Source organism: Nocardia higoensis NBRC 100133, from assembly GCF_000308595.1.
Taxonomy (GTDB): domain Bacteria; phylum Actinomycetota; class Actinomycetes; order Mycobacteriales; family Mycobacteriaceae; genus Nocardia; species Nocardia higoensis.
Genome location: NZ_BAGA01000112.1, coordinates 1 through 57671 on the forward strand (window position 1 = coordinate 1; position 57671 = coordinate 57671).

Annotated in this window: 50 protein-coding genes, 1 tRNA gene and 1 other RNA gene (1 of these 52 running past the window's edge); 29 read left to right on the plus strand and 23 right to left on the minus strand. The window is 69.3% G+C overall.

The window, feature by feature from the left end; all coding sequences use genetic code 11:
• The first annotated feature begins 713 nt into the window (after positions 1–713).
• On the plus strand, positions 714–1211 hold the full coding sequence (locus ON26_RS20440) for a MarR family winged helix-turn-helix transcriptional regulator (protein ID WP_040797830.1): 498 nt from the start codon (positions 714–716) through the stop codon (positions 1209–1211).
• 202 nt (positions 1212–1413) lie between these two features.
• On the opposite strand, the gene ssrA is transcribed toward ON26_RS20440, so the two are convergent.
• Positions 1414–1782: a transfer-messenger RNA gene (ssrA, locus tag ON26_RS32470) on the minus strand.
• A gap of 240 nt (positions 1783–2022) precedes the next feature.
• On the opposite strand from ssrA, the gene ON26_RS20445 reads away from it, so the two are divergent.
• The gene (locus ON26_RS20445) at positions 2023–3321 is read left to right on the plus strand and encodes an ABC transporter substrate-binding protein (RefSeq protein WP_040797831.1); all 1299 of its coding nucleotides are present in this window, start codon (positions 2023–2025) and stop codon (positions 3319–3321) included.
• Between the two features lie 27 nt (positions 3322–3348).
• On the opposite strand, the gene smpB is transcribed toward ON26_RS20445, so the two are convergent.
• From smpB to ON26_RS20490, 10 genes are all read right to left on the minus strand, one after another.
• Positions 3349–3825, minus strand: a complete 477-nt coding sequence (gene smpB, locus ON26_RS20450) for an SsrA-binding protein SmpB (protein ID WP_040797832.1) — start codon at positions 3823–3825, stop codon at positions 3349–3351.
• A 72-nt stretch (positions 3826–3897) separates the two neighbouring features.
• Complete coding sequence (locus ON26_RS20455) at positions 3898–4134, minus strand: WLR motif membrane protein (protein ID WP_040797833.1); 237 nt, start codon at positions 4132–4134, stop codon at positions 3898–3900.
• A 92-nt stretch (positions 4135–4226) separates the two neighbouring features.
• On the minus strand, positions 4227–5306 hold the full coding sequence (locus ON26_RS20460; protein WP_040797834.1) for a metallophosphoesterase: 1080 nt from the start codon (positions 5304–5306) through the stop codon (positions 4227–4229).
• Between the two features lie 94 nt (positions 5307–5400).
• Positions 5401–7260 (minus strand): DNA helicase RecQ, encoded by a 1860-nt coding sequence (gene recQ, locus ON26_RS20465; protein ID WP_040797869.1) that lies wholly within the window; start codon positions 7258–7260, stop codon positions 5401–5403.
• Positions 7261–7365: 105 nt separating this feature from the next.
• Positions 7366–8268, minus strand: coding sequence for a permease-like cell division protein FtsX (ftsX, locus tag ON26_RS20470; RefSeq protein ID WP_040797835.1), 903 nt, complete (start codon positions 8266–8268; stop codon positions 7366–7368).
• Positions 8268–8957, minus strand: a complete 690-nt coding sequence (gene ftsE / locus ON26_RS20475) for a cell division ATP-binding protein FtsE (protein ID WP_040797836.1) — start codon at positions 8955–8957, stop codon at positions 8268–8270. The genes ftsX and ftsE overlap by 1 nt, the downstream gene beginning before the upstream one ends.
• 49 nt (positions 8958–9006) lie before the next feature.
• The gene (locus ON26_RS33530) at positions 9007–9189 is read right to left on the minus strand and encodes an Rv3103c transmembrane domain-containing protein (RefSeq protein ID WP_157171963.1); all 183 of its coding nucleotides are present in this window, start codon (positions 9187–9189) and stop codon (positions 9007–9009) included.
• Positions 9190–9199: 10 nt separating this feature from the next.
• Positions 9200–10057, minus strand: a complete 858-nt coding sequence (locus ON26_RS20480) for a mechanosensitive ion channel family protein (protein ID WP_040797837.1) — start codon at positions 10055–10057, stop codon at positions 9200–9202.
• A gap of 121 nt (positions 10058–10178) precedes the next feature.
• On the minus strand, positions 10179–11297 hold the full coding sequence (gene prfB / locus ON26_RS20485) for a peptide chain release factor 2 (RefSeq protein ID WP_040797838.1): 1119 nt from the start codon (positions 11295–11297) through the stop codon (positions 10179–10181).
• A gap of 67 nt (positions 11298–11364) precedes the next feature.
• A complete protein-coding gene (locus ON26_RS20490) occupies positions 11365–12222 on the minus strand; it encodes a helix-turn-helix domain-containing protein (RefSeq protein ID WP_040797839.1) in 858 nt (285 codons plus the stop codon).
• Between the two features lie 156 nt (positions 12223–12378).
• Between ON26_RS20490 and ON26_RS20495 the strand changes: the two genes are divergently transcribed.
• Together ON26_RS20495 and hisN are read left to right on the plus strand one after the other, a co-directional pair.
• Entirely contained in the window at positions 12379–12972 is a 594-nt protein-coding gene (locus ON26_RS20495; protein ID WP_040797840.1) for an NADPH-dependent FMN reductase, read from the plus strand.
• Between the two features lie 78 nt (positions 12973–13050).
• Positions 13051–13839 (plus strand): histidinol-phosphatase, encoded by a 789-nt coding sequence (gene hisN / locus ON26_RS20500; protein ID WP_040797870.1) that lies wholly within the window; start codon positions 13051–13053, stop codon positions 13837–13839.
• 213 nt (positions 13840–14052) lie between these two features.
• Here hisN and ON26_RS31740 read toward each other — a convergent pair whose 3' ends face one another.
• Positions 14053–14400 carry a hypothetical protein gene (locus ON26_RS31740; RefSeq protein ID WP_157171964.1) on the minus strand — a complete coding sequence of 116 codons (348 nt, stop codon included), beginning with the start codon at positions 14398–14400 and terminating at the stop codon, positions 14053–14055.
• 209 nt (positions 14401–14609) lie between these two features.
• On the opposite strand from ON26_RS31740, the gene ON26_RS20510 reads away from it, so the two are divergent.
• The 8 genes from ON26_RS20510 to ON26_RS20545 all read left to right on the plus strand — a co-directional run bounded on the left by ON26_RS20510 (position 14610) and on the right by ON26_RS20545 (position 23776).
• Positions 14610–16019 carry an acyl-CoA dehydrogenase family protein gene (locus ON26_RS20510; protein WP_174375422.1) on the plus strand — a complete coding sequence of 470 codons (1410 nt, stop codon included), beginning with the start codon at positions 14610–14612 and terminating at the stop codon, positions 16017–16019.
• Between the two features lie 34 nt (positions 16020–16053).
• On the plus strand, positions 16054–17262 hold the full coding sequence (locus ON26_RS20515; RefSeq protein ID WP_040797843.1) for an acyl-CoA dehydrogenase family protein: 1209 nt from the start codon (positions 16054–16056) through the stop codon (positions 17260–17262).
• A gap of 291 nt (positions 17263–17553) precedes the next feature.
• Positions 17554–18225: a hypothetical protein gene (locus ON26_RS20520; RefSeq protein ID WP_040797844.1), complete on the plus strand. Its 672-nt coding sequence runs from the start codon at positions 17554–17556 to the stop codon at positions 18223–18225.
• 245 nt (positions 18226–18470) lie between these two features.
• Positions 18471–20099 carry an acyl-CoA synthetase gene (locus tag ON26_RS20525; RefSeq protein WP_040797845.1) on the plus strand — a complete coding sequence of 543 codons (1629 nt, stop codon included), beginning with the start codon at positions 18471–18473 and terminating at the stop codon, positions 20097–20099.
• 155 nt (positions 20100–20254) lie between these two features.
• Positions 20255–20815 carry a hypothetical protein gene (locus tag ON26_RS20530; protein ID WP_040797846.1) on the plus strand — a complete coding sequence of 187 codons (561 nt, stop codon included), beginning with the start codon at positions 20255–20257 and terminating at the stop codon, positions 20813–20815.
• Between the two features lie 467 nt (positions 20816–21282).
• Positions 21283–22653, plus strand: a complete 1371-nt coding sequence (locus ON26_RS20535) for a PepSY-associated TM helix domain-containing protein (RefSeq protein WP_083884245.1) — start codon at positions 21283–21285, stop codon at positions 22651–22653.
• 111 nt (positions 22654–22764) lie between these two features.
• On the plus strand, positions 22765–23235 hold the full coding sequence (locus tag ON26_RS20540; protein ID WP_040797848.1) for a DUF4383 domain-containing protein: 471 nt from the start codon (positions 22765–22767) through the stop codon (positions 23233–23235).
• A 79-nt stretch (positions 23236–23314) separates the two neighbouring features.
• On the plus strand, positions 23315–23776 hold the full coding sequence (locus ON26_RS20545; RefSeq protein WP_040797849.1) for an SRPBCC family protein: 462 nt from the start codon (positions 23315–23317) through the stop codon (positions 23774–23776).
• Between the two features lie 88 nt (positions 23777–23864).
• Here the strand turns inward: ON26_RS20545 and galK are convergent, their stop codons facing one another.
• Positions 23865–24989, minus strand: coding sequence for a galactokinase (galK, locus tag ON26_RS20550; RefSeq protein ID WP_040797871.1), 1125 nt, complete (start codon positions 24987–24989; stop codon positions 23865–23867).
• Positions 24990–25354: 365 nt separating this feature from the next.
• Here galK and ON26_RS20555 point away from each other — a divergent pair, with 365 nt between their 5' ends.
• Complete coding sequence (locus tag ON26_RS20555; protein WP_051027297.1) at positions 25355–27091, plus strand: GGDEF domain-containing protein; 1737 nt, start codon at positions 25355–25357, stop codon at positions 27089–27091.
• 19 nt (positions 27092–27110) lie between these two features.
• Here ON26_RS20555 and ON26_RS20560 read toward each other — a convergent pair whose 3' ends face one another.
• Complete coding sequence (locus ON26_RS20560) at positions 27111–27863, minus strand: DUF6319 family protein (protein ID WP_040797850.1); 753 nt, start codon at positions 27861–27863, stop codon at positions 27111–27113.
• Positions 27864–28032: 169 nt separating this feature from the next.
• On the opposite strand from ON26_RS20560, the gene ON26_RS20565 reads away from it, so the two are divergent.
• From ON26_RS20565 to ON26_RS20580, 4 genes are all read left to right on the plus strand, one after another.
• Positions 28033–29073, plus strand: a complete 1041-nt coding sequence (locus ON26_RS20565) for an NAD(P)-dependent alcohol dehydrogenase (protein ID WP_040797851.1) — start codon at positions 28033–28035, stop codon at positions 29071–29073.
• Positions 29070–30728, plus strand: coding sequence for a steroid-24-oyl-CoA synthetase (casG, locus tag ON26_RS20570; RefSeq protein ID WP_040797852.1), 1659 nt, complete (start codon positions 29070–29072; stop codon positions 30726–30728). The genes ON26_RS20565 and casG overlap by 4 nt, the downstream gene beginning before the upstream one ends.
• A gap of 13 nt (positions 30729–30741) precedes the next feature.
• Entirely contained in the window at positions 30742–32478 is a 1737-nt protein-coding gene (locus ON26_RS20575) for an N-acyl-D-amino-acid deacylase family protein (RefSeq protein ID WP_245545926.1), read from the plus strand.
• Between the two features lie 84 nt (positions 32479–32562).
• Positions 32563–33705 carry a DoxX family protein gene (locus ON26_RS20580; protein ID WP_040797854.1) on the plus strand — a complete coding sequence of 381 codons (1143 nt, stop codon included), beginning with the start codon at positions 32563–32565 and terminating at the stop codon, positions 33703–33705.
• A gap of 201 nt (positions 33706–33906) precedes the next feature.
• Here ON26_RS20580 and ON26_RS20585 read toward each other — a convergent pair whose 3' ends face one another.
• Positions 33907–34494, minus strand: a complete 588-nt coding sequence (locus tag ON26_RS20585; protein ID WP_040797855.1) for a helix-turn-helix domain-containing protein — start codon at positions 34492–34494, stop codon at positions 33907–33909.
• Between the two features lie 84 nt (positions 34495–34578).
• Here ON26_RS20585 and ON26_RS20590 point away from each other — a divergent pair, with 84 nt between their 5' ends.
• Both ON26_RS20590 and ON26_RS20595 read left to right on the plus strand, forming a co-directional pair.
• Positions 34579–35616 (plus strand): NAD(P)/FAD-dependent oxidoreductase, encoded by a 1038-nt coding sequence (locus ON26_RS20590; protein ID WP_083884246.1) that lies wholly within the window; start codon positions 34579–34581, stop codon positions 35614–35616.
• 251 nt (positions 35617–35867) lie between these two features.
• Entirely contained in the window at positions 35868–36056 is a 189-nt protein-coding gene (locus tag ON26_RS20595) for a hypothetical protein (protein ID WP_040797856.1), read from the plus strand.
• Positions 36057–36059: 3 nt separating this feature from the next.
• On the opposite strand, the gene ON26_RS20600 is transcribed toward ON26_RS20595, so the two are convergent.
• Positions 36060–36875, minus strand: a complete 816-nt coding sequence (locus ON26_RS20600) for an amino acid-binding protein (protein ID WP_040797857.1) — start codon at positions 36873–36875, stop codon at positions 36060–36062.
• A gap of 260 nt (positions 36876–37135) precedes the next feature.
• Here ON26_RS20600 and ON26_RS20605 point away from each other — a divergent pair, with 260 nt between their 5' ends.
• The 4 genes from ON26_RS20605 (at position 37136) to ON26_RS20620 (ending at position 41979) form a co-directional block, all read left to right on the plus strand.
• Positions 37136–38416, plus strand: coding sequence for a cytochrome P450 family protein (locus tag ON26_RS20605; protein ID WP_051027299.1), 1281 nt, complete (start codon positions 37136–37138; stop codon positions 38414–38416).
• A gap of 81 nt (positions 38417–38497) precedes the next feature.
• A complete protein-coding gene (locus tag ON26_RS20610; protein ID WP_051027300.1) occupies positions 38498–39808 on the plus strand; it encodes a cytochrome P450 family protein in 1311 nt (436 codons plus the stop codon).
• Positions 39801–41042: a cytochrome P450 family protein gene (locus ON26_RS20615; protein WP_040797858.1), complete on the plus strand. Its 1242-nt coding sequence runs from the start codon at positions 39801–39803 to the stop codon at positions 41040–41042. Before ON26_RS20610 ends, ON26_RS20615 begins: the two co-directional genes overlap by 8 nt.
• A gap of 130 nt (positions 41043–41172) precedes the next feature.
• Positions 41173–41979: a nuclear transport factor 2 family protein gene (locus ON26_RS20620; protein ID WP_040797859.1), complete on the plus strand. Its 807-nt coding sequence runs from the start codon at positions 41173–41175 to the stop codon at positions 41977–41979.
• A gap of 292 nt (positions 41980–42271) precedes the next feature.
• Here the strand turns inward: ON26_RS20620 and ON26_RS20625 are convergent.
• Positions 42272–42345 (minus strand) — tRNA-Met (locus ON26_RS20625).
• Between the two features lie 513 nt (positions 42346–42858).
• Between ON26_RS20625 and ON26_RS20630 the strand changes: the two genes are divergently transcribed.
• Positions 42859–43401 (plus strand): transglycosylase family protein, encoded by a 543-nt coding sequence (locus ON26_RS20630; RefSeq protein ID WP_040797876.1) that lies wholly within the window; start codon positions 42859–42861, stop codon positions 43399–43401.
• A 79-nt stretch (positions 43402–43480) separates the two neighbouring features.
• Here ON26_RS20630 and ON26_RS20635 read toward each other — a convergent pair whose 3' ends face one another.
• Positions 43481–46468: a UPF0182 family protein gene (locus ON26_RS20635; protein ID WP_040797860.1), complete on the minus strand. Its 2988-nt coding sequence runs from the start codon at positions 46466–46468 to the stop codon at positions 43481–43483.
• Positions 46469–46678: 210 nt separating this feature from the next.
• On the opposite strand from ON26_RS20635, the gene ON26_RS20640 reads away from it, so the two are divergent.
• Positions 46679–47263, plus strand: a complete 585-nt coding sequence (locus ON26_RS20640) for a PPA1309 family protein (protein ID WP_040797861.1) — start codon at positions 46679–46681, stop codon at positions 47261–47263.
• 51 nt (positions 47264–47314) lie between these two features.
• On the opposite strand, the gene ON26_RS20645 is transcribed toward ON26_RS20640, so the two are convergent.
• A complete protein-coding gene (locus ON26_RS20645; protein ID WP_040797862.1) occupies positions 47315–48340 on the minus strand; it encodes a YlbL family protein in 1026 nt (341 codons plus the stop codon).
• Positions 48341–48447: 107 nt separating this feature from the next.
• Here ON26_RS20645 and ON26_RS20650 point away from each other — a divergent pair, with 107 nt between their 5' ends.
• The 3 genes from ON26_RS20650 to ON26_RS20660 all read left to right on the plus strand — a co-directional run bounded on the left by ON26_RS20650 (position 48448) and on the right by ON26_RS20660 (position 52374).
• Positions 48448–49875 carry a zinc-dependent metalloprotease gene (locus ON26_RS20650; protein ID WP_040797863.1) on the plus strand — a complete coding sequence of 476 codons (1428 nt, stop codon included), beginning with the start codon at positions 48448–48450 and terminating at the stop codon, positions 49873–49875.
• Between the two features lie 89 nt (positions 49876–49964).
• Positions 49965–50834, plus strand: coding sequence for a hypothetical protein (locus ON26_RS20655; protein WP_040797877.1), 870 nt, complete (start codon positions 49965–49967; stop codon positions 50832–50834).
• Between the two features lie 196 nt (positions 50835–51030).
• Entirely contained in the window at positions 51031–52374 is a 1344-nt protein-coding gene (locus ON26_RS20660; RefSeq protein ID WP_040797864.1) for an ABC1 kinase family protein, read from the plus strand.
• A gap of 140 nt (positions 52375–52514) precedes the next feature.
• Here ON26_RS20660 and ON26_RS20665 read toward each other — a convergent pair whose 3' ends face one another.
• Positions 52515–52799 carry a WhiB family transcriptional regulator gene (locus ON26_RS20665; RefSeq protein ID WP_051027301.1) on the minus strand — a complete coding sequence of 95 codons (285 nt, stop codon included), beginning with the start codon at positions 52797–52799 and terminating at the stop codon, positions 52515–52517.
• A 638-nt stretch (positions 52800–53437) separates the two neighbouring features.
• A complete protein-coding gene (locus tag ON26_RS20670) occupies positions 53438–55666 on the minus strand; it encodes an ATP-dependent DNA helicase UvrD2 (RefSeq protein WP_281032404.1) in 2229 nt (742 codons plus the stop codon).
• A gap of 61 nt (positions 55667–55727) precedes the next feature.
• Between ON26_RS20670 and ON26_RS20675 the strand changes: the two genes are divergently transcribed.
• Positions 55728–56024 carry a mycoredoxin gene (locus tag ON26_RS20675; RefSeq protein WP_051027302.1) on the plus strand — a complete coding sequence of 99 codons (297 nt, stop codon included), beginning with the start codon at positions 55728–55730 and terminating at the stop codon, positions 56022–56024.
• A 37-nt stretch (positions 56025–56061) separates the two neighbouring features.
• On the opposite strand, the gene nudC is transcribed toward ON26_RS20675, so the two are convergent.
• Both nudC and ON26_RS20685 read right to left on the minus strand, forming a co-directional pair.
• Positions 56062–56964: an NAD(+) diphosphatase gene (gene nudC, locus ON26_RS20680; protein WP_040797866.1), complete on the minus strand. Its 903-nt coding sequence runs from the start codon at positions 56962–56964 to the stop codon at positions 56062–56064.
• 58 nt (positions 56965–57022) lie between these two features.
• Positions 57023–57671, minus strand: partial view of a potassium channel family protein gene (locus ON26_RS20685; RefSeq protein WP_040797867.1) — the 3' portion only. 416 nt of this gene lie beyond the right edge of the window; 649 of the gene's 1065 nt are visible here — the last part of the coding sequence; the start codon falls outside the window, past its right edge; its stop codon occupies positions 57023–57025.

Here is a 57671-nt window from a genome sequence, read left to right on the forward strand (position 1 = left end):
CCGCCGGAACACCGATCACCAGCAAGTACGCGGGGACCAGCTACACCAATCCCGGCATGACCATGACGACCAACGTCTCCCTGGTCGGCAATGTCGCGACGTCGTGCTACCCGAACCCGTCCCCGACCCTCACCACCACAACTGTGAGCTGAGCCCGCGCACAGCCGCCACGACATCACGACCGGCATCCGCGCCGGCGGCGTGTGGTGAACATGCCTGGACCGGGTTGCGCCGGCAACCCGGTCCAGGCCCCGCCGCGGGGCCTGGCAACCTCTGATTCCGACAGTGGTTGCGCCGCTTCAGGTTTGGTGTATTTGCACGAATTCTACGATGCACAGTATCGCATCGGTCGCGGTGTCGTACAGTGCATGTCCGACACCGATCACGGTCGCTTCGACGGCCGGAACAGTGCCCGCTTTCGTGATGTTCGTCAGCCGCGGTACAGGCTGTCGGCCAATCGATTGAGAGGAGCCCACATGCCCGCTTCAATCGTCCGGCGGCGATGCCTTCCGCGCCCAGGAAAGACCATGGCACGCCCTCGCGATTCCCCCGTCGCCCTCGCACCGGGTGGCCCCACTGCGGACCGCGGCATTCGCCGAGGCCACCCAACTCCCTGACTCCCCGGACGGAATCGGGCGATCGTCAAGCGGGCACGACCTGATCGGTGACTGCTGCTGAGCGATTTCATCTTCACATGATCGAGGGGAAAGCCTGTGTGTTCGAGAACAAGCGAACCCGCCCGGATCTCGGTCGAGCTCAAAAGGGCCCTGGAGTTCTATCACGGCACCGTCGAGGATCTGATCCGCGAATTGATCAGAGTGCTGGGTGTGAACGAGACAGATCGACGTGCACTGGAGATCGTCCTGCTCGAGGACGAGAAGTCCACGACGCCGGGAATGCTGGCCGAACGCCTCGGTCTCACCGCCGCCGGCGTCACGATCATGCTCAACCGGCTGGAAAAGCAGGGCTACATCGCCCGCTCGCTGCACCCGACCGATCGTCGTCGCGTGATCGTGATGGCCACCGAGCTCGCGACCCATCGTGTACGGGAACTCGTCACCCCCATGATCGTCGAGCGCTACAAGATGTTGCTGAGCTGGTACGACTCCGCCGAACGCGACCTGATCGCGGACTTTCTCACCCGTGCCGGTGAGCTGCAACGAATCCACCGGCAACGGCTGCGCGACGTGGATCCGTACCCGAGGCCCTGAGAGAGACCCCCGACTGCGCGACATCTCGGACACCGACACGGCGTCGACCTCGATACTCATGGTGACCGTCGCCACGACTCCGACAGACGTCGACGGTCACGGCGACAGCCGATCGACGTGGCGCAAGCGCACCAGGCGGGCCGTCGACTCCGGGTCAGGGGTATGAAAAAGCCCCTCACCTGGGCAACAGGTGAGGGGCCTCGAGTGGAGCTGCCGGGAATCGAACCCGGGTCCTCCGCCGCGTCTTCAGGGCTTCTCCGTGTGCAGTTCGCTGTGTCTCTGCTCGGATCTCCCGGTCACGCGAACAAGCCGAGATGACGATCCCAGTCGCTGTTGGATGTCCCGCCCATCTCCGCGACCGAGGCGGACGGTGAGCCCTCTAGCTGATGCCGGCACCGGGACCGAGGGCTTATCCCGGGCCGACAGAGACGCTATCGCTTAGGCAGCGAGAGCGTACTCGCGCTGATGAGAATCGGCGCTTAATTGGTTGCAACGACGCTTACGGTGGTCTCTTGCCTGCACCGACACGCTTCCCCTGAATCAACGTACGCAGTCGAAACCGTTCAGCCCCGCACGTTCCGCACCTTGCGGACTGCCTACTTTAACACCGAGCTCGCGGCGAATCATCCCGATTTCCCGGCCACCGGGGCGGTGTCGAGCATCACACGATGCGGGACCGGCGAACAGGCGCATTCCCCTGCGAATCACAAACCTGTCACGCTGCTTTCCCGGTCCGGCAACCGTTGGGTATCTTCTCGATCGGCCCCGGGAGACAGCCGAGGACCCCGGTGGCAAGAGTAGGAAGTCATAGATGCGTATGTCCGGCGGTCGACGCCCTCTGCTCCGCACCGCCGTTGCCGGGATGATCATCGGGTCGCTGCTGGTCAGCGGGTGTTCCGAGGCCACCGGGCAGGCAGGTCCCGGCGTGACGGGCGAGCCGTGCCCGCAGGCGGTCGACGAGACCAAGGGATGCGTGTATCTGGGGGTGCTCTCGGACCTGGCCGACGGGCCGTTCAGCGCCCTCGGCAAATCCATCGACGACGGCCAGCGAGCGTTCTGGCGGGAGGTCAACGAGTCCGGCGGGATCGGCGGATACGAGATCGATATCACCACCTACGCCAAGAACACCGGTTATGACCCGCAGCGTCATCGCGCGGAGTACGAGCGGATCGAACCGCACGTGCTGGCGCTGGCGATGAGCCTGGGCACCTCGCACACGGTCTCGGTACTGCCGGACATGGAGGCCGACGGCGTGATCACCGGTGCGGGCACATTGTGGTCGGGCTGGCAGTACAGCGCCACCGACCGGAACCTGGTCCTGGACTACGGCTACTCCTACTGCGCGGAGGCGATACTCGGGCTGGACTGGTTCAGCGCCGCGCACTATCTGCCCAGCGGGATCGGCATCGTGGCCTTTCGGGGGCAGTACGGCGGCGACTACGCGGCGGGCGCGATGAAGTGGGCCGCCGCGAACGGCATACCGGTCGCCGCCCGCGTCGACACCGGGCCGAACACCGAGGTCGGCAACCAGGACGCGCCGGTCGCGGCGATCATGGCGGCGCAACCGGATGTGGTGGTGCTGGCCACCGGACCGAGCGAGACGGCGGAAATCGTCGGCAAGCTGGTCACGGCCGGCTATCGGGGCAGATTCCTCGGCTCCACGCCGACCTGGAACCGGGCGTTGCTGCAGTCGGCGGCCGCCGAGCCGATCACCGCGCTCTACAACTACACCTCGCCCTACGACGGCTGGGACGGGACCAGCCAGGGCGCGGCCAAGGCACGCGCCGCCTCACCACAGGAGCCGTCGAACTGGGGGTACAACCTCGGCTGGGCCAGCTCGTATCCGGTGAAGGCGCTGCTCACGCGGGCTTCGGAGGAGGGCACGCTCAACCGGGCGGCGCTGCGGCGGGCGATGATCGGCCTGGTCGCGAGCTCGGAAGGGATGGCGCCGGATCGGGAGTACGGGGTGGACCCGGATCCGAGGAACGAGCGCGCGGTGATCAGCATGCCCGACCCGGCCGCACCGCTGGGTTCGCGCACGGTCGCCGCCTGGTATCAGGGCGCGACGCTGGACCGGGTCACCTTCAACGGCCCGTGCGCGAGATTGTGACGAACCGACGCGTGGGCCGCGGCCCGGCTAGGATTTCATCCCCTTGATGCGGCGGCCGAGCTCGCGGGTGACCTCACGTTCGGCGGTCCGCCTGGCCAGATCCTGGCGCTTGTCGTAATCCTGCTTACCGCGGGCGAGCGCGAGTTCGACCTTCACCTTGCCGTCGGAGAAGTACATCGACAACGGCACCAGCGTCTGGTTGCCCTCCCTGGACTTGCCGACGAGGCGTTCGATCTCACGCTTGTGCAACAGCAGCTTCCGCACCCGGCGCGGTGAATGATTGGTCCAGGTGCCGTGACTGAATTCGGGGATGTGCAGGCCGCGCAGCCACACCTCGCCGTTGTCGACCGTCGCGAAGGCGTCGACCAACGAGGCTTTGCCCTCTCGCAGGCTCTTGACCTCGGTGCCGACCAGCGCGATCCCCGCCTCGTAGGTGTCGAGGATCGTGTAGTTGTGCCGCGCCCGGCGGTTGGTCGCGATGACCTTTCGCCCCTTCTCCTTCATAACGGTCAACTCTAAGTGACGCGGCAACCGGATTATTCCCGCCTCCTGCCCGAGGCGCGGCCGGCGGGCCGCTCAGCCGGGATGGACGATGAAGTAGAGCACGAGCAGACCGGTGAACGCGGTGACCATGAGCACCGTGGTCAGCCGGGGTCTGCCGAGCGGGCGCGCCGGGCGCCTGCGGCCGAGCCACACCGAATCCACGGCGGGATCCGCCGAGCGGGGTCGCGTCGGCTCCGGGGGATCCGCGGCGGGTTCCGGACCCGGCCGTTCGGACTCTTCTTCGCCGGAGGACTCGTCACCGGGAGGCATACCTGCACGGTAGTGCCGTGACCGGAGACACGCGCCCGCAGCGCACCGGGCGTTGTCATTCGGTGATGTCGCGAGGCCGCAAATCGACTCGCTCAGGCCAGTTTCCGGCGGAACTCCTCCGCGGCGGCGCCATTGCCGGGATCAACCGTCACCACGCGTAGTTCGACGCCTCCGGCGTCGAATTCCATGATCATGAAACCGAGTTGATGGAAGGTCTGGAACAACGCGGGGGTGTCGTCGCGCGCGTCGGGCGCCCACGACCCGCCCGTCTTGCTCCCCGCGCCGGACACGATCTGGCGGGTGCCCTTGGAGGCCGTGGTCGGTTCGAGCACCTGCAGGCAGTGATCATGGCCGGACAGGACGAACTGGCACAGGCCGAGTACGTGGTCCTCGAAGAAACGCCGCACGTGCACGCCGTTGAGCGGCTCGACGTCGATGCCCTCGTAGCGGCCGGCGTTGCCGTGCGAGCCGTTGCTCAGATACGGGTGATGGGTGCAGACGATCTTCCAGCGCGCGGGTGATTCGGCCAGCGCCCGGTCGAGCCAGGCGCGCTGCTCGTTCATGTATTCGCCGTCGACGGACCAGTACGGAGACAGGAGCGGCGGAATATAGGCGGCCAGCGGGTTGAGGTCGAGCACGAAGAATTCGACCAGCGGCTCGGGCTCGGGCACCCGCACCGAGTAGTAGCGGCTCGGCATCCACCAGCGCGGCGAGTGCGCGTGGTAGCCGACCTCGAGATCGCCGCGCAGCAGCCAGCCGCCATCGCCGGGGAAGATCGCGCTGTTGTCGTGGTTGCCCAAGGTCATCAGCCATGGGAAGTCCAGGCCGGAGTTGGGTTCCTCGAACTTGCTCTTGAACTGGATGTCGTTGTCGGTGGTCGGGCCTGTTTCGTAGATGTTGTCGCCGAGACCGAGGGCCAGGTCGAAGGGCTCGCGGGCGTGGAATGCCCTGGCCGCGTCGGCGACCGCCCACTGGGTGCGGGTTCCGGTGCCCGCGTCGCCGGTGACCAGCACCCGGAGCGAACCACCGCCGGTGGGCAGGGGGAACTTGGTGACGCCGTCGTCCACCGGCACCGCGTGGGCCGGAGTCAGCCCCAGCAGTCCCGCGCCCGCTGCCAGCGCGCCCGCGCCGGCCAGCAGTTGCCTGCGTCCGATGCCCGGTACGTCACTCATCCACCGACCTCCATCCGTGTGTCCCGGGGCAACCCCGCCACATCCTCGCTGATCTCCGCGCCCGGTGCAGGCCGAAGCCCGCATTCGGGCGGATTCACGCCGCGGCGAGCACCTCGAGCACCTGCTCGCCGTACTTGGCGAGCTTGTTCTCGCCGACGCCGCCGACGCCGCCCAGCTCGGCGAGGCTCGCCGGCTTGCGGGCGGCGATCTCGCGCAGCGTCGTGTCGTGGAAGACGACGTAGGCGGGCACGCCCTGCTCCTTCGCCGTGGCGGCGCGCCATTCGCGCAGCTTCTCGAAGACCGCGACATCGGCCGGCGGCAGGTCGGCGGCGACCGTGCGTCCCTTGGCACCGCGGGGTTGCCGCACCGGCCGCTCGGGTTCACGGCGCAGGCGCACCTGACGACCGCGGAACAGCACTTCCTCGCTGTCCGGCGTCAGGGTGAGCACGCCGTAGTCGCCGCTCACCGCGAGCAGTCCCTGGGCCAGCAGCTGGCGCACCACGCCACGCCACTCGGTGTCGCGCAGGTCCGCGCCGACGCCGAACACCTTCAGCGCGTTGTGCTCGTACTGCTGCACCTTCGGGCTCTGTTTGCCGAGCAGGATGTCGATGACGTGGCCCGCGCCGAAACTCTGCCCGCGTTCGCGCTCCAGGCGCAGTACCGCCGAGAGCAGCTTCTGGGCCGCGACCGTGCCGTCCCAGGACTCGGGCGGGTTCAGGCAGGTGTCGCAGTTGCCGCAGCCGGTGCCGGACTGGCCGAAGTAGGCCAGCAGCTGGGCGCGGCGGCAGTCGACGGTCTCGCACAGCGCGAGCATCGCGTCCAAGTGCAGTTGCAACTGCCTGCGATGGGCCGCGTCGCCCTCGGAGCCGTCGATGAGTTTGCGCTGCTGGACCACGTCGTTGAGGCCGTAGACCATCCAGGCCGTCGAGGGCAGACCGTCGCGGCCCGCGCGGCCGGTCTCCTGGTAGTAGCCCTCCACCGATTTCGGCAGGTCCAAGTGCGCGACGAAGCGCACGTCGGGCTTGTCGATGCCCATGCCGAAGGCGATGGTGGCGACCACGATCAGGCCGTCCTCGCGCAGGAACCGGGACTGGTTGTTCGCGCGGGTGCGGTTGTCCAGGCCCGCATGGTAGGGCACCGCGGCGATGCCGTTCTCGTTGAGGAAGGCCGCGGTCTTCTCCACCGAATTACGTGACAGGCAGTAGACGATGCCCGCGTCGCCGGAGTGCTCGGTGCGGATGAAGTCGAGCAGTTGCCGGTCGGCCCGGTTCTTCGGCTCGATGCGGTACTGGATGTTGGGCCGGTCGAAGCTGGCCACGAAGCGCCGGGCCGACCCGAGGTCGAGGCGGTGGATGATCTCGTCGCGGGTCTTCTCGGTGGCGGTCGCGGTGAGCGCGATGCGCGGCACGTCCGGCCAGCGCTCGTGCAGCACCGACAGCGCCAGGTAGTCGGGGCGGAAGTCGTGACCCCACTGGGCGACGCAGTGCGCCTCGTCGATGGCGAACAGCGCGATCTCGCCGCGCTCGAGCAGCCGGGCGGTGGACTCCAGACGCAGCCGTTCGGGCGCGAGATAGAGCAGGTCGAGTTCGCCGGCGAGGAACTGCGCCTCCACGGTCGCGCGTTCGTCGGGGAACTGGGTGGAATTGAGGAAGCCGGCCCGCACGCCGAGCGCGCTGAGCGCGTCGACCTGGTCCTGCATGAGCGCGATCAGCGGCGAGACGACCACTCCGACTCCGCGGCGGACCAGCGAAGGCACCTGGTAGCACAGCGATTTGCCGCCGCCGGTCGGCATCAGCACCAGGGCGTCGCCGCCGGAGATGACATGCTCGACGATGGCGGCCTGGTCGCCGCGGAAATCGTCGTAGCCGAACACGCGCCGCAGAACCTCTTGTGCCGCACCGATTCCGGGCTGCGACGCGCTCTCGCCGAGTGGCTGATCTTCGGGGTGATCCACGCGGCCCATCCTACGAGCGCCGCCCGACAGCCGCGGCCCGCGCGGGCCCGGATCGCGGCCGATGTGGCGCAGTTGCGCACATGTGGATGGACGGTCTCCTTTGCCTCATTCGCGCACGTAATAGCGCAGCGTCGCATAGGCGGCGATCCCGGCGGCCACCACGCCGATGGGCGCGATGGTCAGCGCGACCACCGCGATGTCGTCGCCGGTGATCCGCGGGAAGACATTGCTGTCGAACAGCGGGCCCAGCGCCCGGTCGATGACCAGCGGACGAGCGATCAGCAGCCCGCAGACGGCCAGCAACGAGCCGACCACAGCGGCCACCACCGCCTCGAGCAGGAACGGTAGCTGGGTATACCAGCGGGTGGCGCCGACGAGGCGCATGATGCCGACTTCCGTGCGCCGGGTGAACGCCGCGATCTGCATCATGTTGGCGATGAGCAGCAGCGCGGCCAGCGCCATCACCACCGCCAAGCCGAACGCCGCGTTGCGCAATCCGTCGAACAGGCGCAGCAGCCGGTCGACGAACTCGCTGTCGTTGGCGACGGTGCGCACGCCCTCGCGGTCGGCGAAGGTCTGGTAGATGTGCTCGTACTGGCCGCCGTCGGTCATCTTCACCCGCATCGAGGCGGGCAGCGGCGTCTCGGAGATGTACTGCACCATCTCCGGCTGGTCCTCGAAGAGCTTCTTGGCCTCCTCCAGGGCGGCGGCGCGGTTGAGGAACTGCACGCTCTCCACGCCGGAGGTGGCCTTCATATCGGCCAGCAGTGAGCTGCACGGCTCGGCCGCGCAGTCCGGGTCGTTGTTCGAGATGTTCTCGTCGAGATAGAAGCGCACCTCGAGGCGGCCGGTGAAGTACGCCTCGGTCTTGTCGGCCATCCGCACCGAGAGCAGGCCGCCGCCGAGCATGGCCAGCGAGACGGCGGTGGTCAGGATCATCGCGATGGTCATGGTCAGGTTGCGGCGCAGACCCGCGCCGACCTCGCCGAACAGGAAACTCGCGCGCATTATCGCCCCACCCCGTAGACGCCGGTCGCGTCGTCGCGCACCAGCCTGCCGTGATCGAGTTCGACCACTCTCTTGCGCATGGCGTCGACGATGTGGTTGTCGTGGGTCGCCATCAGCACCGTGGTGCCGGTGCGGTTGATCCGCTCGAGCAGCATCATGATGTCGCCGCTGGTGTCGGGATCGAGATTGCCGGTCGGCTCGTCGGCGAGCAGGACCAGCGGCCGGTTCACGAACGCGCGGGCGATCGCCACCCGCTGTTGCTCGCCGCCGGAGAGCTCGCCGGGCAGCCGGTCGGCCTTGCCGCCGAGATTGACCATGTCGAGCACCTCGGGCACGGTGCGCTCGATGAACTGGCGGCGCTTGCCGATCACCTCGAGGGCGAAGGCCACGTTCTCCTGCACGGTCTTCTGCTGCAGCAGCCGGAAGTCCTGGAAGACGCAGCCGATGCGCTGACGCAGTTTGGGCACCTTGCGGCCGGGCAGCTTGTCGACCCGGAAGTCGGAGACCTGGATCTCGCCGGAGGTCGGCGCCTCCTCTTTGAGCAGCAGGCGCATGAACGTCGACTTCCCTGAACCGGACGGTCCGATGATGAAGACGAACTCGCCCTTGTCCACATCCACCGTGATGTTGTCCAGCGCGGGTCGCGTCGACGTCTTGTACGACTTGGTGACGTTCCGCATGGTGATCACGGGGAGCCAGTGTAGCCAGCGGGCCGGGTCCGGCCCCGGGCGGTGAGCGCTACTCTCCCGGCGTGGCCGGGGCGGGCTCACTCTGGGTGACGGCGGCGGGCAACAGGCCGCTCAGCGGCAGAACGGTGGTCCCGGCCTGATCCTCCGGCTTGACGAACAGATACAGCACGAAGACGCCGATCCAGGCCAGTGCCAGCATCGCCGTCGATTTGCGGGGCTTGCCCCCGGTCACGATCTCTCTCTTATGAAGCTTCACTCATACCCTCCCGGCGCAATGCCGAGGCCACCCGCACTCGCAGTTCCCGGCTGACCTCGAACTGTTTGCCGGGCAGCGTGCGCGCGACCATGCGAATGTTCATCTTGTCCATGGCAAGGTCTTCGACGCCCATCACGGTGGGCTGGTCGAGCAGCAGCGGTTCCAGTCGCGGATCGGCGTAGGCATCGGCGCCCACCTGGTGCAGGATCTCGTTCACCCGAGTGAGATCCGCACCCGCGGCGACCGGGACGTCGATCGCGGCGCGCGCCCAATCCTTGGACAGATTGGTCACTTTCACGATCTGGCCGTTCGGCACGATGATGACCTCGCCGTCGGGATTGCGCAATGTGGTGATGCGCAGTGTGACGTCTTCGACAGTGCCCTCGGCCATTTCCGACGAACCGGCCACCGAGATGCGGACGACATCCCCGAAGCCGTACTGGCGCTCGGTGATCAGGAAGAACCCGGCCAGAATGTCCTGCACCACGCGCTGGGCGCCGAAACCGAGCGCGGCGCCGAGCACCGCGGCGGGCGCGACCAGGCCGGTCACCTGAAAGCCGAGGCGCTGGAGCACTTCCACCCCGACGAGCACGTAGGCGATGGTGAGGATCAGCCAGGTGAGTACCTGGGCGAGCGCGTGCCGATGCTTGGCGGCCTCGGTGCGCACCAGCGCGTCGCCGCCACGGAATCCGGCGTCGATCTGACTGGTGATCCGGTCGCGCACATAGCTGACGAACCGGCTGAACAACATCGCGCCGAGGATCAGCAGCACGATCTCGAGACCGCTGGAACGCAACCACGCCGTGGTGCTCTCGCCCAGCGCGAGCGACGTCACAGAACCCATCGCCGAGCCGCTTCACCCTCCGTTACCAACACGCCAGACAGGCTACCCTCGCGCGCACCCCACCGGTACGCGCGACGACATCCCGAACTCGTCCCGGGGCCGAAACCCCGGGTGGCGCAGATCAATTCGGCTGCGCCTCGCGCATGCGCCAGCGGATTCCCGACTCGATGAAGCCGTCGATGTCGCCGTCGAGAACGGCACTGGGATTGTTGACCTCGTAGTTGGTGCGCAGGTCCTTGACCATCTGGTACGGATGCAGCACGTAGGAGCGCATCTGGTTGCCCCAGGACGCGCCCTCGTTGGTCTTGAGCGCGTCCATCTGGGCGCGCTCCTCCTGGCGCTTGCGCTCGAGCAGCTTGGCCTGCAGGACGCGCATGGCCGAGATCTTGTTCTGCAGCTGCGACTTCTCGTTCTGACAGGTCACCACGATGCCGGTCGGGATATGGGTGAGGCGCACCGCGGAGTCGGTGGTGTTGACCGACTGACCACCGGGACCAGAGGACCGGTAGACGTCCACGCGGACCTCGGTGTCGGGGATCTCGATGTGGTCGGTGGTCTCGACCACCGGCAGCACCTCGACCTCGGCGAAGGAGGTCTGGCGGCGGCCCTGGTTGTCGAAGGGGCTGATGCGCACCAGCCGGTGCGTGCCCATCTCCACCGACAGGGTGCCGTACGCGTAGGGGGTCTTGACGGCGAAGGTGGCGCTCTTGATGCCCGCTTCCTCGGCGTAGGACGTGTCGTAGATCTCCACCGGGTAGCCGTGCCGGTCGGCCCAGCGCACGTACATGCGCATCAGCTTCTCCGCCCAGTCGGCGGCGTCGACGCCACCGGCGCCGGAGCGGATGTTGACCAGCGCCTCACGCTTGTCGTACTCGCCCGACAGCAGCGTGCGCACCTCCATCGCCTCCACGTCGGTGCGCAGGGCGGCGCGTTCGGCGTCGGCGTCGGCGAGCGCGGTGACCCTGGCCTCGCCCTCTTCCTCCTCGGCCAGCTCGTAGAGCACCGGCAGGTCTTCCAGGCGTGAGCGCAGCTCCTCGACGCGGCGCAGTTCGCCCTGGGCGTGGGAGAGCTCGCTGGTCACCTGCTGGGCATGGTCCTGGTCGTTCCACAGGTCCGGATCGGCGGCCTGGTGTTCGAGCTCGTCGATGCGGCGGCGCAGTTCCTCGATGTCGAGGACCGACTCGACCGTCTTGAGGGTGGCGTCGAGTTCGGCGATATCGGCGGAGACGTCAGGATGCACGATCTGTAAGGCTACCGGTCCCGCTCCGAGCAGCCTCAACCGCTCACAGCGGGGAGCCCGCGGGTGCTCACTCGGAGACCACGCGCAGGCCGCCGGGACGACGGCCCGCGAGTCTGTCCAGGGCGGTCGCGCTCGCCTCGTCGGCGGGCAGGTGCACGATCAGGCGCTGTGCGTCGTCGGCGGACAGGTCCAGCGTCTCGTAGGCCAATCGCACCGGGCCGATATCCGGGTGATCCATCCTGGTGATGCCGGAGGCGGCGGGCAGACTCGGCACGGTGTCCACCCGCCGGGTGAATTCCGCGCCCGCCACCACGGTCAGCTGCTCGGCCAGCCGGTCGACAGCCGGATCGGCACGGAACGGACCTTCCTTCAGGGTCGCCACCCAGTGGTCGGCGACCTCCGGCCAGTCGGGGTAGAGCGCACGCGCCCGCGCGTCGGCGAAGACGTACCAGGCGAGGTGACCGCCGTTGTCCTCGTCGAACAGCCCGCTCGGCGCCATCAGGCGCCGGTAGCCGTCGGTGCAGGCCAGTACCTCGCCGGTCCGGTCGAACAGGGCCGCCGGGGCCGGGTCGAGGTGATCGAGCACCGATCGCACGGCCGGCCGGACCGTTTTCGGCATGGGCGCCGAGCCCATACAGGCGAACCCCGGATCCGCGGCCTTCGTGAGGCGGTACAGGTGCACCCGTTCGCTCGGGGTGAGCAGCAACGCGTCGGCCAGCGCGGCCAGGATCTCGGGCGAGGGCCTGCGGTCGCGTCCCTGTTCGAGCCGGGTGAGGTACTCCACGCTGACCCCGGCCAGCAAGGCCAGCTCCGAACGCCGCAGTCCCGGAGCGCGCCTGCGCGGCCCCGCGGGCAGTCCGACGCAGGCGGGCGTGACCGTGTCCCGGCGGGAGCGCAGGAACAGACCCAACTCGTTGTCGCTCACCTGTCGAACCTACAAGCGCGCACAGCGCGAATGGTGGCCCTCTCGCTACCACCCTGACCGCGGTCTGCTCATCGGCCGCCGGTGACCGGCACGCTCGTTGTCGGCGGGCAGCCCTGGAGCACGAAGCCCGCCGGACCAACGAGAAGGAGATCCGACATGAGGCTCGCGGTGATCATCGGCAGTGTCCGGGAGGGACGTTTCGGCCCGACGGTGGCGGCCTGGTTCGCCGAGCGGGCGCGCGCCGACGGCCGCTTCGAGGTCGACGTCATCGACCTGGCCGAGATGGAGCTGCCGCACGCGCTACCCGCCGTATCGCCCGCGCTGGACCCGAACCCGCCGCGACCGGAGGGCATGCGCGCACTGACCGACCGGCTGACCGCCGCGGACGCGTTCGTCATCGTCACGCCGGACTACAACCGCAGCTACCCGGCCGCGCTCAAGTCCGCGATCGACTGGCACTTCACGCAGTGGGACGCCAAGGCGATCGGGTTCGTCGGCTACAGCGGCGCGACCGGCGGGCTGCCCGCCATCGAGCACCTGCGCGCGGTGTTCAGCGAGCTCAACGCCCATACGGTGCGCGACTACGTGACATTTCCGCGCTACTACCTGCTCTTCGACGACACAGGCGCGCTGCACGAACCCGAGGGGCCCGCGGCCGCGGCTTCGGGGATGCTCGACCAATTGCACTGGTGGGCGGGCGCATTGGTGGCCGCCAGGGCCGATTCGGTCGCGGGAGCGGTCGGTGCCTAGGTTCGGGCGCCCGAGTCGGCGGCCGCGGGGGCGAGTCGGAGACCGGCGTGGCCGGGGCGGCCGATAGGCTCAGTGACCGTGGCTACTCACTCCTCCGATCTCGCACTCGCGTTGCGGCTCGCCGACGAGGCCGACGCCATCACCACGGCGCGCTTCGGGGCGCTCGATCTGAAGGTGGACGCGAAGCCGGATCTGACACCGGTCTCGGACGCGGATCTGGCCGTCGAGGAGTCGATCCGGCGGTTGCTCTCGCATGCCCGGCCCGACGACGCGGTGCTCGGTGAGGAATTCGGCGGGGAGGCGGATTTCTCGGGCAGGCAGTGGGTGATCGACCCGATCGACGGCACCAAGAACTTCGTGCGCGGAGTGCCGGTGTGGGCCAGCCTGATCGCGCTGCTGTCCGACGGCGTTCCGGTGGTCGGCGTGGTGAGCGCACCCGCGCTGGCCCGGCGCTGGTGGGCGGCGAGCGGGTCGGGGGCGTGGACGAGTTTCCATCCGGGGGCGCCCAAGCCGATCACGGTGTCGCGGGTGGGCGAGCTGGCCTCGGCGAGCCTGGCGTTCTCCAGCCTGTCCGGCTGGCGCGATCGTGGCCTGCGCGAGAAGTTCGTCGACCTCACCGACGAGGTGTGGCGGGTGCGCGGCTACGGCGATTTCTTCAATTACTGCCTGCTGGCCGAGGGCGCGGTCGACATCGCGACCGAGCCGGAGGTCTCGCTGTGGGATCTGGCGGCGCTGGACATCCTGGTGCGCGAGGCGGGCGGGCGGTTCACCTCGCTGGCCGGAGTCGACGGCCCGCACGGTGGTGACGCGATCGCCACCAACGGGCTGCTGCACGACGAGACCCTGGCTCGCTTGCGGCAGGGCTGACCCGCCGCCCTACTGCTGGCGGGTTCGGTAGCTGCCATCGGCCACGAATTCGCGTCGCCGCCGACCCACGCGCCCGTGGATACCTATCGCCGGGCCCGAGGCGAGCTGCCCTCATCCGACAGCTCGCCCGGCACCCGGCACACCGGCCGCAATCCGCGACGGTGTTGGTACCCGAGGGTCGCTGCGCCGACCCGGGGCGGAAACGGCAGGAACTCAGCCCGCCGACCCGGTGGGCAGACCCGAGCCGGAGGCGGAGCCGGACCCACCGGAACCCGAGGACGAACCGGAGCCGCCGGAGCCCGAGGACGAACCGGACGGCGGGAACTGGACCTCGCCCGAACCGAAGTCGCCGCCGACACCGCCTTCGCCGGAACCCAGATCGAAGATCGGCCCACCCGAGCCGAAGTCGACCTGGGGCCCGCCGGGATCGAGATCCACCTCGATCGGCACCAGCGGCAGGCCGGGCGCCGCATGCGCGGGGGCGCACACGAGCCCGGCCGCGAGCGCCAGACCCGCCACCACCGCTATTCGTCTTCCTGCCGATACCACAACAGTTTTCATGGACAAGACCTCCGTTCCAGGGGGACGATTCGGCCACGGTAACGGAACCGGGAAGATTCTGAAGCGTCTTTGTTTCAGAAAGACCGCACGGGTTCCGCACCGAGGTGGCGGCAGGCGACTCGACGCGGTTCTTACTCTGGAGTAAGGTTGCTATTACTCAGGAGTAAGAACGACCGATCCTGACCTCACCCCACCCCAGCAGAAAACAGGTGATGATGAGCACCCGAGACAGCGCGACGAAGCGACGTCCCGCGAACGGACGCAGCGACGACTCCGCCGTCGGCCTGAACCAGCCCAAGCGGGACTGGATGGGCACGGCGATGCGGGTCATGACGACGATCACCGGCTCCGATCTCGTCGAGAAATACAACCTGCGCAAGCCGATCGAGCGCGTCACCTACGAGAGCACCAAGAGCGGCTTCCGCACCCTCGGCGCGGCCACCAGAGCGTTCAAGAAGGTCTCGGGCAACGGCGCGCCGAAGCGGCTGCCCGACAACGAGACCAAGAACAAGGACTTCTTCGACCTCACCCCGACCGAGGATCAGCAGATGATCGTCGAGACGGTGAAGGACTTCGCCGCCGAGATCATCCGCCCGGCCGCCGCCGAGGCCGACGCCGCGACCAAGGCGCCCGCGGATCTGGTGGCCCGCGCGGCCGAACTCGGCATCACGGTCATCAATGTGCCCGAGGAACTCGACGGCGTGGCCACCGAGCGCGGCGCGGTCACCAACGCGCTGGTCGCCGAGGCGCTCGCCCACGGCGACATGGGCCTGGCACTGCCGATCCTGGCGCCCAGCGGCGTCGCCGTCGCGCTCTCGCAATGGGGCACCGACGCCCAGCAGCGCACCTACCTGCCTGCCTTCGCCGGCGATAACGTGCCGCAGGCCTCGGTGGTCATCGCCGAGCCGCGCCCGCTGTTCGATCCGTTCGCGCTGCAGACCAAGGCCACCCGCTCCCCCAGCGGCTACCGCCTCAACGGCGTCAAGAGCCTGGTGCCCGCGGCCGCCGACGCCGAACTGTTCCTGATCGCCGCCGAACTCGACGGCCGTCCGGCGCTGTTCATCGTCGAGTCCGACGCCCAGGGCCTGGTGGTGGAGGCCGACCCGAGCATGGGCCTGCGCGCCGCCGGTCTCGGCAGGCTGATCCTGGAGGATGTCGCGGTGTCCGCCGAGGCCGTGCTGGGCGACGCCGATCCGATCGCGCGCGCCGAGGAGTACGCCGACGCGGTGCGGCTGGCCCGCCTCGGCTGGGCCTCGCTGGCGGTCGGCACGAGCCAGGCCGTGCTGGATTACGTGATCCCCTACGTCAACGAGCGCGAGGCGTTCGGCGAGCCGATCTCGCACCGGCAGGCCGTGGCCTTCATGGTCGCCGACATCGCCATCGAACTCGACGGCCTGCGCCTGGTCACGCTGCGCGGCGCCGCCCGCGCCGAGCAGGGCCGTTCCTTCGGCCGCGAGGCCGCCCTGGCGCGCAAGCTGGCCACCGACAAGGGCATGAAGATCGGCCTGGACGGCGTGCAGCTGCTGGGCGGGCACGGCTTCACCAAGGAGCACCCGGTCGAGCGCTGGTACCGCGATCTGCGGGCCATCGGCGTCGCCGAGGGCGTCGTTCTCATCTGACCGGCTCGATCAGTTCTTCCAGGAGACCCTCCCCATGATCAACCTCGAACTCCCCAAGAAGCTGCGGGCCAGCGCCAACCAGGCGCACCAGGTGGCCGCGCACATCTTCCGCCCCATCTCGCGCAAGTACGACCTGGCCGAGCACGAGTACCCCAAGGAACTCGACACCATGGCCGCCATGGTCGAGGGCCTGTCGGACTCCGGCACGCAGAAGATCAGCGGCGCCACCGGCGGCCGCGCCGACTCCTCGGGCAAGGGCGGAAACAACAACGGCGGCAATATGTCCGCGCTGCTCAACGCCCTGGAGACATCCTGGGGCGATGTCGGTCTGATGCTCTCGATCCCCTACCAGGGCCTGGGCAACGCGGCCATCGCGGCGGTGTCCACCGACGAGCAGCTGCAGCGCTTCGGCAAGGTGTGGGCCGCGATGGCGATCACCGAGCCGTCCTTCGGCTCGGACTCCGCGGCCGTGAGCACCACCGCCGTGCGCGACGGCGACGAATGGGTTCTCAACGGCGAGAAGATCTTCGTGACCGCCGGCCAGCGCGCCACCCACATCGTCGTCTGGGCCACCGTGGACAAGAGCAAGGGCCGCGCGGCGATCAAGTCCTTCGTCGTCCCCCGTGACGCGCCCGGCCTGTCGGTGGCCCGCCTCGAGCACAAGCTCGGCATCCGCGCCTCCGACACCGCGGTGCTGTTGCTGCAGGACTGCCGGATTCCGGCCGACAACATCCTCGGCAGCCCGGAAGTCAATGTGGAGAAGGGCTTCGCGGGGGTCATGCAGACCTTCGACAACACCCGTCCGCTGGTGGCCGCGATGGCCATCGGCGTGGCCCGTGCCGCGCTCGAGGAACTGCGTCGCCTGCTCGAGGGGGCGGGCGTCGAGGTCTCCTACGACACCCCGGCGATGAACCAGCACGCCGCTGCCGCCGAGTTCCTGCGGATGGAGGCCGATTACGAGGCCGCCTACCTGCTCGCGCTGCGCGCGGCGTGGATGGCCGACAACAAGAAGCCGAACTCGCTGGAAGCCTCCATGTCGAAGGCCAAGGCGGGCCGCACCGGCACCGATGTGACCCTCAAGGCCGTCGAACTGGCGGGCACGCTCGGCTACTCGGAGAACCTGTTGCTGGAGAAGTGGGGCCGCGACTCGAAGATTTTGGACATCTTCGAGGGCACCCAGCAGATCCAGCAGCTGATCGTCGCCCGCCGGGTGCTCGGCAAGACGAGCGCCGAGCTGAAGTAACCGGGAAAGCCTTACCGGAACCGGTGCGGGTCGCCTCCTCGACCCGCGCCGGTTTTCGCGTTTTCGGCGCGGTGGAACCGGACTCGCGCGCCGGGCGGGGGCGTGTTCGCCGGAAACGGGGAAGAGATCGGTTAATGTCGAAAAGGTCCGCATCACGGTTTCACACCGGCGCACAGCGCGGTTTACCGGCGTATCGGACGAGGTAATTCGGTTTCGTAAGTTGTCCTATGTAACGACTCGACCAGACAGACGACTCAGCTCGACCAACGATTCGCGCGAGGAGACCGGTTTATGCGTCGACCGAAGTTCACCCGAATTCTCACCGCCGCCGTCGCCACGACGGCGATGCTCGGAGCGGTTTTCGCCGGTCCTGTAGCCGCCGAAGAGAATCCGGTTCCCATGCCGGACAATTCGGCTGCTACATCCTTCGACATGAGCGACGCGCTGCGGCAACTGCGCTCGGCGGCCGCGGGCGACCCCGCCGCGGAGGCGGCGGTCGAGCGCCTGCTGGCCGCTCGGCCACAGGTGCCCGGCGCCGCCGAGGTCGCCCTGCCCGCTCAGGTCTTCCAGATCCCGGCGAACTCCGACATCGGGCGCAACGGCGCCGCTCCGGGCATGCACGGCTCGGGGATCGCCCTGGGTATCAACGGCTTCCAGTTCGGCTACTTCGGCGGCCCCGGAACGATCGCGCCCAACCAGGACGGAGCCAAGCTCGAGGTGGTCTGGCTGAATCTGTCGAACGGGCGCAGCGGCACCGAGGCGCTCGTCGAGCACCAGGACATCCCGGTCGACACCACCATCCGCACCCGGCCGATCGATCCCGGCCCCGGCCTGATCGTGGCCGCCGTCTACGGCACCCTCTGGCACCGCTGGTCCGTCCCGGTCGACGAGGCGCACCCCGACGGTTTCCACTACCAGCGGGCAACCATCGATTTCCCCTCACTGGGCGCAATCTACAACTGAGAGTCGATCGAATTCGGCCGTCTGCCGCTGGCAGGCGGCCGGATTCGGTTCGATACGCCGGCCGGATGCGCGATGAACCATTTGGTCCATTCGACTTACCGAAAGGTAACTTACGGAGAGACTGCGCCCGCTTTGTCGGCTTTGTGTGTGACCGACCACACCATCTACTGCTACGGTAGCCGCACATGCCGTTCGAAATCGCTAGGCAACGTGGCCGACGCGACGGTTCAGTGGAGGTATAAGTGGTGAACCTGGCGCATGCGCTGGAAACCATCAAGGCTGTGCGATTGCTGAGTTCGCGCGGAATCGCCGATCTCACCAATCCGAAGGAAACGGTGCAGAACCTCCGGGAAGTCCGTGAGATGGGCCCGCAGGCAGCCGCTGTCCGCCATTCCGCCCGCATCGCCCCGGATCGTCCGGCCCTGGTCGACGAGCGCGGCGAGCTGAGCTATCGCGAACTCGACGACCAGTCCACCGCCGTGGCGCGTGGCCTGCAGGCGGCGGGCATCACCGAGGGCACGGTCCTGGCCGTGCTCGCCCGCGACCACCGCGGCCTGCTCATCTCGAAGATCGCCGCGGGCAAGCTGGGCGCCCGCATCGCGCTCATGAACACCGGCTTCGCCAAGCCGCAGTTCGCCGAAGTCTGTGTGCGCGAGAAGGTTCAGGCGGTCTTACACGACAGCGAGTTCCTCGGTCTGCTCGACGCGCTGCCGCCGGAGCTGCCCCGCTACCTGACCTGGGTCGACGAGGGCACCGAGATTCCCGCGGGCACCAGGACATTCGACGAGCTGATCGCGGAGAACTCCACCGAGGAGCTGCCGCCGCCGAGCAAGCCCGGCGGCTTCATCATCCTCACCAGCGGCACCACCGGCCTGCCCAAAGGCGCGCCGCGCACCAAGGTCTCGCCGTTCGCCACGGCGCAGTTCCTCGACCGGATGCCGTTCCAGAAGTTCGACACGATGGTGATCGTCTCGCCGATCTTCCACAGCACCGGCCTGGGCACCTGGCTCATCGGCTCGATCCTGGCCAACAAGATCGTCGTGCGTCGCCGCTTCGACGCCGAGGCCACGCTGAAGATGGTCGCCGAGCACAAGGCCGACATCCTGGTGGCCGTGCCCACCATGCTGCATCGCATGGTGGAGCTGCCCAAGGAGGTGCACGACAAGTACGACACCTCCTCACTGAAGGCCATCATCCTCGCCGGCTCCGCGCTCTCGCCCGAGCTGTCGATCCGCGCGGCCGAGGTGTTCGGCCCCGTGGTCCACAACCTGTACGGCTCCACCGAGGTCGCCATCGCCACCGTCGCCAAGCCGGACGAGCTGGCCATCGCGCCCGGCACGGTCGGCCGCCCGCCGGTCACCTGCGATGTGCGGCTCTACGACGAGAACGATCAGCGGATCCACGGCAAGAACGTCACCGGCCGGATCTTCGTCCGCAGCGGCGCGCCGTTCGAGGGTTACACCGACGGCAGGCACAAGCAGATCATCGACGGCTACATGTCCACCGGCGACATGGGGCACTTCCAGGACCAGGGCCTGCTGATGGTCGACGGCCGCGACGACGACATGATCGTCTCCGGCGGCGAGAACGTCTACCCGCAGGAGGTCGAGAACCTGCTGCTCGAGCGCGACGACGTGTTCGACGCGGCGGTGGTCGGCGTCGACGATGTGGAGTTCGGCAAGCGCCTGCGCGCGTTCATCGTGCCGGAGCCCGACAAGCCGCAGCCCGATCCCGAAGAGATCAAGGCCTACATCAAGAGCAACCTCGCCCGCTACAAGGTGCCGCGCGACGTGGTCTTCCTCGACGATCTGCCGCGCAACACCACCGGCAAGCTGCTGCGCCGGGTGCTGGTCGAGTACGACATCAACGCCTGATCCCTGACCTCGGCTCGCCCGAGCAGGCAATTCCGAGACGAGCGGAGCGTGGAGAGCAGGGCGCTCCGCTCGTTCGTTCCCAGGGTACTTCGGAATAAGAATCCGGCTGGTCAGAGGGGTCGGGCACCGGCAGGCCGGTCGGCTATCATCAGCCGGTGCACAGGACCGTCCACCCGTCGGCCGCGGGGCGTCGTGACGCCCTCGCGCGGCTGCGCGGTGGATCGGCGGGCGCGGTCTCGGGCGCGATGTCCATCGCCGCGCACGGCTGGGCCGCGGGGACCGCCGCTCCCGGTGGTTCCACGCTGACCCTGCTCGCGGGCGCGTCGGCCGTCGTCGGCGCGTTGGTCGCCGGGATCGGACCGCTGCGCGACACCACCTCGGGACTGGTCGCCGCGCTGATCGCGGGCCAGCTGCTCGGCCATGTCACTCTCGGCTTCGGCTCGGAGCATCCGCAACACGGCGTCGCCATCCCGAGCCGGGAGATGCTGGCCGCTCACATCGTCGCGGCCGTGTTCGCCGCGGTGGTGATCCGCGGCGCGGAGGCGGCCTATCGCATCGCCACCGCGGTGCTGGCCAGGGCGCTGCCGCTGCGCCACCCCTCGTTCTTCTTCGAACCCGCGCCGCTGCGCACCCGGTATCGCGATCGCGTCGTGCTGCGCGTGTTCGCGGCGCGGTCACTGCGCACCCGAGCCCCGCCGCGCCCGGTCTTCGCCTGATTTCCCCCTCACCCGGTGCGCCCGTCTCGGCGCGCCCGTTCGTCGCACGCTGTCCTCGGTCGATCATTCGAGGCCGGCGGTTTGCGGATCGCCCACCGCGGCGTCGCTGTCACGCTCTCGATGTCCACGCTCGTGTTCTCGAATCGCGGGTTCGACCGTGATGTTCGCTGTCGGCGGGCCGGGCACCACCGCGCGCCGAGGGCTCGGCAGCGGCCCGAACGGCACCCGCCGTCCGCGCGCACCACAGCTGTATCGGTGCACCGGAGGTGTCCGCGCACCAGCGAGGCGATACCGGGTGACCCTCTCATCGGAACGAGAAGACTGTGAGCACAACAGAACCGCTGGCGTCGGCCGACGGCCTCACCTCCCCGGACACCACCTCTCCGGACCCGACATCGACAGGGCCGCGCGCCGCCGCGCCCGCGTCGACCACCACGGCGGCGCGCGGCGGGCTACAAGCGCTGGCCATGCGACTGCACTTCTACGCCGGCGTCTTCGTGGCGCCGTTCATCCTGATCGCGGCGGTCACCGGCGCGCTCTACGCGATCTCACCCACCCTCGAACAGTTCGTCTCCCGTGATCTGCTGACCGTCGAGGCGAGCGGCGCCGCGCGACCGCTCGCCGAGCAGGTCGACGCCGCCACCGCCGTGCGCCCCGATCTGACGCTGGTGGCGGTCTCCCCCGCCCCCGGCGCCACCGACACCACCCGGGTGCTCTTCGCCGACCCGACACTCGGCGAGTCCGAGCGACGGGCGGTGTTCGTCGACCCCTACACGGCCGCACCCGTCGGCGAGTCGGTCGTATACGGCAGTTCGGGCGCGCTGCCCCTGCGCACCTGGATCGACCGCTTGCACCGCGATCTGCACCTGGGCGAGCCCGGCAGGCTCTACAGCGAACTGGCCGCGTCCTGGCTGTGGATCGTGGCCCTGGCCGGTCTGGTGCTGTGGTGGCGGCGAGTCCGTTCCCGGCGGTCGAGGAACTCCGCGGCCTGGCTGCTGGCACCGGACCGCGGCAGGGCCGGGCGGTTGCGCGCCCTGAACTGGCACGGCGCCGTCGGCATGTGGATCCTGCCGCTCGTAGCGCTGCTGTCGGTGACCGGAATGACCTGGTCGGCCTATGCCGGAGCCAATATCGCCGACCTGCGCACCCAGCTCAGCTGGACCACGCCCGCGGTGAGCACCAGCCTGGACCAGGCGGCCGCGCCCGCGCCCGATCACGGCGGCGACCACCAGCATCACGGTGGCGGGCACACGGTCGCCGGTCCGGCTGAATCCGCCTCTCGCGCAACGGAAATCGAGCGCGCCTACGCGGCCACCCGGGCAGCGGGCATCACGCAGGCGGTCGAGATCGCCGTGCCCGCCGAAGCCGGGAAGGCCTATGCCGTGAAGGAACGGCGGTTGCCGGGGATCTACACGGTGAACGCGGTCGCGGTGGACGGGCGCACGGGCGCGATCACCGATCGCCTGGACTACGCGGACTGGCCACTGATGGCCAAGCTGACCAACTGGGGCATCCAGTTCCACATGGGGCTGATGTTCGGCCTGGCCAATCAGTTGCTGCTGCTCGCCGCGATGATCGGCCTGATCGTGGTGATCGTGCTCGGCTACCGGATGTGGTGGCAGCGCAGGCCGACGCGGGGCGCGATCCGCCGCCCGGTGGGCCGGGCACCGCGCCGCGGCGTGCTGCGCGGCAGTTCCCCGTGGCTGGTGCTGCCGTTGCTCGGCGTGGCCGTCGTCGTCGGCTGGTTCGTGCCGCTGGTCGGGCTGAGCCTGCTCGGGTTCCTGCTGATCGACACCCTTGTCGGCCTGCGGAAACGCCTCGGCGCCGCGTCGTCCTGACGTATCCGCGCCCGTCACCCCGGTGCCCCAGGGCACCGGGGTTTGTCGTCTGCGGGTCCGGGTAAGTCGGGGCCACGCAGCTCAGCAGCGCTCCGCACGAAAGGCACCGTCATGGCAACGTTCGATTCCACCACCAGGACGAATCAGTGGTCGCCGGTCCGTATCGCCGCATTCGTCGTCGGCGCGGTGTTCCTGCTGGTCGGCATTCTCGGGTTCATCCCGGGTATCACGACGAACTACGACACCCTGGAATGGGCGGGACATCACTCCGAGGCGCAGTTGCTCGGCTTGTTCGATGTCTCGATCCTGCACAATCTGGTCCATCTCGCCTTCGGTGTCGCGGGCCTGCTGGCCGCACGCGCGGCGAGCACGGCTACGGGTTACCTGATCGTCGGCGGCATCATCTACCTGGCGTTGTGGCTCTACGGGCTGGTGATCGATCAGGACAGCTCGGCCAATTTCATCCCCGTCAACACCGCGGACAACTGGCTGCACTTCGTTCTCGGCGCGGGCATGGTCGCCCTGGGCGCCCTGCTGCCGAGGTGGGTCCGTGGTCGCAGCCACACGGGTTTGCTGGCCTGAACCGCTCCACCCGTCTCGTTTACCCGGTCGGACCTCGGGTAGCCGACCCGATGAACCGCAATCGAGGAAAGGGGTTCGCATGAGCACGATGGCCGCCACCGTGGACGTCGACGTTCCTGTCCGCACCGCTTACAACCAGTGGACGCAGTTCGAGTCCTTCCCACAGTTCATGGAGGGCGTGGAGAACGTTCGCCAACTCGACGACCGGCACACCCACTGGCGGATCCATGTCGGGCCGTCGGCACGCGAGTTCGATGCCACCATCACCGAACAGCATCCCGACGAGCGCGTGGCGTGGAAGTCCGACTCCGGGCCCAACCACGCGGGTGTCATCACCTTCCACCGACTCGACGACACCCACACCAGGGTGACCGCGCAGATGGATGTCGACCCGGAGGGCTTCGTGGAGAACGCCGCCGACAGGCTCGGCGTGCTGAAGCACCGGGTGAGCGCGGACATGAAGCGCTTCAAGGAGTTCATCGAGAGCCAGGGGTACGAGACCGGCGGCTGGCGCGGTGACATCCCGCGCCCGGACGCGTAGATCCGGCCCTGGACTCCGGCACGGGGTCGGGACCTGCCGAAGCCGCGGCCCGGGCGCCGCGGCTTCGGCATGTGACCACCCGGGCAGCTCACGAGGCCGATCGGGCGCCCGGCGCCGGAACCACCGTGAACGTCCGAGGTCTCGGCTGTCCAGCCGTCGCCAGGCGTTGTCCGACCGCGAGGGCGACGGCGGCCGAGCGCGCGCGATCCACGAGAGCGATTGCGCTGCCGCCGAATCCGCCGCCCACCATTCTGGCGCCGTGGGCGCCCGCCGCCAGCGCGGCGTCCACCGCCTCGTCCAGGGCCGGGGTGGATACCTCGAAATCGTCGCGTAGCGATCTGTGTCCCGCGGTGAGGACCGGCCCGATGACACGGGGATCGACTCCCGCGCGCAAGCTGTCGGCGACCGCGAGCACCCGCGCGTTCTCGGTGACCACATGCCGCGCGCGACGCCGCAGCACCGGGTCGTCGATCCGGTTCACATCGCCGGGATCGGCCACATCCCGCAGCGCGCGCACCCCCAATTCCCCCGCAGCGGCTTCGCATTCGGCCCGCCGCCGCGCGTAGCCGCCGCCCGCGTGCGTATGCGGCTCGCCGGTGTCCACCACCAGCAACTCCAGTCCCGCGGCCGCCAAGTCGAAAGGAATCTGCTGGTAACCGTCCCGGCCGTGCGCGCCCGCGGCGGTGAACCGGCGGACGTCCAGCAACAGCGCGTGCCCGGCCGTGCACAGCAGTGCCGCCGACTGGTCGAGCACCCCGGTAGGCGCCCCCGCGTAGTCGTTCTCGGCCGCCACCGCGATCCCGATCAACGCCCGCACGTCGAGCCCGGGGGCGCAGAGATCCCGTATCGCCTGTGCGACAGCGCAGGTCAGCGCCGCCGAACTCGACAGGCCCGCGCCGATCGGCACCGCACCGTCGATCTCGATCTCGATGCCGGGCACCGCATGCCCGCGGGCACGGAATTCGCCGATCACCCCGACGACGTAGCGCGCCCAGGCCGGAATCCGCGCCCGCGCCCCGGCGATCTCGTCGAGCGCGACGGTCACCGGCTCGCCCGGACGCTGCCGGGACGTGATCCGCGCTGTCCGGTCGCCGGTGATGCGGGCGGTGCAGCGCGTCACCAGCGGCAACGCCACGGGCAGGACGAATCCGTCGTTGTAGTCGGTGTGCTCGCCGATGACATTGACCCTGCCCGGAGCGACCCACGTGTTCACCCGGACCATTCTGCTCCGCGCAACCCCACGGCATCACCGGCGGCAATCGCGCCCGGTCATTCCCCGCAAACGATCCCGCCGCGACCGGGTCCGTGCGATTATCAGATCAGTTGTCCAGGTCGCTCGACCTGTCCGCAGCGCTGGGCCGGGACGGCTGTTCATAGCACCACTTCCAGCTCGACAGCGTCGTCGGGGTCGCGATATCGAACGAAGCCGGTATCGGGAGATCGACGTCGCCGCGGAGGAGTCATCTGTGCGGCCTGCCGCACAGATGACCGCGTCGTCAAGGCCGAGGGGGGTTGATGACAGTGATCGAGACAGCTCCGGAAAGTCGCCTGGGCAATTTCCGAACGCGTTGTTGCGTCATGCTTCTGGCCGTCTGGTCGGCCGTGGTCACGGTGCCGCTGCTGGTCGGCGGGCGCTCGCTGTCGCTGGTGACGATGCTGGTCGTCGTGACGGGCGCCATGGTCATGATCGGCTGCGGGTTGCGCACGCACCGGCCCGCGCGACCGCTGCCCTGGTATCTGTTGTCGGGTTCGGCGGGGCTGTTCGCGGCGGGTTCGGCCTTGCGCGATCTCGATGCCGCCGCGGATCAGAGCGCCGATATCTGCCTGCTCGCAGCATATTGCGTCATGGCCGCGGCGGTCGCCACCTGGCTGCGGCCGCGGCGGTTGCGTGGCGACTACGATCTCGCGCTTGACTCGACACTCATCGGACTGGCGGCGCTGCTCGCCTCCTGGACCTTCCTGATCTCACCCGCCGTGGGTTCCGCCACGCCGGTGACCGCCGGGCTGCTGATCGGTCATCCGCTGCTGGGCGCGGTGCTGCTCGCCCTTCTCGCGCATTCGGTCGCCACGGTCGGACGATCGGAAGTCTCGCTGCGCCTGTTGCATCTGGGGCTGGCCGCCGTGCTCGTCGGTGACCTGGTGCACAACCTCGACCACGCCGGGCTGGCGCCGGCCGCTCCGGTCGTCCAGCGCACACCGATGCTGTTGGCCTACGCCGCGATCGGGATCGCGGCACTGCACCCGACCATGGCGGCGCTGGGCGGGCCACACCGGATCCATCCACACCGGTCCAGGCAGCGCGCGAGTGTGATCGCGGGCGCGCTGATCGTGGCATCTCTGGTGCCGGTGCTCGGCTCCACCCTGAACAGCACCGACCGGGTCGTGGTGTCCTCGCTGTTCGCGCTCCTGCTGATCGGGGTGCTGCTGCGCAGCGAACGCGCCATCCAGCGCAGTCAGCGCAGTGAGCGCCGCGCCCAGTACCAGGCCGATCACGACATGCTGACCGGCCTGCTGAATCGTTCGGCGCTGCTGCGGGCGCTCTCCCGCGAGCACACGCCGTGGCGACCGGGCCCCCTCGGCCTGCTCTTCATCGACCTCGACGGCTTCAAGCGGGTGAACGACAATTACGGCCACGCGGTCGGCGACGAATTGATCGCCGACGCCGCGGCCCGCATCCGCCGGGTAGCGGGCCGCGATCCGATCGTGGCCCGCTACGGCGGTGACGAATTCGTGGTGCTCGCCCCGTGCCCCGCGCAGGATTCCGCTGCCCTCGCCGAACGCCTGCTCGCGGCGTTCACCACGCCCTTCGCGCTCAGTGCCGGAGAAGTGCGGGTGACCGCGAGCATCGGCATCGCGAGCACCCCGAGCGGCAGGCAGGGCGTGCTCGTCGACGACCTCATCCGGGACGCGGATGCGGCCATGTATCACGCCAAGGAACGCGCCCTCGGCTACGCGTTCCACCCGAACACCGTCGTCGAGGTCCCCGCCGCCGATCGCGATCCCGCCGAACGGGCCGATAGCGCGGCGGCCTACGCGGGCCTCGACGGCTTGCCCGTCATGGGTCGCGGTAACCGACCGGCGAGCGTCTCGTCTGCGCCGGCGGCGGACGAGACGATGCCGGAATCGACCACTACCGCAAGGGCTTCCACCGGATCCGCGACGCCCGGGTTCGCCGCGGCCGTCACCGCGGCGAGCAGGACGGCCCCCGGCGAGGCGACCGGAAGCACCGGCGCGCCCGCCCCCGGCGCAGCTGCCACCACGCTGACCACCTGGCTCCGGCGTACCGGAAGGCAGACCGCCGGGCGCATGGGTTGAGCCGCGCCGCCCCGTGCGGTCAGGCGTCGAGATCGTCCAACGCGCGCTTGGCCGCTTCCAACTCGGCCTGCAACTGCGCGACCTTCGCCAGCTGCGCTTCTCTGGCCGCGTCGAGCACGCCCGCGACAACCTCGGCGACTTCCGGATGGAGCAGCTTGGCGGCCTGGGCGACGGCGGCGCTGCTCACCGGCAGACCACGCACCGAGCGCTTCTTCCCGGTGACGACCTCCACCGTCCACTCACCGTCGGCGGTGCCCGCCAGGGTGACCGTCACCTCGGGCGTCTTCGCCTTGCGCGCGGGAGCCTTCGCGGCCTTGGCCGGCGCCGGCTTGCTCGACGCGGCCGGATCCGCCGCGGGCGCCGCGGTTTTCGCGGGCTGGGGCTTCGCGGCGTCCTGAGCGGGACGCGGCGCACTCTTCTCGGCCGCGGATGCGCTCGTCGGACTCGGCGACTGGGTCACAGGGGTTTCCTTTCTCGGGGCGGGTTCGGCCCGCCCTGGTGCGGTGGCCGCCTTCTCGCGAGGCGGCTTGGTCACGGTCACTTCGACCGGTGAGAACGACAGCACATCCTTCGAGCCGGTGGGACGCACCTGAAGGAAGTCGCCCTCGGCCGGATCACCCAGGGCGACAACCTTTCCCGACCGGCCTTCGGGTACTCCGACAGCGGCGGCGGTGAACCACACCATCGGTGGGCGGCCCGCCGCGATCTCCGCGGCGATGTGCTGTATCTCGCTGTCGGACAACGGCGTGGGCTTTGTTCGCGGTGAGGGCATGGCGGACTCCGGACGATCATGGGACGGCTGCGTGCCCCAGATGATGCCGCACGGCACCGACAGCGCGCACAGGCGGCGGGCACCTGCGCCCTTCCGGGTGCTGGCGCCGCTCCGACGAACACTGTTAACTTATTGCCCACGTCACAATCGGACGAGGACGATCATATTGATGCACGCACTCCAGGTGACCGGACCGGGCACCCTCGAGCTCAGGACGGTGCCGGTACCCGAGATCGGCCCCGCCGACGTGTTGTTGCGGGTGGGCGCGGCGGGCATCTGCCACTCCGACCTGAACATCGTCGCGTCGACCGACCGGCGGCGCACCGCGCCGCTCACGCTGGGGCACGAGATCGCGGGCACCGTCGAGGCGGTCGGCGCCGAGGTCGTCACTCCGGCGATCGGCGCCCGCGGCGTGGTGTATCCGTGCTGGTCGTGCGGGGTGTGCCGGGAGTGCCTGCGGGGCAACGAGAACGTCTGCCTCGCGGCAGGCCGAGCCGCCATGCCGCCCAGTCCCGGCCTCGACCGCGACGGCGGCATGGCCGAGTACGTGCGCATCCCGGCGCGCGCCTTCGTGCCGATCGGTGATCTCGATTTCCTGCAGGCCGCGCCGCTGGCCGACGCGGCGCTGACCAGCTATCACGCCGTCGCCGGGGCCAGGGAGCAGTTGCTGCCCGGCTCGACCGCCGTGGTCATCGGCGTCGGTGGCCTCGGCCACGTGGCGGTGCAGATCCTGGCCGCCACCACCGCCGCGAGGGTCCTCGCGGTGGATCTCAGCGAGGACAAACTCGCCCTCGCCACCGCCAACGGCGCCGACGAGGGGCTGGTGATCGGCGAGGACACCGCCGCGCTGATCCTCGACCGCACCGGCGGACGCGGCGCCGAGGCGGTCTTCGACTTCGTCGGCGCCGACCAGACGGCCCGGCTCGCGGTGGAGTCGGTGGCGCCCAACGGGGCCTACCGGATGATCGGGCTGAGCGGCGGGACCCCGGAGATCAGCGCGGGGCCCGCGAGCGGTGCGGGCTGGCCGTGGGGCGCGTCGATCCGCAAATCCTACGGCGGCACCCGGTCGGACCTGGTCGAATCCATCGCCCTGGCCCAGTCGGGCAAGCTGCGGGTCGAGGTCGAGCCCTACGAGCTCACCGACGGCCGCGAAGCCATCGACCGGCTCGATCGCGGGCTGGTGCGCGGACGGGCGGTGCTGGTCCCATGACCACTGATCGGCAAGCCGTTCGCCAAGAGCTGGTATCCCGGTTGACCGCGCGGGGCGAGCCGTTCGAGATCGGCCCCGAGGATGTCCTCGGCGTCACGATGCCGGTGTTCACGCATCGGCATCGCGCGCTGCGCGCGGTGCTGACCGAGTCGGCACGGCTGGGCGAGCGCGCATACCTGGTGGACGACAGCCGGCGCGTCTCCTACCGCGACCATCTCGCCGAGGTCGCGGCGCTGGCCGTCGCGCTGCGCGAACGCTACGGCGTCGGCAGGGGCGACCGGGTGGCGATCCTGGCCGCCAACTCCCCGGAGTGGGTCGAGGTGTTCTGGGCCTGCCAGTGCCTCGGCGCCGTCGCGGTCGGCTACAACGCCTGGTGGACGCCGCGGGAGATCGCCTACGCGCTCGGCCACACCCGCCCCGCCGTGCTGGTCGCCGACGCGAAACGCGCCGAACGCCTGGCGGAGGTGGAGCACACGGTGCCGGTACTGAGCATCGAGCACGACGTGCCGGCGTTCTCGGCGGACTTCGCCGGCGCGGAACTCCCCGAAACCGCGGTGGCCGAGGACGATCCGGCCGTCATCCTCTACACCAGCGGCACCAGCGGACGACCCAAGGGCGCTGTCCATTCGCATCGCAACCTGATCGCCGTCATCGACCACCACCGGTTCAACGACGCGCTGGCCGCGGCCTTCGCCGGTCGCGGCCACGACGACGCACCCCGGGGCCGCCGCTTCCTGCTCACCTCACCGCTGTTCCACATCGCCAGCCTGCACAATCTGGTGCTGCCCAGGATGGCCACCGGCGATACCGCCGTCTTCTACCGCGGCGCCTTCGACGGCGAGCGGGTGGCGAGCCTGATCGAGCGGGAACGCATCACCAACTGGGGCGCCATGCCGACGATGGTGCACCGGCTGCTCGCCGCCGAGATCGAACGCCACGACCTGTCCTCGCTGGCCTCGCTGTCGCTGAACTCCGCGCCCTCCCCCGCCGCGCTGCACCGGCAGTTGCGCGAGCGGATCCCGGTCGCGCGCACGGCGCTGTCGACCAGCTACGGCATGACCGAGTGCGCGACCGCGGCGACCCTGGCCACCCCGGCCGAGCTGGCCGAGTTCCCCGACACCGTGGGCAGGCCGATCATCGGCGTGGAACTGGACATCCGCGACGAGTCCGGCGAACCCGCGGGCGTGGGGAGCGAGGGCGAGGTCTGGGTCCGCAGTCCGTACGTCATGCTCGGCTACTGGGCGGACCCGGCCGCGACCGCCGCCGCGATCACCCCGGATCGCTGGTTGCGCACCGGCGACCTCGGCACCGTCGACAACGGCCTGCTGCGCTTGTCGGGCAGGCGTTCGGATCTCATCCTGCGCGGTGGGGAGAACGTCTACCCGACCGAGGTGGAGCAGTGCCTGGACGAGCATCCCGCCGTCGTGGAATGCGCGGTGCTCGGCCTGCCCGACGACGATCTCGGCCAGCAGGTCGCCGCTCTCGTCGTGGTCGGTCACGACATCGGAATCGAGGAATTGCGCGCCTTCGCCGCCGAGCGGCTGGCGTACTACAAAGTGCCCGCCCGCTGGCTGGTCACCACCGCCGCGCTGCCGCGCAATGCGACCGGAAAGGTCGTGCGGGCGGGCCTGACCGACATGTTCACCGCGCCCTGAGGATCGGATCATCATGTACGACACCATCATCGAGAACGCCCGCTGGTTCGACGGCACCGGTGCGCCCTCGGCGATCCGCCACCTCGGGTTGCGCGACGGCCGGGTCGCAGCGGTCTCGGCCGAGCCGCTGGACAAGACCCGCTGCCCGCGCATCATCGACGGCACCGGCAAGTGGGTGCTGCCCGGCATGCTCGACATCCACACCCACTACGACGTGGAGATCCTGGGCTCACCCGCGCTGCTCGAATCGCTGCGGCACGGGATCACGACCGTGCTGGTCGGGTCCTGTTCGATCTCGACGGTGCACGTCGGCGCGGAGACGGCGGGCGATCTGTTCGGCCGGGTGGAAGCGATCCCCCGCGGCCATGTGATCGGCGCGCTCGACCGGTTCAAATCCTGGACGAGCGCGGGCGAGTACGCGCAGGCGCTCGAGCAGTTGCCGCTCGGCCCGAATGTGGCGGCCTTCATCGGCCATTCCGACATGCGCGCGGCCGCCATGGGACTGGACCGCGCCACCCGTACCGACGTGCGCCCTCGAGCCGCCGAACTCGACACGATGGCGCGCTGGCTGGAAGAAGCGCTGGACGCGGGCTTCGTCGGCATGTCCTCGCAGCAACTGCGCTTCGACAAGCTCGACGGCGAGTTCTGCCGCTCACGCACGCTGCCCTCGACCTTCGCCACCACGAAGGAGAAGCGCAGGCTGAACTCGATCCTGCGCAAGCGCGGCCGGGTGCTACAGGGCGGCCCGGACGCCTCGCGCCCGCACACCATCGGTGTGATGGCGGCGAGCAGCCTGGGGTTGTGGCGCCGCTCGTTGAAGGTCAGCCTGCTCTCGGCCGCCGATCTCAAGGCGCTGCCGGTGATCCGGATCTTCGCGATGATGTCCAAGGTGCTCAACGGCCTCGGCGCGAACTTCCGCTGGCAGCATCTGCCGGTGCCGTTCGAGGTCTACGCCGACGGGATCGACCTGGTCATCTTCGAGGAGTTCGGTTCCGGCGCGGCCGCCATGCACCTGTCCAACCAGGTCGAGCGGCGCCGGGAGATGCTCGCCGACCCGGACTACCGTCGGCGCTTCCGCAAGGACTACGACAAGAAGTTCGGGCCGCGAGTGTGGCATCGCGACTTCTTCGACGCCGAGATCGTCGACTGCCCCGATCCGTCGGTGATCGGCAAGTCGTTCGGTCGGGTCGGGCTCGACCGTGGCGGCCTGCATCCGGTGGACGCCTTCCTCGACCTGGTCGTCGAGCACGGCGAGAAGCTGCGCTGGCGCACCACCATCTCCGGTCACCGGCCCGAGATGCTCGACCGCCTCGCCGCGGATCCCGGTGTGCAGATGGGCTTCTCCGACGCGGGCGCGCATCTGCGCAATATGGCCTTCTACAACTTCGGCCTGCGGTTCCTGCGACGCATGTACGACGCCGAGCGGGCGGGCAGGCCGGTGCTGTCGATGGAGCGGGCGGTGCACCGGCTGACCGGCGAACTCGGTGAGTGGTACGGCATCGACGCGGGCCGGTTGCGCGAAGGCGATCGGGCCGATCTGGTCCTGCTCGATCCGGCCCGTCTCGACGACGCGCTCGACGCCTATGCCGAGGCGCCGGTGGCGCAGTACGGCAATCTCGAGCGCATGGTGAACCGCAACGACGCCGCGGTCGAGGCCGTGTTCGTCGGCGGTGAGTACGTCTTCGGCAAGGGCGTCGCGACCGAGACGCTCGGCGTCCGGCGTACCGGAAGGTTTCTGCGCGCGAACTGAACACCGGGTGACCTCGCCGTGTTTGACGCGGCCGGACCAGGGAATCCGGCCCGGGATAAACCACCGAGGAAGGGGTGACGTTCCATGTTGCTGCGCCGACTTGCCCGACCGCTGCTGGCGAGCGCTTTCGTCTATGACGGGGTCGACACGCTGATGAACCCCGAGCCGCGCGCCAAAGCCGCGGCCGCGCTTCCGGAGAGCGTGGCGAGCCGGCTGCCCGCCGACCCGGACACCGTCATCAAGGTCAACGCCGTCGCGCAGGTCTCCGGCGGCGTACTGCTGGCGCTCGGCAAGGCTCCCCGGCTGGCCTCGATCGTGCTGGCCGCTTCCGTGCTGCCCTCCACGGTCACCCAGCAGAATTTCTGGGCCGAGCCGGACCCCGACAAGAAACAGGCAAAACGCACCGCGTTCATCAAGGATGTGAGCCTGCTCGGCGGTCTGCTCATCGCGGGCGCCGACACCGAGGGCAAGCCCTCACTGGGCTGGCGCGGCCGCCGGGCCGCCCGCACCGCCGCCGCGAGTGTCTCCGCCGCCCTGCCCTTCGGGGCGAGCGCGGGCGAGGGCAGCACCGGCGAGGCGCTGCAGCACTACGCCCACGACGCCGCCGAGCGCGCGAAGGAACTCGGCTCGGTGGCGGCGGCGAAGGGTTCCGAGCTGGCCGGGACGGTCCAGACACACGGCCCCGAATGGGCCGCGACCGCCAAGGAACGCGGGGCCGCCCTGGTCAGCGCGGCCAAGGAACGCGCCGTCCCACTGGCGGAAACCGCCAAGGAGCGCACCGCACCGCTGGCGCTCACCGCGAAGGAACGCGGCGCCGAACTGGCCGAGACCGCCAAAGAACGCGGGGCCGAACTCGCCGAAGTGGCCAGGGAACGGGGCGCCGAGTTGAGTGGTCGCGCCAAGTACCGCGGCGCGGAACTGAGCGACATCGCCAAGCACCGCAGCGCCGAACTGGCCGACATCGCCAAGGAACGCGGCGCCGAACTCGGCGACCGGACCAAGCATCGCGGCGCCGAATTCAGCAGCCTCGCCAAGCATCGCGGCGCAGGGCTCGCGGAGGTGGCCAAGGAGCGCGGCGCAGAACTCGGTGATCGGGCCAGGCATCGCGGCGCCGAACTGAGCGACATCGCCAGGCACCGCAGCGCCGAACTGGCCGACATCGCCAAGGAACGCGGCGCCGAGCTGGGCGAGCGCGCCGGGCGACGCGGCCTGTTCGGCCGCGGCTAGAACACCGGGGTACCGAACACAGACGTGCTCTCGGGCCTGTCCCGATCGTCGGGCGAACGCTCCGGACGATCGGATCGGGCGATCGCGCGGCCGAGCAGAGCCTCCTGCCGCGCACCGGGAGCAACTCGGGTGCCGTCGCCGATTCCTCCGGCCTCGCCCCGCGCTCATCAGGGAGGGCGCGGGTCGAGGTCCGGATCGGGGCTACTCCGAGGCCGCAGGGCGAGCGCGCAGGTGGGCGCGCTCGCCCTGTTTTCCGAACAGGCTCAGGAATTCCACCGGGTGCTCGTCGGCCGCGCCGAACCAGTGCGGCACCCTGGTGTCGAATTCGGCGGCTTCACCCGGCGCGAGAATCAGGTCGTGCTCGCCGAGGACCATTCGCAACCGTCCGTTCAGCACGTAGAGCCATTCGTAGCCTTCGTGGGTCTTCGGCTCGGGCACACGCCGATCGCTGCCCGCGGGGATGATCAGCTTGTAGGCCTGGATGCCGCCCGCGCGCCGGGTCAGCGGCAGCATCGTCATGCCGAAACGGGTCACCGGGCGCAGGTGGATGCGCGGGTCGCCGGTGGGTGGCGCGCCGACCAACTCGTCCAGGGTGACGCCGTGTGCCTTGGCCAGCGGGAGCAGCAACTCCAGGGTGGGCCTTCGGGTGCCCGATTCCAGCCGCGACAGGGTGCTCACCGAGATTCCGGTGGTAGCCGACAGGTCGTTCAACGTGGTCTCACGTTGCTTGCGCAGGGCACGCAGCCGCGGCCCCACCGCATCCAACGCTTGGTCCAGATCTTCATCCACGCCTACCAGTTTGCCACGTCGGCAAATTACATTGCCGATTCTGTAGCAGGTCCGGCACAGTCGGACGCCGAGGAGGTGGTCGAGATGACCGGAAATGGACAAGGATCGGCGCAGCGGGAAATGGCCGGATACGACGTGGTGGTGATCGGCGGCGCGGCCGCGGGACTGGGTGGCGCGCTGATGCTCGCCCGAGCACGCCGATCGGTGCTGGTGCTGGATGCGGGCGCGGCGCGCAACCGGTTCGCCGACGGTGTGCACGCCCTGTTCGGCCTCGATGGGATCGCGCCGGCGGATCTGTTCGAGCGCGGCCGCGCGGATGTGCTGCGCTACGGCGGGCGGATCGAGGCCGGCGAGGTGGTGCGAGCGCGCCGGACCGAGGCCGGTTTCGAGGTGACCACGGCCGACGGACGGACCGTGCGAGCCCGTCGGCTGCTGGTGACGACCGGACTGGTCGACGAACTGCCCGACATCCCCGGCGTGCGGGAACGCTGGGGGCGCGATGTCGTGCACTGCCCGTACTGCCACGGCTGGGAGGTGCGCGATCAGCCGATCGGCGTGCTGGCCACCGGCCCGCACGCGCTCCACCAGGCGCAACTGTTCCGGCAGTGGAGCGACGACATCGTGCTGTTCACCCACACCACCGCCCCGCCCGCCGCCGAGCAGGCCGAGGAACTGACCGCCCGCGGCATCCGCGTCGTGCCGGGCGAGGTCGCCGGCATCGACGTCGAGCACGACCGGATCACCGGCGTACGCCTGACGGACGGCGAAGTCGTCGCCCGGACGACGCTGGTGGTCGCGCCTCGCATGATCGCCCGCGCCGGATTCCTCGCCGACCTCGGCCTGCACCCGGTCGACCACCCGTCGGGCTCGGGAACGCACATCCCCGCCGACCCCGTGGGAGGCGCTACCGCGGTCGACGGCGTATGGGTCGCGGGCAATATCACCGATCCCTCGGCGCAGGTCGGCCCGTCGGCGGCAGCGGGCGCCAACGCGGCCGCCCGGATCAACGCCGATCTCGTCACCGAGGACATCGGGGCGGCGGTCACAGCGGCCCGTAGCGGCTCCGAGCAGCCCGTCCGACCAGCGGCCCGCGACCGGATCCGGCGCCCCGCGATCCGGTAGGCACCGATCCGAGCGGACGCCTGCGCCGAATCTCGGGTGGACGTTCGTCCTGAATCCAGCCACGGCGGGGCGGACGTCCGGTTGGGTGCGACAGCACCGCCGGAGCCGGGTTCCGCTCATGCCCGCCCGGCGGTGCTCCCACCGGACTATGCTGTCCGGTTGTGCGGTGCCAGCGGCGGCAGTCACGGTGGAGTAGAACCGGTCGTCGCAGGTCACACCGCCGATCCCAGCAGTCGGAAGGTGTTCATCGCGTGGATCTCCACCCCCAGGAATTGCCCGCCGATGATCTGCGCGCCGTGGACAGGCTCAGCTCTCCTGTACTCGCCCACCTCCTGCGTGCCGCCGCCGGCCTGTCCCGCGAGTCCGTCGATCTGCTCGCGTCCATGGCCGAACGCCTGCGCGCCGCCGAAGGCGCGCTCCCCGACCCGGCCGGCTACTGACCCTCAGATCCGCCGCACCGAACGCGCCAGATCGCACAGCCGATGCGCGCGTGCGGTTTCCGCCGGGGTGAACGGCTCGTCGGCACGGACGAACCGCAGCACCGCATCGGCGTGGGGCAGTTCCAGGGTGGTCTCCGGCAGTCCGGGCGGCCCGGGGTCCGCGCCGGGGGCGAGATAGCGGGCGCCGAGCAGTTCGGCTACCGCGAGCGGCAGTTCGTCCGGATCGGCGGCGACCCGCGCGGCGATACCCAAGGCTTTGGTCTGGCCGTCGATCAGCGTCAGCGCCGACGCCCGCCACACGCCCACCGCGCGGCCGCCGGCCTGGGTCAGCAGGGCCTCCAGCGCGGGCTTGCCGAGTTCCTCCGGCGCCGAGACCACCAGCTCGTCGAGCACATCGGATTCCAGCCGATGCACGTGCACCGCCAGGATGTTCACCCGCCGGTGCGCCAGCCGCGCGGTCAGCGCCTCCAATTGTCCCGGCCGATCGGCCAGGCGCACCCGGATCCGCCACAGCGCGGGCGCGGCATCGGCGGTCTCGCGCAGCCGCAGCTCGCTCTTGTGCAGCCACCGGCCGAGCAACCGCATGGCGGAGGGCTCGACCACCCAGATCACCAGGATGGTGGTGATGACGGTCAGCAGCAGCACGGTCACCAGATACGGCGGATGCCAGCGGATCACCGCCGCGTGCAGCAGCAGTTCCACCGGGAAGACCGCGGCCAGTTTGGCGATCGCGAGTCGTTTGCGCGGCGGATGCGGCAACCGCCCGCACACATCGCACGCGAGGGAATGAAGTCGCAGTCGGGCTGAAGTCGGCCTCATGACCCGAGACTCGCCACCGCTCGTTTCCTCGACCGTACTCTTCGGTAACAACGCGATGACGGAGTGGGCGCATTCTCCCGACCAGGGCATATCAATGCGTGAGTGCTACCACAACCGATGAGTCCCGGTCTGCCGCAGCACATTCCCGAATCCTGCGGCGAAAATGTGCTATCGGCGTGGCCCCGATCCACCGAAACAGCGCGTCACCGCTGTTACGGTGGATTCGCCGGCCGGGCACGGCGCGAGGCGAACCCTGGGAGATGCACTTGACCGACACGTCGTCTTTCTCCGCGATCGACACATCGTCACCGTCCGGAGGCTGCCCGGTCCGTGCAGCCTCCCCGGCCGAGATCGAGGGTCCTCGCGTGGCGCTGTTCACCCAGGAGTTCGCCGATGATCCGCATCATTTCTACCGCGAGATGCGCAGGGCGCACGGCTCTCTGGCACCGGTCGAGATAGCACCCGGCGTGCCCGCCACCCTGGTGGTGGATTACGCGACCGCGGTGCGCGTCCTCAACGATCCCGAGCACTTCCCCGCCGACCCCCGGGTGTGGCAGCGCGACATCCCCGAGGACTGCCCGGTCCGGCCGATGATGGCATGGCTGCCGAACGCCCTGCGCAGCAGCGGGACAGCACACGAACGCTACCGCGAGGCCTACACCGCCGCCGTCGACGGCATCGACCTGCACACCCTGCACCGCACCGTCGAACGCGTCGCGATCCCGCTCATCAACGACTTCTGCACCACCGGATCCGCCGATCTGGTGGCGCAGTACGCTTTCCCGCTCGCCTTCGAAGCGCTCAACCAGATCGTCGGCTGCCCGGCCGAGCTCGGCAGGCGCCTGCCCGCGGGCATGGCGGCGCTGTTCGACACGGTGAATGCCGCCTGGGGCATGCAGACTCTCACCGAGGCACTGCTGGAGCTGGTGCAGCTGCGTCGCGCCGAGCCCGGCGACGATGTGACCACCCGGCTGATCCAGCACCCGGCACAACTCACCGACGAGGAACTGATCGCCCAGATCATGGCCTTCTACGGCGCGGGCATCGAGCCGCAGCGGAATCTGATCACGAACACGCTGCTGCTCATGCTCAGCGACGAACGTTTCGGCGGCAACATGCTCGGCGGCGCGCTGTCCACCCGCGACGCCCTCGACGAGGTGCTCTTCAACGATCCGCCGATCTCCAACTTCTGCACCAGCTACCCCCGACAGCCCGTCCTGCTCGACGACGCCTGGCTGCCCGCGCACCAGCCGGTGCTGATCGGCCTGACCGCGGCCAACACCGATCCCGCCATCCGGGGCGGCGACCGCACGGGTAACCGCTCGCATCTGGCCTGGGGCGCGGGACCGCATGCCTGCCCGGCCCGTTCGGTCGCCTACCTGGTGTGTCAGGACGCCATCGATCAGCTCATGGACGCGCTGCCGGAAATTCGCCTGGCCGTTCCCGCCAGCCGATTGCACTGGCGAAGCGGACCTTTCCATCGCGCCCTGTCGGCTCTGCCGGTGGAGTTTCCGCCCTCGCCGCGCCTGCCGGTGGAGTAATCGGCAGCGAGTTCGCGTGAATGATTCACCGCTCGAGCGTTTCTCGCATGACTGCTACCGTGGGGTCTCCGCCGATCACCAATGGGAGACGTATTCTTGACCAACCCATCGTTGTTCACCACAGCCGCCACGTCCTCGCAGCCCACCGGCTGCCCTGTGCAGCACGGTTCTCCGATCGACACCGACGGCCCCCGCGTACCCCTGCACACCCCCGAGTTCGCCGCCGATCCACACCGGTTCTATCGCGAAATGCGCGAGCACTACGGTTCTCTCGCTCCCATCGAGATCTCTCCCGGTGTCCCCGCCACGCTCGTGGTCGGTTACGAGACCGCGGTGCGCGTCCTCAACGACCCCGAGCACTTCCCCGCCGATCCCCGGGTCTGGCAGCAGAGCATCCCCGAGGACAGCCCCATCCGGCCCATGATGGAGTGGTATCCGAACGCGTTGCGTAACACCGGATCCGCGCATCTGCGCTACCGGCACGCCTACACGGCGGCCATCGACGGCATCGATCTGCACTCGCTGCACAACACCGTCGAGCGGATCGCGGTCCCGCTGATCAACGAGTTCTGCACCACCGGATCGGCGGATCTGGTGACGCAGTATGCCTTCCCGCTGGCCTTCGAGGTCCTCAACAAGATGGTCGGGTGCTCGACCGAACTCGGCGCGCGGGTGGCCACCGGCATGGCCGCGCTTTTCGACACGGTGAACGCGGCCTGGGGCATGCAGACCCTCAGCGAGGCGCTGATGGAGCTGATCCACATGCGTCGCGCCGAGCCGGGCGACGACGTCACCTCGCGGATGGCTCACCATCCGTCCGCACTCACCGACGAGGAGCTGCTGGCGAACCTGATCAGCTTCTACGGCGCGGGCATCGAACCACAGCAGAACCTGATCGCCAACACGCTGCTGCTCATGCTCACCGACGAACGCTTCGGCGGCAACATGCTCGGCGGCGCGCTGTCCACCCGCGACGCCCTCGACGAGGTGCTCTTCAACGATCCGCCGATCTCCAACTTCTGCACCAGCTACCCCCGACAGCCCGTCCTGCTCGACGACGCCTGGCTGCCCGCGCACCAGCCGGTGCTCGTCGGCCTGACCGCGGCCAACACCGACCCGGCCATCCGGGGCGGCAACCGCACCGGCAATCGCTCGCATCTGGCCTGGGGCGCGGGACCGCATGCCTGCCCGGCTCGTTCGGTCGCCTACCTGGTCTGCCAGGACGCCATCGACCAGTTGCTCGACGCCATCCCCGAGATGGAACTGGCCGTGCCCACGAACGAATTGACTTGGCGCCCCGGACCTTTCCATCGCGCGATGACAGCTCTTCCGGTTGAATTCTCTGCGTCACCCAGATTGCTGATCAACGAAGGAGCCTCTCCCCGTGGCTGATACGACAAGCGAGCCGATTCCACTGGATGTGACCGGCGCGGACATCCAGGGTGAGCTGGCGCGCATCCGCGCCCGCGGTCCCGTCGCCCTGGTCGCCCTGCCCGGCGGCGTGCCCGCCTGGTCGGCGACCGATGCCGCCGCGCTCGAGAGCCTGCTCGCCGACCCGCGGGTTTCCAAGGATCCGCGTCAGCACTGGTCCGCCTTCATCAACGGCGAGATCACCCAGGACTGGCCGATGTTCTCGTGGGTGGCGGTGGACAATATGTTCACCGCCTACGGCGCCGATCACCGCAGGCTGCGCAAGCTCGTCGCGCCCGCGTTCACCCACCGGCGCACCACCGCGCTGCGTCCTCGCATCGAGGCGCTCACCGCCGAGTTGCTCGACGCGCTCGAGGCCACCCCGGCCGGCCGGATCGCCGATCTGCGGGAGAGCTATGCCTACCCGGTGCCGATCCAGGTCATCACCGAACTGCTCGGCGTGCCCGATCACCTCGGTCCCGGCCTGCGCAAGTGCGTGGACACCTACTTCGACACCTCGACCGGCCCCGAGGCCGCGATGGCCAACTACGTCGAGATGTACGGCCTGGTCAGCGAACTCGTCGCCTACCGCACCGAGAACCCGGGTGACGACATCACCAGCGTGCTCGTGACCACCCGCGACGAGGAGGGTTCGCAGCTCACCCAGAAGGAGCTCGTCGACACCCTGATGCTGACGATCAACGCCGGTCACGAGACCACCGTGAACCTGCTCGATCAGGCGATCGTCGCGCTGCTCACCCATCCCGAGCAGCTCGCCGACGCGATGGCGGGCCGGGTGAGCTGGTCGGAGGTGATCGAGGAGACACTGCGCTACCAGGCTCCGGTCGCCCATCTGCCGCTGCGCTACGCGGTGGAGGACATCCGGATCGGCGATCAGACCATCGGTAAGGGCGAGGCGATCCTGGCCTCCTACGCCGGCGCCGGTCGCGACCCGAAGGTACACGGCGAGACCGCCGACCGGTTCGATGTGCATCGCGAGAAGAAGGACCACCTCGCCTTCGGGCACGGCGCGCACCACTGCATCGGCGCTCCGCTGGCCCGGCTGGAGGCGTCCATCGCGCTGCCCGCACTCTTCGCGCGGTTCCCGAAGCTGGCCTTCGCCCAGGATCCGGCGACGCTGCCGACGATCGGCAGCTTCGTCTCCAACGGTCACCAGATCCTGCCCGTCCACCTGCACGGCACGCCGGAGAGCTGACGGCATCGACCGGGCTGCGGTGGCCCGAATCACCCGGGGCCACCGCACCCGATCGAAAAACTAGAACTCGTTCTACGATGTGAGCATCCCGGGCCGCACCCGGTTCGGATCGCGATCACGGAGGACTGTCATGCCGCCCGAGCCCACCGCCGCCGACCTGCCGGCAGCCGTGCAGGCCTCCCCCCGCGCCGTCGCGGCCCACGACAAGGACGCCTGGGTGGGCCTGTTCGCCCCGGACGCCGCCGTCAACGACCCGGTCGGCTCCACCCCGCACATCGGCCCGGCCGCCATAGGCCGCTTCTACGACACCTTCATCGCGCCCAACACCATCGCCTTCCACGTCGACCGCGACCTGATCGCCGGCCACACCGTGGTCCGGGATCTGTCCATCGAGACCACCATGTCCACCGGCGCGACCGTCCTGGTCCCGATGCACCTGCGCTATGACCTCGCCGACGCTCCCGGCGGCCTGCGGATCACCCGCCTGGCCGCCCACTGGGAGCTGGCCCCGATGGTGCTGCGCCTGCTGCGCACCGGCCTGCCCGGCCTCGGCGCCGCCGCCGTCCTCGGCCCCCGCCTGATCCGCAATCAGGGCATCGGCGGCGCGCTGGGCATGACCAAGGCCCTCACCGGCGTCGGGCGCGCGGGAAAATCCGTCGTGAGCCGGCTCTTCGCGGCCGCCGCCGACACCGACCTGCCCGCCGTGCGGGAACTGCTCAGCGACCGCGCAGAGATCGCCGTGCCCGCGGGCCGCCGCGTGTCGGTCGAGGAGTTCACCAACCGCGCGCGCAACCTCCGTTGGGAGAAGATGCTCGCCGCAGGGCGCTGGATCACCACCTCGATCGAGATCGGCGCCGCCCACGGTGTCGCCATGATCGAATTCGCCCCGAAATCACTGCACATCACCCGCCTCGAGATCTTCCTCGACCAGCCCTGAGCCTCGATCCGCTTCCCCACCCAGGTCCAGCGCGTACACGAAGAACTCGCCGGGCCTCGCCATCCGGTCCGGCTTCGATAGATGGAGCCCCTGCGGCGTGAGACCGGACCCGATGAGCAGCCGGCGGATTCCGCGGTCTACCGGGCTTCCCGTGCCCGAACGCCCGGGACGGGATCGGCGGGAGTGGCACGACTTCGGTCGGGGCGACGAGGCAGCCGATCGCCGCGAACAGGTCGGGACACAACAAAAAGGCTCGGGCCGGAGAGTGTGAACTCTCCGGCCCGAGCCGTCGTAGCGGGGACAGGATTTGAACCTGCGACCTCTGGGTTATGAGCCCAGCGAGCTACCGAGCTGCTCCACCCCGCGTCGGTAACCACAACATTACACACAGGTGCACACAGAAGGCAAATCGCCTTGTCGGCGGACATATTCCCAGGTCAGGGCGATGCCACCGAATCCTGCCGGCCGGGTGACGACGAGTCGATGACCTGTTCGCCGACGGTGGAATTTCGCGCCACACACGCCTTGCGACACATTGACGCTCCGTAAACGTGATCGGCACCACTATTTCGGGGTGATCTCACACACATAACGTTTGGATAACCTCTACGACACCGACTTCGATTTACAGCACATAACCAGCGAAGACGGCAGTATCCGAGCTGTTTGTTTCACGAATAACCCTGCGTTATCAAGACGTGATCCTCCGAGATTGTTTCGTTACCGTCGCAGTGCGGCCCGGCTCAACCGAGACGGGCCAAGCCTCGGATCGTCGAACACCGGCAACCCTGCCCCACGACCCGAGGAACCCCGATCTCCCGGGGGCAGGGACCCGGTGGCGACATGCCGGGCCGGCGGGCGCGGGGAGGGAAACTCACCATGACCAAGAACCGGAAGATCAGCACTCGCGCGCTCGGCTTCGTCGCCGCCACCGGCGCCTTTGCCGCCATCCCGTTCGGACTGTCCACCGCTTCCGCCTCCGCCGCGTCGCACAACTGGGACGGCGTCGCGCAGTGCGAGAGCGGCGGCAACTGGGGAATCAACACCGGTAACGGCTACTACGGTGGCCTGCAGTTCTCGCACGGCACGTGGGTCGCCAACGGCGGCACGGGCTACGCCCACAACGCCAGCAAGGAAGAGCAGATCCGGGTCGCCGAGAACGTCCTGAACACCCAGGGCGTCGGCGCCTGGCCGGTGTGCGGTCAGTACCTGACCACCGCACCGGAGCCCGCACCCGCACCGGCGCCGGAGATCGCGCCGCTGCCCGAGAACCTGCCCGCCGTCCCGGACCAGAGCCGCGCGGTCTTCGAGCAGGTGGAGCGCACCGCCGGCGATCTGGCCGCGCAGTACGGCGTGGAAGGCCAGTACCGGCAGCTGCTCGAACAGCACGGTGGGCTGATCGCCCACGCGCTGGGTCGCTGACACCCGCAGTCACACACCGGCACAACGCGAAGCGGCGCCGTCGTCACGAAGACGACGGCGCCGCTTGCCGTTTCGGACCCTACCGGCCGGCGTCCTGGTACGCCTTCACCGCGGCCTCGAGATCTTCCAGCGCCTTGCCGAAGTCCTCGAAGTTGCCGCTGCGCATGGCATTACGGACAGCCTCGATCTTGCGATCGAGCTCGGCGGCCGCCGCGTCCTTACCCGACGAACCGGCCGGCGGCGGGGTGCTCTGCGGTTGCTGATCCCCGCCGTTGGCGGGCGGTGCGACCTCGACGACCGGCGGGGCGGTGCCGGGGCGCGGCCTGGTCGCGGGATCACCGCCCGGCGGTGTCGCGAGCGCGCCCGCACCCGGCAGCACCTGGTTCAGCGCCTCGGCCAGGGTCGAGGCATAGCCCACCTTGACGCTGCCCGCTTGATCGCGGTAACTCACCAGCACCCGCAGCAACTGCGGGAAGGTGGCCGTGTTCGGGCCCGTATTGCGCTCGTTGTAGAACGGCTCGACGTAGAGGATGCCGCCATCGGCGATCGGCAGGGTCAGCAGATTGCCGTATCTGATCTTGTTCGAGTTCGACAGCAGGGTCTTCTCCTGGGAGACCTGTGGCGCTGTCGTCATGGTGTTCTGCGTCTGCTGCGGACCCTGGGTCTGGGTGTCGGTCGGCAATCGCAGGATCGTGAACTTGCCGTAGTTCTCGGGATCGGAGCGCACCGAGATGTAGGCCGACAGGAACTGGCGGTTGTAGCCGACCATCGCGCTGGTCAGGTTGAAGACCGGCTCCTTGCTGTCCTTGTCGCCCAGCAGGACGTAGTACGGCGGCTGGTTGAAGCTGCCGCCCTCGGTGGTGGGATCGGCGGGCACCGACCAGAACGCGTTGTTGGTGAAGAACTCACGCGGGTTGTCCACGTGGTACTTCGTCAGCATCTCGCGCTGGACCTTGAACAGATCCTCCGGGTACCGGAAGTGCGCGCGCAGTTCATCGCTGATCGCGCTCTCCGGCTGCACCGCATCCGGGAACACCCCGCGCCAGGCCTTCAGCACGGGATCGGTGGGGTCGACCTCGTAGAGGGTGACGGTGCCGTCGTAGGCATCCACGGTCGCCTTGACCGAGTTGCGGATGTAACTGACCTCCTTGCGGGGCAGCAGGCGGCCGGTCTTCTTGTCGATGCTGTCCTCGACCGCGCCGTCCAGCGAGGTCTTCTGCGCGTACGGGTAGTCGTCGAGGGTGGTGTAGGCGTCGACGATCCAGACGATCCGCCCGTCCACGACCGCCGGATAGGCATTGCCGTCGGCGGTCAGCCAGGGCGCCACCTTCTGCACCCGGTCCCGCGGGCTGCGGTTGTAGATGATCTTCGAGTCCTTGCCGATGGCCTCGGAGAAGAGGATGTTGCGCTCGGCGTACTTGGCGGCGAAGGCCAGCCGGTTGAACCAGTTGCCGATCGGCACGCCGCCCGCCCCGGTGTAGGTGTACTGAGCGGTGTCGGAGTCGTACTCGCGCGGAGCCTGGCTGTCGGTCGCGCCGACGATCGCATAGTCGGGGTCGGACTGCGAGATCAGCTCGCCGTAGTAGACGCGCGGCTGATCGACCTTGATGACCTGATTGTCCTTCGGGGTGAACAGGTCGCTCACCATGAAGATCGGATAACCGGAGTCCGACGAACCGCCGGTGACATTGGGATCCTCGGACTGCGGCTTGTTGACCCGGTTCGCCGGCGCGGCCACGAAACCGTTGCCGTGGGTGTAGACCGTGTGCTTGTTGATCCAGTCGGTCTGGTTGCCGGTCAGCGCCGCGGGCGAGAGCTCACGGGCGGCGACGATGTAGTCCTGGACGGCGCCGTCGATCTCGTAGCGATCGATGTCCAGCGACTCCGGGAAGCCGTAGAAGTTCTTCAGCTGGCGGAGCTGGGTGAAGGTGGGCGAGAGGATATTGGGATCGAGCAGGCGAGCGTTGCCGATGGTGGCGGCGTCGACCGGGACCTCGAGCGGGCTCTTGGAGCTTTCGCCCCGATAGTCCTGGTACTCGATCTTGTCGGAGGTGATGCCGAAGGCCTGCCTGGTCGCGGCGATATTGCGCTCGATGTACTCCGACTCCTTGTCCGCGGCGTTCGGGCGCACCGAGAACTGCTCGATGACCAGCGGGTAGACGGCGCCGACCAGGATCGAGGACAGCACGAGCAGGGCCGCCGCCATCGCGGGCACGCGCAGATCACGCAGCACCACGCCGGCGAAGAAGGCCAGCGCGCAGATCACCGCGATCGCCAGCAGGATCAGCTTGGCGGGCAGCACGGCGTTGATATCGGTGTACGAGCCGCCGTAGAAGGTCGGTTCCTTGCGGGAGCTGGACAGCAGGTCGTAACGGTCGAACCAGTAGGCGATCGCCTTGAGCAGGACGAACAGACCGGCGATGACGGCCAGTTGAATGCGCGCGGGCCGGGTGAGCAGGCCTTCGCGACCGGTCAGGCGCAGGCCGCCGAAGATGTAGTGGGTCACCAGGTTCGCGAAGAACGCGATCACCACGGCGACGAACATCCAGTTCAGCACCATCCGGAAGAACGGCAGATCGAAGGCGTAGAAGCCGACGTCCAGGCCGAACTGCGGATCCTTCTGGCCGAAATCGCCGCCGTGGAGGAACAGCTGAGTGGTCACCCAGTTGGACTGCGCGACCAGCCCGGACAGCACACCGAGCACCACCGGGATGCCGATGCCGAAGGTCTTGAGCCTGCCCGTCACGGTGGCGCGGTAGCGCGCGATCGGGTCGTTGGGCCCGCCCTGCGGCACGAACAGCAGCCGGGTGCGGTAGGCCAGCAGCAGCGCCAGCCACACCGACGCGCCGACGAAGAGCCCGACCACGAAGAACAGCGCGATACGAGTGAACAGCACCGTGACGAACACGTCGCGGAAGCCGACTTCGCCGAACCAGAGCCAGTTCGTATAGGTGTCGGTCAGCCGAGGGCCGAACAGCAACAGCGCGGCCACGACGACAGCCGCCACCAGCAGCACGCGGCTGCGTCGCGTCAGCGAAGGTAAGCCGGTTGGGGGCCGCATGCCCACGATGCCACACTCCAGGTGTCCGGCGGCTCCCCCGCACCTGTCCGGGGCGGGGCGCCGCAGTCCGACGTTGCGTCCGATCCACAGGGACCGTTCGCGCCCACTCTACGGAAACGGACATTACAGCGCCGTAGGGGTCGTGACCGGCGACTCGGGCAAGCCATTCCGACCGGCTCTGCTCCGCTCGCCGCTACCGGGTGGAAGGATGGCGGAGTGACCGCAGATCTGCACGCCGAACTCGTCCTGTCCCGCGCCGTCCGAGAGGTGGCGGAGTTCGCCGACGGCGAGGGCTGGGGAAGACCGCCGCAGATGTTCGCGCTGGTGCCGACCGCCGACCTGGTCGCCGCCGAGCCCAACCTGCTCGACGAGATCGACCAGGGCAACGAACTGACTCCCATCGCGCAGGAGCCGCTGCCCGAGGACATCACCGGCGGCTCGATCGCGTTGGACGAATTCCTGGCTACCACCACCTGGCCGCCCGCCGTGCGCGGCTGCATCCTGGTGCAGGAGATCGTGGTGCTGCCGCCGGACGCGGAGAGCACGCTCGACGACGCGCTCGGCCCGCTGCTCGCCGATCACGAGGCCGCCGATGCCGCCGGGCGGGCCGCCGCCCTGGAACACCCGGAGCGCCGCTCGGCCCGGCTGTTCGCCGCCGTGCTGCGCGAGGGCGTGTCGCTGGCGCTGCTGCAGTTGCGCCCCGACGACGACGCCGACGACTTCGGCGATCTGGACCTGCGGACCTACCCGAACCTGGCGTCCAATGTCATCGAGGCGCTGCACCACACACTGACCGACTGAACCCGCCCGGCCCCGCCCCTCGGCCGACCGATACGCCCGGTCGGGAAGCGCTCAGCCGCAGCTGGGCGCTTCCTGACCGGCGTTGATCGCCGCCAGCGACTGCACGGCGTTGTCGAGAGTTTCGACCTTCACCAGCCGCAGCCCGTCCGGGACACGCTGCTTCGCCTCGTTGCAGTTGGCGGCGGGCACCAGGAAGGTCTGCGCGCCCGCTTCCCTGGCCGCCATCATCTTGTACTGGATGCCGCCGATCGGCCCGACCTTCCCGTCGGTGTCGATCGTGCCGGTACCCGCTACGAAGTCGCCGCCGCCGAGTTCGCCCGGACTGAGCTTGTCGACCAGCGCGAGGCTGAACATCAGGCCCGCCGACGGGCCGCCGATATCGGCCAGATTGAAGCTCACCTCGATCGGCGGGCGCGCGCCGGTGCCGATGGTCACGCCGAGCGCGGCCTTGGTCGCATCATCGGGGTTGGTGCCGAGGACGAACTCCGAGCTGCGCTCGACGCCGTCGCGCCGGTACACCACGGTGAGCGTGCTGCCCGGCGCGCGGGAGCTCGTCTGGTGCACCACGTCACCCGGCGTGTTCGCGGGCACACCGCCCACGCTGACGATCTCGTCGCCGGGCTCGAGCACGCCCTTCGCCGGGCTGTCCTCGCCGATATCGCGCACCAGCACGGCGGTCGGCAGCTTCAGGTAGTTCATCGCGGCCACTTCGGCGGCGCTCTCGGAGTTGCGGAACTCCTGCTGGTTGGACCGCTCGACGACCTCGCGCGGCACGTCGGGCGGGTACACCTCGGCGCGCGGGACCAGGCCGTGCTTGCCGCTCGCCCAGAACCCGAAGGCCTCGTAGAGGTTCAGCCCGTCGCGAACCGAGACGGTGGTCATGTTCAGATGCCCGGTCGTCTTGTCGAGCTCGGCGCCTTCCACCTCGACCACCGGCACGCCGTCGTAGACGCCCAGGGTGTCGAAGGTGGGGCCGGGCCCGAGCGCGACGAACGGCACGGTGACCACGGTGCCGAGGACGCCGAGCACCAAGACCGGTACGAGGGCGGCCAGCAGGGTGAGGATCCGACGATTCACCCCGCCCACCCTAAAGGTTTCGCTGTGCGCGTAACGGCGCGGCACGTGCACCTATGCGGGCGGTGTCCCATGCCGTGGGACCGAGCCGTCCGCGTAACGTGGTGGGTATGAGTGACTCCCCGTTCGGATTCTCCGGCCGCGACGATGACGACGACGCGCGTAAGCGCGGCGAGGAGCCCTTCGGTCCCGGTGCGAACAATCCGTTCGGCTTCGCCGTCGGCGGACCGGGTGGCGCGGGCTTCGATCCCGCCCAGCTGGGCCAGATGCTCACCTCGCTCGGCCAGATGCTCAGCGGCATGGGCGCGCCCGGCGGCGCGCAGTCGGGCCCGGTGAACTACGACGTCGCCAAGCGCCTGGCCCGCCAGCAGCTGGGCAAGGACGTCGGCCCGGTCTCCCAGGGTGCGGTCAAGGCCGTGGCCGACGCCGCGCACCTGGCCGAGCTCTGGCTCGACGGCGCCACCACCCTGCCCGCGGGCGCGAACCGGACGGTGGCCTGGACGCCGGTCGACTGGATCGAGAAGACCCTGCCGACCTGGCAGCGGCTCTGTGATCCGGTGGCTCAGCAGGTCTCCGGCATGTGGACCTCGCAGCTGCCGCCCGAGGCGCGCGAACTCGCGGGTCCGATGGTGGGCATGCTGGGTCAGATGGGCGGATTGGCCTTCGGTTCACAACTCGGCCAGGCACTCGGCCAGCTCGGCAAGGAGGTACTGACTTCCACCGATATCGGCCTGCCGCTCGGCCCCGCGGGCACCGCCGCACTGCTGCCCGCGGCGATCTCGGAGTTCAGCGCCGGGCTCGAACAGTCCGAAAGCGAGATCCTGGTGTTCCTCGCCGCGCGCGAGGCCGCCCATCAGCGTTTGTTCGCGCACGTCCCGTGGCTGCGCCAGCAGGTTCTCGGCGCGGTCGAGGACTACGCGCGCGGCATCACCATGGACTTCTCCGCGCTGGAGGAGGCCGCGCAGAACATCGATCCGATGTCGCTGACCGACCCGTCCAAGCTCGAAGAACTGTTGTCGCAGGGCACATTCGAGCCGCAGACCACGCCCGAGCAGAAGGCCGCGCTGGAGCGCCTGGAAACCCTGCTCGCTCTCATCGAGGGCTGGGTGCAGATCGTGGTGGGCGAGGCGCTCGGCGACCGGCTGCCCGGGGCGGGCGCGCTGGCCGAGACGCTGCGCCGCCGTCGCGCCACCGGCGGTCCCGCCGAACAGACCTTCGCCACCCTGGTCGGTCTCGAACTGCGCCCGCGCAAATTGCGTGAAGCCGCCGAACTGTGGCGCAGGCTCACCGCGGACGCCGGCATGGAGAAGCGTGACGGCATCTGGGCGCATCCCGATCTGCTGCCCGATTCCGACGACCTCGACTCCCCTGCCGGCTTCATCGACTCGGTGATCGGCGGCGGCGCAGCCGCTTTCGACGACCCGATCGCGCAACTGGCCGAGACCGAGGCCCGCGAACGCGCCGAGCGCGAGGCCCGGGCCGGACAAGAGGGCAAGGGCGAGAGCACCGGCGAGGACGAGGACACCGGCAAGTCCTGATCGATTGTCCTGTGCACAACCCGAAAAGCTGTGGATAACTATGCTTTTCGGGTCACAGGCCACGGCCTGTCGTGCGCATACTGTCGGGCATGACGACATCGACCGCACGCCCGCTCGGCCCACTGCTGAATCCGCGGGTGACCGTGCTGGTGCGCCCTTCCGGGGTGGTCCAGCTGGGCTGGGATCCCGAGCGTGCCATGCTGCTCGATCCGCCCGGTCTCGACACCGCCGCCGTCCTCGGCTTCCTGCGCCTGCTCGACGGCCTGCACAGTCGCGCCGAGATCTGCGCCGAGGCCGACAGTCACGGGCTCACCGCCGGACGGGCCGGTGAACTGCTCGACGAGATCGAGGCCGCCGGGCTGCTGCAACCGCCGCGCGAGCCGCGCTACGAGATCACCGCCGTGCGGGTGCACGGGATCGGCCCGCTCTCCGACGCGATCACCACGGGCCTGCGCGGGCTCGGCGTCCGACCCACCCGATCCCGCTCCTACCGCCCCGACGCGCCGAAGCCTCGCGAGCGGGTCGACCTGGTGGTGCTCACCGACACCGTGGTGGTGGACCCGCGCCTGGTCGCCGACCTGGTCGTCAACCGCATCCCGCATCTGCAGGTACGGGTCCGCGACGGCAAGGGTGTGATCGGCCCCTTCGTGCTCCCCGGCGAGACGAGCTGCCTGCGCTGCGCCGACCTCATCAAAGCCGACTACGACGCCGACTGGCCGCACCTGGCCGCCCAACTGCTCGACCGCGTCGGCCACGCCTCCCCCGCGGCGATCGCCGCCACGGCCGCGCTGGCCCTCACCGAACTCGAGGCCATCATGGAGTGCTCCACCCACCGCTGCCCGGCCACGCTGAACACCACCCTCGAGCTCGACCTGGATTCACACCAGCTCCAGCATCGCTACTGGGAGCCCCATCCACGCTGCGGTTGCCGCCGCATCGGCGCCGCCTACGCGACCTGAACGGCTCCCGCGCGGACGGTCGGGTTGCCTCCGGATCCACCGGGTGAAGCTGTGATCGATGTCTCGACCGGGAGGGTGCCCCGGCGCAGAGGCGCAGCGCCGGGGCGGGCCACGTGACGCACCGGACAGGTCGCTCCACCGGGCAATAGTTCGATACTCGTGGCACGGTCGCGGGTCCGTCGTCCATGATGGGGGTGTGTCAGACATCGTGCGCCGTGGCTCGTCCCGCAACGCCAAGTTAGCCAAGATTCCGCTCGGCATCGCCGGGCGCGCCGCCGTCGGATTCGGCAGGAAGCTGGCCGGGGGCGACAAGTCCGAGATCAACGCCCAGCTCAACCAGAAGGCCGCCGAGCAGCTGTTCACCGTGCTCGGGGAGCTCAAGGGCGGCGCGATGAAGTTCGGGCAGGCGCTGAGCGTGCTGGAAGCGGCGGTGCCCGAGGAGTTCGGCGAGCACTACCGCGACGCACTCACCAAATTGCAGGCCGCTGCGCCGCCGATGCCCGCGGCCACGGTGCACCGGGTGCTGGACCAGCAGCTGGGCACCCAGTGGCGGCAGCGTTTCCAGTCCTTCGACGACACCCCGGCCGCCTCGGCCAGCATCGGGCAGGTGCACAAGGCGGTGTGGTCGGACGGCCGCACGGTGGCGGTCAAGGTGCAGTACCCCGGTGCGGACGAGGCGCTGCGGGCGGATCTGAAGACGCTGAACCGGATGTCGGGGCTGTTCGCCTCGGTGATCCCCGGGGCCGACGTCAAGCCGATGCTGGCCGAGATCACCGAGCGCACCGAGGAAGAGCTCGACTATCGCAACGAGGCCGCCAATCAGCGCGCCTTCGCCAAGGCCTATCAAGGACACCCCGAGATCGTGATCCCGAAGGTGGTGGCAGGCGCGCCGAAGGTGATCGTCAGCGAATGGCTCGACGGCACACCGGTTTCGGCGATCATCAAGGCCGGCGCGGAGGATCCGGCGGGCACCAAGGCGCTGCGCGATCGGGTGGCGCTGCTGATGGGCCGCTTCCACTTCTCCTCACCGGAAGCGGTGGGTCTGCTGCACGCCGACCCGCATCCGGGCAATTTCATGATGCTGCCCGACGACAAGCTCGCCGTCATCGACTTCGGCGCGTGCGCGCCGCTGCCCGGCGGCTTCCCCGAGGTGCTCGGGCGGATGCTGGCACTGGCGGTCGACGAGGAGTACGACGCGCTCACCGAGCTGATGTACGAGAACGGGTGGGTGCTGCCCGGTCGCAAGGTCACCCATCAGGAGATCGCCGACTACCTGCGGCCGTTCTCCGACCCGATCCGCACCGATTCCTTCCACTTCACCCGGCGCTGGATGCAACGGGTGGCGGGCAAGGCGACCGATTTCTCCAGCGCGGAGATGAAAACCGCTCGGGCGCTGCAGCTTCCGGCCGAGTACGTGATGATCTTCCGGGTGCTCGGCGGCTCGGTGGGCATCCTGGCCCAGCTCGACGCCGAGGTGCCGTTCATGGGACTGGCCTACACCTGGCTGCCCGGCCTGCGCGAGAACCGCTCCGCCAGCTGATCATCCTGCGAGACAACGCAAACCGGCCGCCCATCCGAAACTCGGATGGGCGGCTGGTCCGCTTTCGCGTAGCTGGACCCGGTGTCCCCGGCGCGGGACCGGGCCGCAGTGCACGGAGGGAGGGCGCCCACGGCCTCGGCTCACGCCGGGACCGCCACCTTGCGCGGACGGCCGCGTGGACGCTTGCGCGCGATCACGACTCCCTGGTCGAAGATCTCACCGCCCCACACACCCCACGGCTCACGCCGGTCGATGGCTGCGCTCAGGCAGCCCTTGCGGATCGGGCAGGCCGCGCACAGCGTCTTGGCCTGCTCCAACTGGGCGGGGTTCTCGGCGAACCAGAGGTCGGGGTCCTCGACCCGGCACGGCAGCACGGTCGCGACGTCGCGGGCGGGGACGAACCCCGTCTCGGTCCGGCATGTCACGTCAGCAGGGACGGAGGTCAGTCGCTCTGCGGTGAACACGTCGTTCTCCTTCAGCTTGTTTGCGGCAGTCGTATTCGTCGGTGCGAAACCGGAGGCCGCCGGCTGAAGGGCCGGAACAGAGAAATGGCCACGGTTTCGCGTCGTGCGATCCGTGGCCGGGAGGACGGGGCCGAGGGCCCCTACCTGGGTCGACTTCGGTGTCGACTCCTGATCACGGTCGCTGGGTGGGCATTGCGCGGGCGTGCCTGCGGCAGAATGTGCTGCGGCTCGGCTTCGGCGCCGTAGGCGACGATGTCGAAGGCAGCTGCGTCTGCTGCTGCGAAGGCGTCGGTTGCGGCGACGTCGGATGCGGAAACAACGACGGGCCGATGCCAGCCTGCGCCGGGCTTGTCCTGGCGGAGAGCGCCGACGATCGCGCTCTCAGGGGACATACCGGTCCCCAGCGGCGTGAGACGCGGGGAGGCCGACACGACGCCGAGGACAGCTGTGCCACCGGTGGTGAAAACGGAGCTGCCGTTCATTGGTCCTGCCTCCCTTCCGTGCGTGAGTCGGATTCCGGCTCGAATCGAAAACCGGCGCGCCGGGATACCCTCCCGGTGCGTAGAACAACCATAGGCAATGTCGTCGGAACCGACAACCTATTTTCTACCTGCGGTTTTGCGAGCCCGACCCGATTCGGTGGCCGATTTGTTCCGCGCGACAGGCTTTCCCGACGCCTGCGCGGCATGCACTCTCGAGGCCTTCACTCTCGAGGCGACGATTGCGAGGACCTCGGCCCCGTAGTCGACGATCTTCTTCGCGCCGATGCCCGCGATGGCGCCGAGCGCGCGATCGTCGGCGGGCAGTTGCTCGGCGATCGCGGTGAGCGTGGTGTCGGTGAACACGACGAACTCCCGCACCCCCAGCTCGGCGGCCTTCTCCGCACGCCACTGCTCGAGCGCGGCGAGCAGTTCGGCGTCGATCTCGGCCGGGCACCGGCGGCAGCGACCGAGCATGGTGGCGTAGGTGCCGATCAGCGGCTTGGCGCAGACCCGGCACCGCGGGCGGTTCGCCTCCCGTTCGCGGGCGGGCGGCGCGGCGATCCGCGAGGCGGGCGAATCGTCGGGCACGAGGCCGTTGAGGAAGCGCGAGCGCCTGCGCGTGCGCCTGCCGCCCGCGGCGCGGGACAGCGACCAGGACAGCCGCAGATGTTCGCGCGCGCGGGTCACGCCGACGTAGAGCAGCCGGCGCTCCTCCTCGAGGGCGGCCTGATCGGCGACCGAGCCGTCGTCGGCGAGCACATGCGCGATCGGCAGAGTGCCGTCGGTGAGGCCGACGAGGAACACCGCATCCCACTCCAGGCCCTTGGCGGCGTGCAGGGACGCCAGCGTCACCCCCTGGACGGTCGGTGGATGCCTGGCCTCGGCGCGGGCGGCCAGCTCGCGCAGCAGACCGAACAGATCGAGTTCTTCGTCGTGGGCGAGGAGTTCTTCGGTGAGGGTGACCAGGGCGACCAGCGAAGACCAGCGTTCGCGAGCCTGCGCGCCCGCCGGTTCGGTCGCGGTGAGCCCGACCGGAGCGAGCGCGGCGCGAACCAGGCGGACCAGCGCCGGACCGCGCCCGGCCTCCTCGGGCAGATCCTCGCGGCTCGCCGCCTGACGCAGGGCCGAGACGGCCTGCCTGACCTCGGCCCGCTGGAAGAAGCCTTCCCCGCCACGCACCTGGTAGGGGATGCCGCGCGCCGTCAGCGCCTGCTCATAGGCCTCGGACTGGGCGTTGATGCGGTACAGCACCGCGATCTCGGCGGCCGGTGTGCCCGCGGCGACGAGTCGTTCGATCGCCACCGCCACCGCTGCGGCTTCGGCCGGCGCGTCGTCGTATTCGGCGAAGACCGGTTCCGGGCCGTCCGCGCGTTGGCCGATCAGTTGCAGGCGGGTCCCGGCGATGCGCCCGCGTGCCGCGCCGATGACCCGGTTGGCCAGTGAGACGATCTGCGGCGTGGAGCGGTAGTCGCGTTCCAGTCGCACCACGGTCGCCTCGGGAAAGCGCCGGGAGAAGTCGAGCAGGTAGGCCGGGGTGGCGCCGGTGAAGGAATAGATGGTCTGGTTGGCGTCGCCGACGACGGTGAGATCGTCGCGATCGCCCAGCCAGGCGTCGAGCACTCGCTGCTGCAACGGGGTGACGTCCTGGTATTCGTCGACGACGAAGCTGCGATAGCGGCCGCGGAACTCGTCGGCCACGGCCGGGAAGTCCTCGAGCGCGGCGGCGGTGTGCAGCAGCAGGTCGTCGAAATCCAGCAGCAGGCCCTCGGCCGTGGTCTTGAGGGATTCGTAGGCGGTATAGACCTCGGCGATGCGCGCCGCGTCGTAGGGCAGGTCGCGTCCGCGGGAGGCCGCGGCCGTCGGATAGTCCTCGGGCGCGACGAGCTGGGATTTCGCCCATTCGATCTCGGTGAGCAGGTCGCGCACGCTCTCGGTGGCGGTGGACAGTCCGGACCGGTGCGCGGCCTGGGCCACCACCGGGAACTTGGCGTCGAGCAGCCGCCACGGCACCTCGCCGACCACCTGCGGCCAGAAGTACTTGAGCTGTCGCAGCGCGGCCGCGTGGAAGGTGCGCGCCTGCACCTGGTTCGCCTCGCCGCCCAGGCCGAGCGCGCGCAGCCTGCCGCGCAGCTCCCCGGCAGCGCGCGCGGTGAAGGTGACCGCGAGCACCTGATCGGCCTTGACGTGCCCGGCGGCCACCAGGTGCGCGATGCGATAGGTGATGGTCCTGGTCTTGCCGGTCCCCGCGCCCGCGAGCACACAGACCGGGCCGCGTGGCGCCCGGACGGCGGCGGCCTGCTCGGCGTCGAGGAGGTCCAGATCGAGTGCGGGCACGGGGTCCATCATGGCAGCTGCGCCCGACACCGCCGTCATGTCGTGACCTCCGCCTCGCTGTGATCGTGCCGCGATGTGGAACAGGACCGGACCGCGGCGCGTTGCATCACTCGTGACCGAAGTGAATCCCGCCGTGACGATGTACTCCACCACCTGGTGCGGCTACTGCCGCAGGCTGAAGAAGCAACTGGAGGAAAACGGCATCAGCTATGTGGAGATCGACATCGAGCAGGACGAGGCCTCGGCCGAGTTCGTCGGCAGCGTGAACAACGGCAACCATGTGGTGCCGACCGTGAAGTTCGCCGACGGCTCGACGGCAACCAATCCCACCCTCGTCGCTGTCAAGGAAAAGCTCGCCGCCTTGGCGTGATCGGCGCCGCGCGGCGGGACCGTTCCCACCGCGCGGCTCAGGAGCCCATCGCGGCCCAGGATTCGATGATGGTGCGGGCGATCGAGATGGATCCCGGCAGCAGCAACCGTGCGCCTTCCTGCCTGGCGCCCCACGAGCCGAGTGCGAGCGCCTCGCGCACCTCCGCGCGGGTGAACCAGTGCGCCTCGGCGATCTCGCCGTCGGAGAAGACCAGTTCCTGCTCGGGGTCGCCGACCGCGCTGAAGCCGAGCATCAGCGAGCGCGGGAACGGCCAGGGCTGACTGCCCAGATAGCTGATGTCGCGCACGTCGACGCCGACCTCTTCGCGGATCTCCCGTTCCACGCAGCGCTCCAGCGATTCGCCGACCTCGACGAACCCGGCGAGCAGCGAGAACATCGTCACCGGCCAGGTGTGCTGCCGGGCCAGCAGCACCCGGTCATCGCCGTCGTGGACCAGGCAGATCACGGCCGGATCGATGCGCGGGAACTCTTCGTGCCCGGCATCGGTGACCCGCGACCAGCCGCCCTTGGCGACCACCGTGCGCGAGCCGTCGTGCGCGCTGTAGTTGGCCTTGTCGTGCCAGTTCAGCAGGGCGAGCGAGGTCGCCAGGACACCGGCGGTGAAGTCGTCGAGTTCCATCGCGGCGACCCGCAGGTCGGTCAGCGGCCCTTCCAGCTCCTCGGAGCGCACCGCCCACAGATGCCTGCCCTCGGTGACGCCGAGGAACACCGCCGCCGGGCTCGGCTCCGGGGACAACTCGATCGCGGCGTCCAGCACCAGCGCACCGTCCAGGAAGCGGATCCGGCCGCGCTTGTCGACGCGCAACAGCAGCGCTTCGGCCCAGCCCTCTTTCAGCGCGAGCTCGTCGGCGCGCAACGTCTCGGCGCGATCTCCGGCGAAGCGGGACAGCAGCGGCACACCATGCAGTTGGAACGTCACGTGTAGAGACTACTTCCGGTCGGCACGAAGGCAGTGCCCCATTCGCCGCCGTTACGAATCATTTGCCCGCGCGACGGATGTAGAGCAGCTTGTCGCCCGATTCGATGGCGTCCACCTCGGGCTCCCCCACCCGGATCAGCTCGCCGGCGCGCACCACGCCGAGCACGATATCGCGCAGATGCCGCGGCGAGCCGCCGACCTCGCTCGGCTCCACCTCGCGTTCGGCGACCGCGAAACCGGCCTCCGGAGTCAGCAGATCCTCCATCATCTCCACGACGGTCGGCGTGGTGGTGGCGATGCCGAGCAACCGGCCCGCGGTCTCCGAGGACACCACCACCGAGTCCGCGCCGGACTGGCGCAGCAGGTGGATGTTCTCGGCCTCGCGGATCGCGACGACGATCTTGGCCGTCTTGTTCAGTTCACGGGCGGTCAGCGTCACCATGACCGCGGTGTCGTCGCGGTTGGCCGCCACGATCACCGCGGCGGCGTTCTGCACGCTGGCCAGCCGCAGCACATCGGACTGGGTGGCCGAGCCGTACACGGTGACCAGCCCCGCGTTGGCCGCGGCCTCCAGCGCTCCCTGATCGGTGTCGACGACCACGATGTCGGTCGGCGCCACGCCGTCGCCGAGCATCGCGTCGATCGCGGTTCTGCCCTTGGTGCCGTATCCGACGACCACCGTGTGATCACGCACGCCGCGCCTCCAA

What these genes read in the sequence shown, in the direction of transcription:
- ON26_RS20445 (WP_040797831.1), top strand. Translation starts at nt 2,023, where the DNA reads ATGCGTATGTCCGGCGGTCGACGCCCTCTGCTCCGCACCGCCGTTGCC.
- smpB (WP_040797832.1), bottom strand. Translation starts at nt 3,825, where the DNA reads ATGAAGGAGAAGGGGCGAAAGGTCATCGCGACCAACCGCCGGGCGCGG.
- ON26_RS20455 (WP_040797833.1), bottom strand. Translation starts at nt 4,134, where the DNA reads ATGCCTCCCGGTGACGAGTCCTCCGGCGAAGAAGAGTCCGAACGGCCG.
- ON26_RS20460 (WP_040797834.1), bottom strand. Translation starts at nt 5,306, where the DNA reads ATGAGTGACGTACCGGGCATCGGACGCAGGCAACTGCTGGCCGGCGCG.
- ftsX (WP_040797835.1), bottom strand. Translation starts at nt 8,268, where the DNA reads ATGCGCGCGAGTTTCCTGTTCGGCGAGGTCGGCGCGGGTCTGCGCCGC.
- ON26_RS20480 (WP_040797837.1), bottom strand. Translation starts at nt 10,057, where the DNA reads ATGGGTTCTGTGACGTCGCTCGCGCTGGGCGAGAGCACCACGGCGTGG.
- ON26_RS20495 (WP_040797840.1), top strand. Translation starts at nt 12,379, where the DNA reads ATGAGGCTCGCGGTGATCATCGGCAGTGTCCGGGAGGGACGTTTCGGC.
- ON26_RS31740 (WP_157171964.1), bottom strand. Translation starts at nt 14,400, where the DNA reads ATGAAAACTGTTGTGGTATCGGCAGGAAGACGAATAGCGGTGGTGGCG.
- ON26_RS20515 (WP_040797843.1), top strand. Translation starts at nt 16,054, where the DNA reads ATGATCAACCTCGAACTCCCCAAGAAGCTGCGGGCCAGCGCCAACCAG.
- ON26_RS20520 (WP_040797844.1), top strand. Translation starts at nt 17,554, where the DNA reads ATGCGTCGACCGAAGTTCACCCGAATTCTCACCGCCGCCGTCGCCACG.
- ON26_RS20535 (WP_083884245.1), top strand. Translation starts at nt 21,283, where the DNA reads ATGCGACTGCACTTCTACGCCGGCGTCTTCGTGGCGCCGTTCATCCTG.
- ON26_RS20540 (WP_040797848.1), top strand. Translation starts at nt 22,765, where the DNA reads ATGGCAACGTTCGATTCCACCACCAGGACGAATCAGTGGTCGCCGGTC.
- ON26_RS20545 (WP_040797849.1), top strand. Translation starts at nt 23,315, where the DNA reads ATGAGCACGATGGCCGCCACCGTGGACGTCGACGTTCCTGTCCGCACC.
- ON26_RS20555 (WP_051027297.1), top strand. Translation starts at nt 25,355, where the DNA reads ATGCTTCTGGCCGTCTGGTCGGCCGTGGTCACGGTGCCGCTGCTGGTC.
- ON26_RS20560 (WP_040797850.1), bottom strand. Translation starts at nt 27,863, where the DNA reads ATGCCCTCACCGCGAACAAAGCCCACGCCGTTGTCCGACAGCGAGATA.
- ON26_RS20565 (WP_040797851.1), top strand. Translation starts at nt 28,033, where the DNA reads ATGCACGCACTCCAGGTGACCGGACCGGGCACCCTCGAGCTCAGGACG.
- casG (WP_040797852.1), top strand. Translation starts at nt 29,070, where the DNA reads ATGACCACTGATCGGCAAGCCGTTCGCCAAGAGCTGGTATCCCGGTTG.
- ON26_RS20575 (WP_245545926.1), top strand. Translation starts at nt 30,742, where the DNA reads ATGTACGACACCATCATCGAGAACGCCCGCTGGTTCGACGGCACCGGT.
- ON26_RS20580 (WP_040797854.1), top strand. Translation starts at nt 32,563, where the DNA reads ATGTTGCTGCGCCGACTTGCCCGACCGCTGCTGGCGAGCGCTTTCGTC.
- ON26_RS20590 (WP_083884246.1), top strand. Translation starts at nt 34,579, where the DNA reads ATGACCGGAAATGGACAAGGATCGGCGCAGCGGGAAATGGCCGGATAC.
- ON26_RS20600 (WP_040797857.1), bottom strand. Translation starts at nt 36,875, where the DNA reads ATGAGGCCGACTTCAGCCCGACTGCGACTTCATTCCCTCGCGTGCGAT.
- ON26_RS20605 (WP_051027299.1), top strand. Translation starts at nt 37,136, where the DNA reads ATGCACTTGACCGACACGTCGTCTTTCTCCGCGATCGACACATCGTCA.
- ON26_RS20610 (WP_051027300.1), top strand. Translation starts at nt 38,498, where the DNA reads ATGGGAGACGTATTCTTGACCAACCCATCGTTGTTCACCACAGCCGCC.
- ON26_RS20620 (WP_040797859.1), top strand. Translation starts at nt 41,173, where the DNA reads ATGCCGCCCGAGCCCACCGCCGCCGACCTGCCGGCAGCCGTGCAGGCC.
- ON26_RS20630 (WP_040797876.1), top strand. Translation starts at nt 42,859, where the DNA reads ATGACCAAGAACCGGAAGATCAGCACTCGCGCGCTCGGCTTCGTCGCC.
- ON26_RS20650 (WP_040797863.1), top strand. Translation starts at nt 48,448, where the DNA reads ATGAGTGACTCCCCGTTCGGATTCTCCGGCCGCGACGATGACGACGAC.
- ON26_RS20655 (WP_040797877.1), top strand. Translation starts at nt 49,965, where the DNA reads ATGACGACATCGACCGCACGCCCGCTCGGCCCACTGCTGAATCCGCGG.
- ON26_RS20670 (WP_281032404.1), bottom strand. Translation starts at nt 55,666, where the DNA reads ATGATGGACCCCGTGCCCGCACTCGATCTGGACCTCCTCGACGCCGAG.
- ON26_RS20675 (WP_051027302.1), top strand. Translation starts at nt 55,728, where the DNA reads ATGTGGAACAGGACCGGACCGCGGCGCGTTGCATCACTCGTGACCGAA.